Genomic DNA, 57,671 nt, shown 5'->3' with positions numbered 1-57,671 from the left:
GCGGTCAGGACGGTGCCCCAGACCAGCGAGCCGATCGCCGAGTAGAGGGCGAGCTGTGCCGTCACCCAGAAGGCACCGAGCAGGTCGTACTGCCCGGAATCAAGAAAGTCGAACACGATGCCCCGCGCTCTCCCCTGGTGGTCGGTCGGTCGGACGTCCGGCCGGTGCGTGCGCGGCGGCCGGAGGGCGGGCGGACGGCCGCCACCGTACGGAGGCGGCGGCCGTCACGGCCCGGTCGCGGGCGGGGGTGGGTTGGGGCTCCACCGAGGCCCGCGCGGGAGGTTGGTCAGTTCGCGATCTTCGGCGCGGGCTCGTTCTTGTAGCCGGACGGGCCGAAGTTCTGCTGGACGAGCTTGTCCCAGGTGCCGTCGGACACCATCTTCTCCAGGGCCTTGTTGATCTTGCCCTTGAGCTCGGAGTCGCCCTTCTTGATGCCGATGCCGTAGTTCTCGTCGCTCATGGAGAGGCCCGCGAGCTTGAACTTGCCCTGGTGCTCCTTCTGCGAGGCGTAGCCCGCGAGGATGGAGGCGTCGGTGGTGAGGGCGTCGACGCGCTTGTTCTCCAGGCCGGTGAGGCACTCGGAGTAGCCGCCGAGCTGCTGGAGGTCGGCCTTCGGGGCCAGCTTGTCCTTGACGTTCTGCGCGGACGTCGAGCCGGTCACCGAACAGAGCTTCTTGGAGTTGAGGTCCTCGACCTTGGTGATCGTGGCGTCGTCGGCGCGGACCAGCAGGTCCTGGTGGGTCAGGAAGTACGGACCGGCGAAGTCGACCTCCTTCAGGCGCTTCTCGTTGATCGAGTAGCTCGCGACGACGAACTTCACGTCGCCGTTCTTGATGAGGTTCTCGCGCTCGGCCGAGGGGGCCTGCTTCCAGTTGATCTTGTCCTCGGAGAAGCCCAGCTCCTTGGCCACGTACTTGGCGACGTCGACGTCGAAGCCCGTGTAGGCGCCGTCCGGGGTCTTCAGGCCGAGACCCGGCTGGTCGAACTTGATGCCGATGGTGATCTTGTCGCCGTTGCTGCCGGAGTCCGTGCCGGTGCCGCAGGCGGTGGCGGTCAGGGCGAGGACGACGGCGGCCGCGGCGGCCGCGGAGGCGTTGCGAAGCTTCATGGTGAACGTCCCTTGGTTAGGCGTGAGTTGCGAAGACTGGGTCGTCGACCCGCTCAGTGGTGAAGGATCTTGGAGAGGAAGTCCTTGGCCCGGTCGCTGCGCGGGTTGCTGAAGAACTCCTCCGGGGTGGCCTGCTCGATGATCCGGCCGTCGGCCATGAAGACGACCCGGTCGGCCGCCGAGCGGGCGAAGCCCATCTCGTGCGTCACCACGACCATCGTCATGCCCTCGCGGGCCAGCTGCTGCATGACCTCCAGGACCTCGTTGATCATCTCGGGGTCCAGCGCGGAGGTGGGCTCGTCGAACAGCATCACCTTCGGGCCCATCGCCAGCGCGCGGGCGATCGCCACGCGCTGCTGCTGGCCGCCGGAGAGCTGCGCCGGGTACTTCTCGGCCTGCGCGGCCACGCCCACCCGCTCCAGCAGGGCGCGGGCCTTGGTCTCCGCGGCCTTCTTCTCCGTCCGCCGGACCTTGATCTGACCCAGCATCACGTTTTCGAGCACCGTCTTGTGCGCGAAAAGGTTGAAGGACTGGAAGACCATGCCGACGTCCGACCGCAGCCGGGCCAGTTCCCTGCCCTCCGCGGGCAGCGGCTTCCCGTCGATCGTGATCGTGCCCTCGTCGATGGTCTCCAGGCGGTTGATCGTGCGGCACAGCGTCGACTTGCCGGACCCGGAGGGCCCGATGACGACGACGACTTCACCACGGCCGATCGTGAGATCGATGTCCTGCAGCACGTGCAGCGCGCCGAAGTGCTTGTTCACTCCGGACAGGACGACCAGGTCCGCCTGGGACCGGGGGGCGTCCTCGTGGTCCTTGGACGCTGACACTTCGCTCATCGGCCTCTTGCTCCGTCCTCCTCGGTTGGGAGGACACTAGAGACACGTTCGGATGATCGTCATCACATCTGAGCGGAAATTGAGGATAACGATAGGGCCACGCACGGCCACCCACCGTGAGGGCGGCCCCCGGAGCCGTACCGGCTCAGTAACGGAAGCCCGCGCTCCGCCCAGGGGCACTTGACTGCGACCTCACCCGTGGGCGTTCATGGGCGTTCATGCCCGAACCGGTGCACGTGCGGCGAACGAGAGGAGAAGACCATGCGACTGCTGCTCGTCGAGGACGACGACCACGTCGCCGCGGCCCTCTCCGCCATCCTCGCCAAGCACGGCTTCGCCGTCACCCACGCCCGCAACGGCGAGGAGGCCCTCCAGGCCGTCCTGCCCACCGCGCAGGGCGACCGGCCCTCGTACGGGGTGATCCTCCTCGACCTCGGCCTGCCCGACCAGGACGGCTACCAGGTCTGCGCCCGCGTCCGGAAGCTCACCACCACGCCGATCATCATGGTGACCGCCCGCAGCGACGTCCGCTCCCGCATCCACGGGCTCAACCTCGGCGCCGACGACTACGTCGTCAAGCCCTACGACCCCGGCGAGCTGCTCGCCCGCATCCACGCCGTCTCCCGGCGCACCACCGGCCCCGCCGACGACGCCCCCGCCGGTACGGGCTCCGCCGACGGCGCCGTCCTCAGCCTCGGCGCCGTCGCCGTCGAACTCCCCACCCGGCGGGTCAGCGTCGGGGGCGAACCCGTCGCCCTCACCCGCAAGGAGTTCGACCTCCTCGCCCTCCTCGCCCAGCGGCCCGGCGTCGTCTTCCGCCGCGAGCAGATCATCAGCGAGGTCTGGCAGACCAGTTGGGAGGGGACCGGGCGCACCCTGGAGGTGCACGTGGCCTCGCTCCGCTCCAAGCTGCGGATGCCCGCCCTGATCGAGACCGTGCGGGGCGTCGGCTACCGCCTGGTCGCACCCGCCGCGTAACCCCCGGCCGTCCCGCCCGTGCGCACCCGTCTCCTCCCCCTCCTCATCGTCCTCATGGCCGGGGTCCTGCTCGCCCTCGGCTTCCCGCTCGCCGCCAGCCTCGCCGCCGCCGAACAGCAGCGGGTCGTCGTCGACCGCCTCGACGACTCCGCCCGCTTCGCCGCCCTCGCCCAGTTCGTCGGCGACCTCACCGCCGCCGGCGACGAGCGCCGCACCGCGCTCCGCGGCGAGATCGACAGCTACCACGACGTCTACGACATCCGGGCCGGCATCTTCTACCGCGACAACCGGGCCATGGCCGCCGCCCCCGAGGACTGGGTCGTCCCCTACGAGGGGGAGGGCCGCCGCGCCTTCAACGAGGCCCTGCTCGGCCGCCGCAGCCACGACCCGCCACAGGTCTGGCCCTGGGACCCGCACGCCCGCCTGGTCGTCGCCTCCCCGGTCGTCCGCGACGGCGACGTCATCGCCGTCGTCGTCACCGACTCGCCCACCGGCGCTCTGCGCTCCCGCATCCTGCACGGCTGGCTGGTCATCTTCGCCGGCGAGGCCGCCGCCATGCTGCTCGCCGTCGCCGCCGCCGTACGCCTCACCGGCTGGGTGCTGCGGCCGGTACGGGTGCTCGACTCCGCCACCCACGACATCGCCACCGGCCGGATGAAGTCCCGCGTCGTCGTCTCCGGCGGGCCGCCCGAACTGCGCCGCCTGGCCCGCTCGTTCAACGAGATGGCCGACCACGTCGAGGAATCCCTCGAACAGCAGCGGGCGTTCGTCGCCGACGCCTCCCACCAGCTCCGCAACCCGCTGGCCGCCCTCCTGCTCCGGATCGAGCTCCTCGCCCTCGAACTCCCCGAGGGGAACGCGGAGATCGCCTCCGTGCGCACCGAGGGCAAGCGGCTCGCCCAGGTCCTCGACGACCTCCTCGACCTGGCCCTCGCCGAGCACGCCGCCGCCGACCTGCGGCTCACCGACGTCGGCGCCCTCGCCGCCGAGCGGATCGCCTCCTGGCGGCCGGTCGCCGACGAGAAGGGCGTCGTCCTGACGGGGGAGTGCGGGGCGGTGACCGGCTGGGCGGACCCGGTGGCCCTCTCCAGCGCCCTCGACGCGGTGATCGACAACGCGCTGAAGTTCACCCCCGAGGGCGAGCGGGTGACCGTCGAGGTCCGCCCGGTGCGGGACGCCGTCGAGGTCCGCGTCGCCGACCTCGGCCCCGGCCTCACCGAGGAGGAGCTCGCCCGCGTCGGCGACCGCTTCTGGCGCTCGGGCCGGCACCAGAACGTCCGGGGCTCCGGACTCGGCCTCTCCATCGCCCGCGTCCTGCTCACCGCGGGCGGCGGCGGCATCGCCTTCGCCCGGAACGAGCCGCACGGACTGCGCGTGACGGTCCGCGTGCCGCGGCACGCCCCGGCCGACGACGGCGCCGGTCCCGCACCGCTCAGGGCTTGACCGAGCGGTAGTAGCGGCGGGCGCCCTCGTGCAGGGCGAGCGGCTCCGTGTACACGGCCGTCCGCAGGTCCACCAGCTGCGCCGGGTGCACCTGGCCGCCGATCCGGTCCCGGCTGCCGATCACCGACCGGGTGAAGCCCTCCACCAGCGCGGGATCGGCCTCGGCCGTCGTCACCAGCAGGTTCGCCACCGCCAGCGTCTCCACCGGCTGCCCGTACTGCGCGGCCGCGTAGGCGTCGGCCGGGATCATCGCCGAGCGGTAGTGGCGGGTCGACTCGCCCACGTCCCGCAGCGCCTGCACCAGCGTCGGATCCATCGGCACCAGCCGGATCGGGGTCCGCTCCGACAGCGTCTGCACGGCCTGGGTCGGCAGCCCGCCGGACCAGAAGAAGGCGTCCAGGGTGCCGTTCTCCAGCATCTCGGGCATCGAGTCGATACCCACCGGCACCGCGGTCACGTCCCGGGACGGGGTGATCCCGGCCGCCGCGAGGACCCGGTCCGCGATCAGCCGCACCCCGGAGCCGTCCTGGCCGACGCCGACCCGCAGCCCGCGCAGGTCCGCCACCGTCCGCACCCGCGCCCCCCTGCGCACGACCAGCTGCACGTAGTCGTCGTAGAGCCGGGCGCAGCCGCGCAGCCGCTCGAAACCGGGGCGGCGGTCCCGGATGTACTGCGCCACGGCGTCGGCGGTCGCGATCGTCAGATCGGCCTCGCCGGAGGCGACCCGGGCCAGGTTCTGCTGGGAGCCCTCGCTGTCCGTGAGGGTGACGGAGACCTTCGGGAGGTCCTTGGCCATGGCCTGGCGCAGCAGCACGCCGTACCGCTGGTAGACGCCGGTGCGGACACCCGTGCTGAACGTGATCGAACCGCTGGGCGTCGCGGGCCCGAACGGCGCGAGCCACCACAGCAGCGTCCCGCAGACCACGGCCAGCACGGTCGCGAGCGTGAGGACGCGACGGCGGGCGGCACGGGCGGGCGGGGCGGACATGCCCGCGATCCTGCCAGGTGGCGTCCGCTCCTGACCAGGGCCGCCGCCCGCGCCCTCCCCGGCCCCCGCCCCCCCACCGGCGGCCCCCGCGCCGGACGTGAGCGACACCACTCCGGCCGGGCGCCCCGAAGGACCGCGCGGGACCCCGGGGAACGGGGACGAGCCGGGGAAACACCACGGCGGTACGGCGCCCGGCACCGGAGGCCGTACCGCCGTGGCGGCGCACGGGGCGGTCAGCGCTCCGCCGAAGCGGTGAGCCGGGGCCGGCGGGCGGCCCGCGCCGTGTGTCCTGCCGGGACGGCGGGGCCCGCCCGGTTAGCGTCGGAAGGCGCCCGGTGATCTTGAGGGCAGTTCCCCCTGCCCGCCCCTGGCCCCCGCCGGGCGCCCGACTCGCCCCCGTCCCGAGGGAGTCACCGCATGTCCACGAGACAGCCCGCGCCCACCCGCGCCCGAGCCCCGACGACCACCGGACCCGGCTCCCGGCCGCCCGGCCGCACCGGGGGGCGGCCCCCTCGGCCCCACCTGGATCTTGGATCCAAAATCCAGATCCCGGATCCAAGATCCAAGATCCAAGATCCAAGATCCAAGATCCAAGATCCCGGATTCCGGATCCTGGACGCGCGGGCGCGTCGGGAGCGAGGGTGGTGCCCGCCGCCCCGTCCCGCCGTACGCCTCCGGTACGGCCCCGAGTTCCGAGGAAGCCGCCGATGCGTCCCGCCCGGTCCGCCGTCGCCCCGCCCGACCCGCCGCCCGCCGTCGCCGTCCTCGCGGACGACCTGACCAGCGCGGGTGACGGGGCGGCGCCGTTCCGCCGGGCCGGCCGTCCGGCCCGGGTGCTGCTCTCCGGCACCCCGCTCACCGGGCACGGCCGGGCGGCGGACGTCCTGGCCGTGGACCTCGGCAGCCGGCTCCTGGACGAGGCCGGGGCCGTCCTGCGCACGCGGGAGGCGGCGCGGGCCCTGGCCGGGGCCGGACTGCTGCTCAAGACGGTCGACTCGACGCTCCGGGGGCACGTCGCCGCCGAGATCAGAGCCGCCCGGGAGGGCTCGGGCCGCCGCTCCGTCGTGATCGCCCCCGCCTTCCCGGCGGAGGGCCGCACCACCCGCCTAGGCGTCCAGTACGTGCGCGGGACGCGGGCCGACGAGAGCGAGTTCGCCCGCGACCCGGCGCATCCGGTCCGTACCGCCGACCTCGCCGGGATCCTCCCGGAGGCCGTCCTCGTCGGCCCGGACGTCCGGGCCGGGCTTTCCGCCCTGCTCCCGGACGGCGGCCTCTTCGTCTGCTCGGCCGCCACCGACGAGGAGCTGGACCGGATCGTCGCCGCCGTGCCCGACCCCGGCGCCGTCCTGTGGGTCGGCTCCCCGGGCCTGGCGGCCGCCCTCGCCCGCCGCCACCCCGCACCGGCCGCCCCCGGGACCGGCGGGACGGACGCCCCGCCCACCGCCGTCCGCCCGCTGCTCGCGGTGGGCAGCGCGAACCCCGCGACCCGCCGCCAGCTCGCCCTGATCGGGCGGGAGCCCGGCGCGGTGAGCGTCGCGGCCGACGGTCCCCCCGAGGCCGTCGCCGCCCGGCTGCGGGCCGCCGACACCCCCGTACGGATCGTGCACACGCCGCACGAGCGGCGGGCGGACCCGGCGGGGCCGACCCGGCTCCTCGCCGCCTCGGTGGCGGCCCTGGCCGCCGGAGGACCGGCCTTCGACGGCCTCGTCCTCACCGGCGGCGAGACCGCCGAGGCCGTGCTGCGCGCCCTCGGCGCGGTCGGCCTCGACCTCCACGACGAGCCCGAGCCGGGCATCGCGCGCGGCGTCCTGGCCGGGCCGCCCGGCGCGCCCCGGCTGCCGGTCGTCGTGAAGGCGGGCGGCTTCGGCGACGACGCCGCCCTGCTCCGCCTGCACGCCCTCCTGACCGGAGGCCCCGGGCGGAGCCGCTGAGGAGCCCGGTCAGGCGCGCAGGTCGGCCGCCGTCGGGACCACCACGGCGAACACGTCGGTGAGCCCGGTCAGCGCCGCCCGCTTGAGCTCGGCGGCCGGCACGACCGTCCCGTCCGGGGCGGTCAGCGAGCGGGTCGCGGTGGCCTCGGCGACGACGGTGGGCCGGTAGCCGAGGTTGAAGGCGGCCTGGGCCGTGTAGTTCACGCACATGTGCGTCATGAACCCGGCGAGCACCAGGTCCTTGCCGCCGCCCGCCGCGAAGCCGAGGCCGGTCAGGACCTTCTCCAGGTCGGTGGCGTGGAAGGCGTTCGGGTAGTTCTTGACGACCACCGGCTCGCCCGCCACCGGGGCGACCTCGTCGCTGATCGCGCCGACGGGGGCGGTCAGGTCGTACGGGGAGCCCTCGCCCGAGTCGTGCTGGACGTGGACGACCGGGGCACCGGCGGCGCGGGCCAGGCCGAGCAGGCGCGCGGCCTCGGCGACGGCCTCCTCGGCGCCCTCCAGCGCCATGACGCCGGAACGGTAGGTGTTCTGGAGGTCGATGAGGACGAGGACCGCGTCCGCGAGGCGGGCCGGCTCGTCAGTGAGGCCGGAGAGGGCGCGCAGCGGGGTGGACGGGGTGACGCTCATGGTCGGGACCTTTCGTGGGTGTGCGGGCACGGCGCAGCCGCCCGGCCCGCGGGAACAGTGAAGGGGAACGAAGGAAAAGAAAGGGAGGTCAGCCGGTGCGGAAGCGGCGCCGGTAGGCGGCCGGGGTGGTGGCGAGCCGCCGCCGGAACGCCCGGTGCAGGGTCTCCACCGAGCCCAGCCCGGCCCGCGCCGCCACCTCGGCGAGCGGCGCGTCCGAGGTCTCCAGGTGCCGCCGGGCCACCTCGATCCGGGCCGCCTCCACATAGGCGGCGGGGCTGGTCCCCGTCTCCTGCGCGAAGACCCGGGCGAAGTGCCGCTCGCTCAGGCACATCCGGGCGGCCAGCCGCTCCGCCGGAAGCTCCTCGTCGAGGTGGTCGGCGATCCACAGCCGCAGCTCGTCGATGTCCCGGCGGCCGGCCGCCGGACGGCTCAGCGGCACCGAGAACTGGCTCTGGCCGCCCTGCCGCTTCAGGTACATGACCAGCTGCCGGGCGACCGCGAGCGCGGTCTCCTCGCCCAGGTCCTCCGCCACCAGGGCGAGGGACAGGTCGAGGCAGGCGCTGATCCCGGCCCCGGTCCACAGCCGGCCCCGGTCCGCCCGTACGAAGATCGGATCGGGGTCGACGGTGACCTCCGGGTGGTCCGCCGCCAGCCGGGCCGCCGTCGACCAGTGGGTCGTCGCCGTCCGCCCGTCGAGGAGCCCGGCCGCCGCGAGGACGTGCGCGCCGACGCAGACCGAGGCCACCCGGCGGGCGTGCGGGGCGGTCGCCCGCACCCACTCCACCACCTCCGGGTCCAGCCTCGGCGCCAGGTCGCCGTTCCCGTCGCGGTACACCGCCCCCGGCACCAGGAGGGTGTCGACGTCCGCCCCGACCTCGTCGAAGCCGAGGTCCGCGACCAGCCGCACCCCGGCCGAGGTCCGCACCTCCCCGGCCCCGCCGGGCGCGGCCAGCCGCACCCGGTAGCGGTCGGCGCCGCCGGTCTCCCGGCCGGCCAGGGCGAAGACCTCGGCCGGGCCGGTGACGTCGAGCAGGTCCACGTCGGGGAAGACCGCGACGACGACCCGGTGCGCGGGGCGCGTCCCGGGGGCGGCGGCGGAGGTCGTCTCGGTCATGCCCCCACCTTCGCCCGCCCGGCGCGTGACGGCAATGACGATTCCCTGGCACATCCGGACACCGGGGGCGGTCCGGCGCCCGGCGGTTCCGCACCGGCCCGGCGCCGGGGGCGGCCGGAGGCCCGCCGGGGAGCGCCTACTCTTGAATACTCTTGTAGGCATGACCAGCAGCAGCGACCGGAGTCTCACAGTGGGCATCGAAGGACCGAAGACCTACGACATTCGCACCTACGGGTGCCAGATGAACGTCCACGACTCCGAGCGGCTCTCCGGTCTGCTGGAGGAGGCCGGCTACGTCCGCGCCCCCAAGGACGCCGACGGCGCCGACGTCGTCGTCTTCAACACCTGCGCGGTCCGCGAGAACGCCGACAACAAGCTGTACGGCAACCTCGGCCACCTCGCCCCCATGAAGACCGCCCGCCCCGGCATGCAGATCGCCGTCGGCGGCTGCCTGGCGCAGAAGGACCGCGACACCATCGTCAAGCGGGCCCCCTGGGTGGACGTGGTCTTCGGCACCCACAACATCGGCAAGCTGCCGGTCCTCCTGGAGCGCGCCCGCGTCCAGGAGGAGGCGCAGGTCGAGATCGCCGAGTCGCTGGAGGCGTTCCCGTCCACCCTGCCGACCCGCCGCGAGTCGGCGTACGCGGCCTGGGTCTCCATCTCGGTCGGCTGCAACAACACCTGCACCTTCTGCATCGTCCCCGCCCTGCGCGGCAAGGAGGAGGACCGCCGCCCCGGCGACATCCTCGCCGAGATCGAGGCCCTCGTCTCCGAGGGCGTCTCCGAGATCACCCTCCTCGGCCAGAACGTGAACGCGTACGGCTCCGACCTCGGCGACCGCGAGGCGTTCTCCAAGCTCCTGCGCGCGTGCGGCTCGATCGAGGGCCTGGAGCGGGTCCGCTTCACCTCCCCGCACCCGCGCGACTTCACCGACGACGTCATCGCCGCCATGGCCGAGACCCCGAACGTGATGCCGCAGCTCCACATGCCGCTCCAGTCCGGCTCGGACACCGTCCTGAAGGCGATGCGCCGCTCGTACCGCCAGGAGCGCTTCCTCGGCATCATCGAGAAGGTGCGCGCCGCGATCCCGCACGCGGCCATCTCCACCGACATCATCGTCGGCTTCCCCGGCGAGACCGAGGAGGACTTCGAGCAGACCATGCACGTGGTCCGCGAGGCCCGCTTCGCGAACGCCTTCACCTTCCAGTACTCCAAGCGCCCCGGCACCCCGGCGGCCACCATGGACGGCCAGATCCCCAAGGAGGTCGTGCAGGCCCGCTACGAGCGCCTCGTCGCCCTCCAGGAGGAGATCTCCTGGGACGAGAACAAGAAGCAGGTCGGCCGCACCCTGGAGGTCATGGTCGCCGAGGGCGAGGGCCGCAAGGACGGCACCACCCACCGCCTCTCCGGCCGCGCCCCCGACAACCGCCTCGTCCACTTCACCAAGCCCGACGAGGACGTCCGCCCCGGCGACGTGGTGACCGTCGAGATCACCTACGCCGCCCCGCACCACCTGCTCGCCGAGGGCCCCACCACCGCCGTCCGCCGCACCCGCGCGGGCGACGCCTGGGAGAAGCGCACGGCCGAGGCCGCCGCCAAGCCCGCCGGCGTCCTCCTCGGCCTGCCGAAGATCGGCGTCCCGGCCCCCCTCCCGGCCGCCGACGCCCCGGCCTGCGGCGTCGGCCACTGACCCGGCCGGCATCCGGGTCCGGGGCACCGGCCCCGAACCCCACCGCACGCCCCGGCCCGGGGCAGTAGGCTGCGGATCATGCTTGTCGCCGCAGCCGTGTGCCCCTGTCCGCCGCTGCTCGTGCCCGAGGTCGCGAGCGGTGCAGCCCCCGAGCTGGACGCCGTGCGCACGCACTGCGCCGACGCCCTCGGGGTGCTCGCCGCAGCCCGGCCCGACCGGCTCGTCGTCGTCGCCCCCGCCCCCGAGGGCGGCCGGGGCGCCTTCCCGGCCGGTTCGTCCGGCGGCTTCGCCGGATTCGGCGTGGACCTCTCCGTCCGCCTGGGCGAGGGGGAGGGCGGCGGGCGTCCGCTGCCCGCCGCGCTCGCGGTCGGCGCCTGGCTGCTCTCCCGCGCCGCCGGGACCGGCGTCCCCGTCGAGGGGTACGGCGTCGGCGAGCGCACCGGCACCGAAGAGTGCGCGGAGACCGGCCGGAGCCTGGCCGGATCGGCGGACCGGGTCGCCCTGCTCGTCCTCGGCGACGGCAGCGCCTGCCGGACCGTGAAGGCCCCCGGCTACCTCGACGAGCGGGCCGAGCCCTTCGACGCGGAGGCGGCCCGGGTCCTGGGCGCCGCCGACGTGCCCGGCGTCCTCGCGCTCGACGCGGAGCTGGCGTACGAGCTGAAGGCCGCCGGCCGCGCCCCCTGGCAGGTCCTCGCGGGCGCCGCGGACGGCGCGGGCCTCTCCGGCCGCCTCCTCCACGAGAGCGCCCCCTACGGCGTCGGCTACCTGGTCGCCGTCTGGTCCTGACCCGGGCTCCCTCGCGTGCGGGGGCCGGTCCGGCCCTCCACGGAGCCGTACCCCCGTCAAGCTCCTGCGCGCGCCCGCGCGTGAACGGCGGACGGCCGCGGAGCGGGTGCTCCGCGGCCGTCCGCCGAGGGCGGGTCCGGGTGGTCAGGCCGCCGGCGGCGGGGTCGGGCCGCCGGACGTGCCGCCGTCCTTGTTGCCGATCCGGTCGATGGCCTCCTTGGCCTTGCCGGTGCCGGACTGGATCTGCCCGCTGTACTTGCCCTTGGTCTTCTCGTCGACCACCTTCGCGGCCTTGTCCAGACCCTGGTCGATCTTGTCCCCGTGCTGCTGCGCGAGGTCCGCGACCTTGTCCTTGGCCGGGCCCAGCTTGGCCTTCAGCGAATCCATGAGACCCATGGGTCACCCCTCCGTCTCCGTCGTCGCGGCCGCCGCGGAGCGGCGCCGACCACGTGCTCGTCCTTGATGCGGTCCTGCGGTCCTTCCGGCGAAACACGGTGGGAACACGGTGAAAACGCCCAGAACCACCTTCCAGCCTACCCGGCGGGAACCCCGTGATCCGGGAACGGCGGCCGGAGCCGCGCCGGAGGTTTGGGAGACTGGTGGGGTGAGAAGCGCAGCTCCCGCCCCGCGGGTCATCGCCGTCGTCGGCCCCACGGCGGCCGGAAAGTCCGACCTGGGTGTCCACCTGGCCCGGCAGCTCGGCGGCGAGGTCGTCAACGCCGACTCGATGCAGCTCTACCGGGGCATGGACATCGGGACCGCGAAACTGACCCCGGAGGAGCGCGGCGGGGTGCCGCACCACCTCCTCGACGTCTGGGACGTGACGGAGGCCGCCAGCGTCGCCGAGTACCAGCGCCTCGCCCGCGCCGAGATCGACCGGCTGCTCGCCGAGGGCCGCACCCCGGTCCTCGTCGGCGGCTCCGGCCTGTACGTGCGCGGCGCCGTGGACGCCCTGGAGTTCCCCGGCACCGACCCCGGGGTCAGGGCCCGCCTGGAGGCCGAGCTGGAGGAGCGCGGCTCCGGCGTCCTGCACGCCCGGCTCGCCGCCGCCGACCCCGCCGCCGCGGCCGCGATCCTCCCCGGCAACGGCCGCCGGATCGTCCGCGCCCTGGAGGTCATCGAGATCACCGGCAAGCCCTTCACCGCCAACCTCCCCGGCCACGAGTCCGTCTACGACACCGTCCAGATCGGCGTCGACGTCGCCCGCCCCGAACTCGACGAGCGCATCACCACGCGCGTGGACCGCATGTGGGAGGCCGGACTCGTGGACGAGGTGCGCGCCCTGGAGGCGCGCGGACTGCGCGAGGGGCGCACGGCCTCCCGCGCGCTCGGCTACCAGCAGGTGCTCGCGGCGCTCGCGGGGGAGTGCACCGAGGAGGAGGCGCGCGCCGAGACCGTGCGCGCCACCAAGCGCTTCGCCCGCCGCCAGGACTCGTGGTTCCGCCGCGACCCGCGCGTCCACTGGCTCAGCGGGGCCGCCGACCACCGGGGGGAACTCCCGCGGGAGGCGCTGTCGTTGGTCGAACGAGCGGTTACAGCCTGATCACGTGATGGCATCGGGACGCACTGTCCGTCATTTCGGCGGTCGTGAGCGTGCCATCATCGAGCATCGATCGACAAGTGGAGTCCGAGTGGGGAGGGCGCGTGGCGATGGAGGCCGGCCCTCGCGACAGAGAACAGCACGAGGCGGCACCGGGGAGCGCCCCGGGGCTGACCCCCGACGGTCCCGACGACGCCGAGGGCAGTGCCGTCGAGGTGGACGCCGACGAGGTCGAGGTCGAGCTGCGCCCGCAGCGCCGGCTGCGGATCTGGCAGCTCGCCCCGATCGTGGGGCTCGCCGCCGTCGGCTCCCTGATGTTCGCCTTCCCGCTCGCCTTCGGCTCCGGCGAGGGCGGCGCGGTCGTCGCCATGCTCGGCCTGCTCATCAGCCTCTGCGCGGCCGGCTGGGGCATGATGGCCGCCCGCCGGGTCGGCCACACCTGGCCGGGCCTGCCCGCGCGCGGCTCCGGCGAGCGCCCCGACTGGCGGGTGCTCCTGCTGTACGCGACGACGATCGCCGCCCTCGTGGCCCTGGCGGTCTGGCGCGTCGCCCGGCTCCGCTGACCCCGCCCCGCAGGCCGCTGGCCCGTACGGCGGACCCGGCGGACCGCCCTGTGGACAACCCGGCCGGACGCCGGCCCGGCACCGTACAGTTGATCTCGTGACCAGCACGCAGACCACCCCGCTCCGGTACCTCAAGGGCCACGGCACCGAGAACGACTTCGTGATCCTCCCCGACGCGGAGAACGAGACCGACCTGCCCGCCGCCCTCGTCGCCCGGCTCTGCGACCGCCGGGCCGGCCTCGGCGGCGACGGCGTGCTGCACGTCGTCCGCAGCGCCGCCCACCCCGACGCCCGCGCCATGGCCGACGAGGCCGAATGGTTCATGGACTACCGCAACGCCGACGGCTCGACCGCCGAGATGTGCGGCAACGGGGTCCGGGTCTTCGCCCGCTACCTGGAGCACGCCGGCCACGTCACCGCCGGCGAGGTCGCCGTCGCCACCCGGGGCGGCGTCAAGCGCGTCCACCTCGACAAGGACGGCTCCGTCACCGTCTCCATGGGCCGCGCGGTCCTCTCCGAGGACGGCGTCACCGTCGCCGTCGACGGCCGCAGCTGGCCCGCGCGCAACGTCAACATGGGCAACCCCCACGCGGTCGCCTTCGTCGAGGACCTCGCCCACGCCGGCACCCTCCACGACGAGCCGCCCTACGAGCCCGCCTCCGTCTACCCCGACGGGGTCAACATCGAGTTCGTCGCGGACCGGGGCCCCCGGCACGTCGCCATGCGGGTCCACGAGCGCGGCGCCGCCGAGACCCGCTCCTGCGGCACCGGCGCCTGCGCCGTCGCCGTCGCCACCGCCCGCCGGGACGGCGCCGACCCCGCCGCGACCGGCACCCCCGTCACGTACACCGTCGACGTCCTCGGCGGCACCCTCGTCATCACCGAGCACCCCGACGGCGAGATCGAGATGACCGGCCCGGCCGTCATCGTCGCCGAGGGCACACTGGACCCCGCCTGGCTCGCCGGAACCGGGGCCTGAGAAACTTCCGGCGAGACCCCGAAGAAATCGAAACGGTCAACGACCGCCCTGTCGCTCGAATGGGTGATCCGATTCACGCTGGGCGAGAGGGCGACTGCGCCACGTGGTGGGGTCGGTAACATCAAGCACCGGCCCCCCGGGCTCCGCCCGCCCGTCCACCGCCGGTCGACGCCCGCCGGAGGTGCCCCATGAGCGCAGAGGCCACGAACCCCCTGAGCGCGGCCGAGGCCGCGACCGCCGACCCCGGCGCCCGCAGACGCTCCCGCGCCCGCCTGGACCTGCGCCGCCTCGGCCGCGCCGCGCTCCTCGGCGCCACCGCCGGACCCGCCTCCCGCGACCGGCTGCCCGACGCCATCAGCCACGTCGCCGAGGCGCACCGGGCCCACCATCCCGAGGCCGACCTGTCGGTCCTCCGCCGGGCCTACGTCCTCGCCGAGTCCTCGCACCGGGGCCAGTTCCGCAAGAGCGGCGAGCCGTACATCACCCACCCGCTCGCCGTCACCCTGATCCTCGCCGAACTCGGCGCCGAGACCACCACCCTGACGGCCTCGCTCCTGCACGACACCGTCGAGGACACCGACGTGACCCTCGACCAGGTGCACCACGAGTTCGGCGCCGAGGTCGCCTACCTCGTCGACGGCGTCACCAAGGTCGAGAAGATCGACTACGGCGCCGCCGCCGAACCCGAGACCTTCCGCAAGATGCTCGTCGCCACCGGCGACGACGTCCGCGTCATGTCGATCAAGCTCGCCGACCGGCTCCACAACATGCGCACCCTCGGCGTCATGCGGCCCGAGAAACAGGCCCGGATCGCCAAGGTCACCCGCGACGTCCTCATCCCCCTCGCCGAGCGGCTCGGCGTCCAGGCGCTCAAGACCGAACTGGAGGACCTCGTCTTCGCGATCCTCCACCCCGAGGAGTACGAGACCACCCGGGCGCTCATCGCCGGCACCGCCGGCACCGGCTCCCCCGACGAGCTCGCCGCCGTCGCCGACCGGGTCGGCGCCGTGCTCCGCGAGGCCGGGATCGCCGCCGAGGTCCTCGTCCGCCCCCGCCACTTCGTCTCCGTCCACCGCGTCCACCTCAAACGCGGCGAGATGCGCGGCTGCGACTTCGGCCGCCTCCTCGTCCTCGTCGCCGAGGACGCCGACTGCTACGCCGTCCTCGGCGAACTGCACACCTGCTTCACCCCGGTGATCTCCGAGTTCAAGGACTTCATCGCGGCCCCCAAGTTCAACCTCTACCAGTCGCTGCACACCGCGATCGCCGCCCCCGACGGGGCCGTCGCCGAGGTGCTCATCCGCACCCACCGCATGCACAAGGTCGCCGAGGCAGGCGTCGTCGCCCTCGGCAGCCCCCACACCCAGGCCCCCGAGGCCCCGGACACCGCCGACGACGCCGAGCGCGCCGACCCCACCCGGCCCGGCTGGCTCGCCCGCCTCCTCGACTGGCAGCGGGCCGTCCCCGACGCCGACACCTTCTGGAGCTCGCTCCGCGCCGACCTCGCCGAGGACCGCGAGATCACCGTCTTCCGAGCCGACGGCGGCACCCTCGGCCTGCCCGCCGGCGCCACCTGCGTCGACGCCGCCTACGCCCAGCACGGCGAGGCCGCCCACGCCTGCCACGGCGCCCGCGTCAACGGCCGCCTCGCCCCCCTGAGCACCGCCCTCTCCGACGGCGACACCGTGCAGCTCCTCCTCGCCCAGGACGCCGGCTCCGGCCCCTCCCGCGCCTGGCTCGACCACGCCCGCACCCCCGCCGCCCGGATCGCCATCACCGCCTGGCTCCAGGCCCACCCCGAGGCCGCCGAGCGGCCCGCCGCCCCCCGCCCCCAGCTCAACGTCGCCGCCGACCGCAGCTCCAGCGCCGAACTCCACGCCGACCTCGACGGCGAGCCGCCCGCCGCCGTCCGCCCGGCGGGCTGCTGCACCCCCGTACCGCCCGACGAGATCACCGGCTTCCGGGTCCGCGGCGGCGCCGTCACCGTCCACCGCACCAGCTGTCCCGACGTCGACGCCATGAACCGGCGCGGCCGCAGGCCCGTCCCCGTCCGCTGGGGCGACGCCGCCCGCTGCCGGGTCACCCTGGTCGCCGAATCGTTCGGCCGCCCCGGACTCCTCGCCGACCTCACCGAGGCCATCGCCACCGCGGGCGCCGAGGTCGTCTCCGCGACCGTCGCCCCGCCGAACGAGCAGCGCGTCCTGCACACGTACACCCTCCAGCTCCCCGACGCCGCCGGACTCCCCGCCCTCATGCGCGCCATGCGCGACGTCCCCGGCGTCTACGACGTCGGCCGCACCCACCGCCGCTGACCCGGCGCCCCGGCCCGCCCCCGGACGACCTCCTTCGGGTGGCGGGCGCGCGCGTCGCACCCGGACGCGGGCCGGACCCCTGATAGCCCTGGGGCCCATGGCGCACACACCCCGGCCCGCCGCCCCCGCACCCCCGCCCGCACCCCCGCCCACCCGGCGCCGCCGTCGGCTCCGCGCCGCCGCGCTGGCCGCCGCCTCCACCGCACTGGTCGCCGCCGCCCTCCCCGCCCCGACCCCGCTCGGCATCGGCGACCCCCTCTTCCCGCAGCTCGGCAACCCCGGCTACGACGTCCTCGCCTACGACATCGACCTCACCTACTCCGGCGTGAACACCGAGCCGCTCACCGCCGTCACCCGTGTCCGCGCCCTCGTCACCGCCGACCTCGACCGGCTCCACCTCGACTTCACCCACGGCACGGTCTCCTCCGTCACCGTCGACGGCGAGCCCGCCGCCCACCAGGCCGCCGGCGAGGACCTCGTCATCACCCCGGAGGAGCCCCTCACCGCCGGGCAGCCCGTCACCGTCACCGTCCGCCACACCAGCGACCCGCGCGGCCCCGCCGACAGCGGCGGCTGGGTCCGCACCACCGACGGCCTCGCCATGGCCAACCAGGCCGACGCCGCCCACCGCGTCTTCCCCGCCAACGACCACCCCTCCGACAAGGCCCTCTTCACCTTCCGGATCACCGCCCCCAGCGCGCTGACCGTCGTCGCCGGCGGCCTGCCCGTCCGCCGGGCCGACCACGGCGCCACCACCACCTGGACCTACCGGGGCCGCCACCCCATGGCCACCGAACTCGCCCAGGTCTCCATCGGCCGCTCCGCCGTCCTGCACCGCCCCGGCCCGCACGGCCTGCCCGTCCGCGACGTGGTCCCCGCCGCCGACCGCGAGGCCCTGGAGCCGTGGCTGCGCCGGACCCCCGGCCACCTGCGGTGGATGGAGGGCAAGGTCGGCCCGTACCCCTTCGAGACCTACGGCGTGCTGGTCGCCGACGCCGCCACCGGCTTCGAGCTGGAGACCCAGACCCTCTCCCTCTTCGAGAAGCGCCTCTTCACCGACACCCGCTTCCCCCAGTGGTATGTGGACTCCGTCATGGTCCACGAACTCGCCCACCAGTGGTTCGGCGACAGCGTCTCCCCGCGCGCCTGGTCGGACCTCTGGCTCAACGAGGGACACGCCACCTGGTACGAGGCGCTGTACGCCGAGGAGACCGCCGGCAGGACCCTGGAACGGCGCATGAAGGCCGCGTACGCCGCCTCCGACGGCTGGCGCGCCGACGGCGGCCCGCCCGCCGCACCCCGCCCGCCCGCGCCCGGCCACAAGATCAGCCTCTTCCGGCCCGTCGTCTACGACGGCTCCGCCCTCGTCCTCTACGCCCTCCGGCAGGAGATCGGCGCCGACGCCTTCGTGCGCCTGGAGCGCCGCTGGGTCCTCGACCACCGCGACTCCACCGCCGCCACCGCCGACTTCACGGCCCTGGCCGAGCGGGTCTCCGGCCGCGACCTCGGCGCCTTCTTCGACGGCTGGCTGTACGGCGCGAAGACGCCGCCGATGCCCGGCCACCCCGACTGGACCGCGCTTCCGCCCCGGCCCGGAAAACCGGGGTGACGGGCCGTGCCGGGGCGTGTCACCATTTTCCCGTCGGCGCCGCTGCCGGACGGGGAATCTTCCGCCGCCCGCACACGTTGTACCGACACCACCGTTCCATCGACGTAAGGATCAAATGACCTCCTCTTCTTCCCCTTCCCAGGACGAGCAGAGCTTCGCGCAGTCGCGCCGCACCGAGAGCCTTCGGGCCGATGCCCTGATGGAAGAGGACGTCGCCTGGAGCCACGAGATCGACGGAGACCGGGACGGCGCGCAGTTCGACCGTTCCGAGCGCGCGGCCCTGCGCCGCGTCGTGGGCCTCTCCACCGAGCTCGAGGACGTCACCGAGGTCGAGTACCGACAGCTCCGCCTGGAGCGCGTCGTCCTCGTCGGCGTCTGGACCTCGGGCACGGTGCAGGACGCGGAGAACTCCCTCGCGGAGCTCGCCGCCCTCGCCGAGACGGCCGGCGCCCTCGTCCTCGACGGCGTCATCCAGCGCCGCGACAAGCCGGACCCGGCCACCTTCATCGGCTCGGGCAAGGCCCAGGAGCTGCGGGACATCGTCGTCGAGACCGGCGCCGACACCGTCGTCTGCGACGGCGAGCTCAGCCCCGGCCAGCTCATCGCCCTCGAAGACGTCGTCAAGGTCAAGGTGGTCGACCGCACCGCCCTGATCCTCGACATCTTCGCCCAGCACGCCAAGTCCCGCGAGGGCAAGGCGCAGGTCGCGCTCGCGCAGATGCAGTACATGCTGCCGCGCCTGCGCGGCTGGGGCCAGTCGCTCTCCCGGCAGATGGGTGGCGGCGGCGGTGGCGGCATGGCCACCCGAGGCCCCGGTGAGACCAAGATCGAGACCGACCGGCGCCGCATCCGCGAGAAGATGGCGAAGATGCGCCGGGAGATCGCGGAGATGAAGACCGGCCGCGACATCAAGCGGCAGGAGCGCCGCCGCAACAAGGTCCCGTCGGTCGCCATCGCCGGATACACCAACGCGGGCAAGTCCTCGCTGCTCAACCGCCTCACGGGCGCCGGCGTCCTGGTGGAGAACGCGCTGTTCGCCACCCTGGATCCGACCGTCCGCCGGGCCGAGACGCCCACCGGCCGGATCTACACCCTCGCCGACACCGTGGGCTTCGTCCGGCACCTGCCGCACCACCTGGTCGAGGCGTTCCGCTCCACCATGGAGGAGGTCGCCGACGCCGACCTCATCCTGCACGTGGTGGACGGCTCGCACCCGGCCCCGGAGGAGCAACTGGCCGCCGTCCGCGAGGTCTTCCGCGACGTCGGCGCGGTGAACGTGCCGGAGATCGTGATCGTCAACAAGGCGGACGCGGCCGACCCGATGGTCCTCGCGCGCCTGCTGCGGGTCGAGAAGCACTCGATGGCCGTCTCCGCCCGCTCGGGCGAGGGCATCGAGGAGCTGCTCGCCCTTATCGACCGCGAGCTGCCGCGCCCGGAGGTCGAGATCGAGGTCCTCGTGCCGTACACGCAGGGCGGTCTCGTCTCCCGGGTGCACGCCGAGGGCGAGATGCTCTCCGAGGAGCACACCCCGGAGGGCACCCTGGTCAAGGCGCGGGTGCACGAGGAACTGGCGGCGCTCCTCGCGCCGTACGTCCCCGCCGCGCACTAGCCGGGCGACGACCCCCGCACGACAGGGCTCCGGCCCCCGCCCCCTCGACGGGGGCGGGGGCCGGAGCCCTGTGCGGATGGCCCGGGGTCAGCGGGCGAACTTCTTGCTGACCAGGTCGTAGGCGGACTGGGCGCCCCGGCCGAGCTGCGGGCCGGCCAGCCAGCCCCGGCTGCCCGCCGGGCCGATCGAGGTGTTCGACACCAGCGCCGTCCTGCCGTTCGGCAGCACCCGGAACCAGCCGCCGCCCGAGGAGCCCGCCGTCATCGTGCAGCCGATCCGGTACATCACCGGGGTCGCCGGCGCGGTGGTCAGCCGGGAGGCCCCGGACAGGCACTTGTGCATGATCACGCCGTTGTACGGGGCGGCCTGCGGGTAGCCCCAGGCACCCACCGTCCCGGCCCGCGCCGGAGCCGGGGCGGAGAAGTCGACCGGCAGCGCCGCGCCGACGGTCTCCTCCAGCGACTTCGAGCCGCGCTCGGGCTTCACGTGCAGGATCGCGTAGTCGTACGGCCACGCCTGGTTGGTGCCGCCGCGCTGGATCCACTCGCCGGAGGTCGCCACCCAGTCCGCCCAGTACTGCCCGTACGGGTAGACCTCGTGCGGCTTCGCGTTGCGCAGCGCGGCCGGGGTCTTGCCCAGGTCGTTGAAGGACGGCACGAAGGCGATGTTGCGGTACCAGCCGCCGCGCTGGCCGGCGTGCACGCAGTGGCCGGCCGTCCAGACCAGGTTGGACCTGCCGGGGCGGCGCGGGTCCTTCACGACCGTGCCCGAGCAGACCATCGAGCCCTGCGGCGAGTCGAAGAAGATCTTGCCCACGGGGGCGGCGTTGCGGTGGTACGGCGTCTTCTCGCGCTGCGCCGTCACCGGCCGCGGCACCGGGTCGGAGCCGGAGGTCCCGGCCTGCGCGGTGATCGTCTGCTCCGGGCTCTGCGCGGACTGCATGCGGGTCTGGTCCCACAGGCCCTCGATGACCGGGTTGACGAAGTCCTCGGCCTCACGCAGCCAGGTGCCGGTGTCCCAGTTCTTCCACTCGCCGCCCTTCCACTTCTCGATGTCCACGCCGTGCTTCTTCAGCTTGTCGGCCAGGTCCCCGGCGAGGTCGCCCGCGGCGTCGCCGGCGTCGGACCCCCCGGTGGCCGGCGCGGAGCTGCTCGCCCCGCCGGCCGGCTTGTCCGCGGCGGGCGTCTCGGTGGGCCCGCAGCCGGTGACGGTCAGCGCGAGCGCCGTCACCACGCCGAGGGCGGCGGGTATGAGTCGTACGGAACGCATGTGGTGAAGTCCCCCTGTGAAGACGTGCCGCGCCCGGCCCGGCCGTCGAACGGCCGTCATGGACGCGTCAGTTGCGGTGCACAGTATGCCCGGAGTCGCGATCCGGCCACGACGGCCGGTCCCCACCGGGCGTGTCCGGCTTCCCGGACCACGACCGGGCGGACACGGAAGCGTGGGGTCCGGAAGCGTGGGGTCCGGAAGCGTGGGGTCCGGAAGCGCGGGGGAGGCGGGGCCGTGCGGCCCCGCCTCCCGATCGCGCGCCGCCGACTAGCGGCCGGCGTACTTCTTGCTGACCTCGTCGAAGATCGCCTTGGCCTCCGGGCCCAGGCGCGGGCCCGCCAGCCAACCGGCCGTCGACGGGCCGATCGAGGTGTTCGACACCAGCGCCGGACCGCCGTCCTTGCCCTGGGCGACCCAGCCGCCGCCGGACGAACCGCCCGTCATCGTGCAGCCGATGCGGTACATCGTCGGCTGCTCCGCCTTCAGCGACAGCCGGCCCGGCTTGTCGGCGCAGTTGAACATCTTCTGGCCGTCGTACGGCGCCGCCGCCGGGTAGCCGGTCGCGGTGATGCTCGCGATCTTCGGCACCGCCGGGGCGTTGAACTCGACCGGCAGGGCCGTGCCCACCGTCTCCTCCAGCGACTTGCCGGTGGAGCCCTTCTCCGGCGTCACCTGGATGACCGCGAAGTCGTACGGGGCGCCGGCGCCGCCGGTGGACGCGCCCTCGGCGATCCACTGGTCGGAGGTCTTCACCCAGTCCGCCCACCACACGCCGTACGGGGCGATCTCCTCGCGGGTCGCCTTCTCCAGCGCGGAGGTCTCCATCGCGGCGTCGTTGTACGACGGGACGAAGGCGATGTTGCGGTACCAGCCGCCCGCCTTGCCCTTGTGGACGCAGTGGCCGGCGGTCCACACCATGTTCGACTTGCCCGGGTGGGCCGGGTCCCGCACCACGGTGGCGGAGCAGACCATCGAGCCCTCGGGCCCGTCGAAGAACACCTTGCCGGAGGCGGGCGAGTTGGCGTGGTACTTCGCCGCCACGGCCTTCGCCTTCACCGGGTCCGGCGTCGGGTCGGTGACGCCCTCGTCGCCCGAGATGTCCTCCTCCTCGACCGGCCGGTCCGGACGCTCGGCGTCCCGCATCCGGTCCGGGTCCCAGAGGTCCTCGATGATCGGGTTGACGAAGTCCTTCGCCTCACGGAGCCACTTGTCGCGGTCCCAGTTCTTCCACTCGCCGTCGCGCCACTTGTCGATGTCGATCCCGTGGTCCTTCAGCCGCTGCTTGAGGTCCTCCGGAATCTTGATCTTGTCGATGGGGTTCTCGCTGGTCCCCTCCACCGGCGCGCTGGGCTTGTCTCCCGCGTTGTCCTCGGCCGGGCCGCAGGCCGTCGCGGTGAGCGTCAGCGCCGCGACGGCGGACGCCGCCATCAGCAGCGGACGAATAGGTCGCATCTCGTGATCCCCCTGGGAACTACGTCAACTGGTGCATGTCCGGGCGTCGGCCGCCCCCGCGTCGCAGCGGGCGCGGGAGCGACGGCCCCCACTATGCCGGTGCCGGAGGGGACGGTACGCGCCGCACCGGTGGTTCCGTAGCCGGTCCGGCCGTTGCCATGCCGTGATCCGGGACACGCCAAGGATCTTGCCCCCGGCCCGTGTTCCCCGGCCCGCCCCGTCGTTGGTACGTACGGGGGACACAACGGTGGCGCTCGGAGCGACCCTTGGGGACGGTCCGGCGCCCCGTCGATGTGCAACGCAACCGTTACAGCGGGAGGACACCGAGCCGTGGCCGTGACCGAATCAGCTCCGGCCGTCACACCGGCCGCCACGCCCCGGACGCCCGGCGGCCGGACCCCGGGGAGCGTGCCGGAGCCGACCCGGCCGCCCGCCCCGGAGCCGGCGGACGCAGGGCCTCCGGAGACCGCGCCGGGCCCGGCCCCGGAGGACGTACCGGCTCCGGATTCCGTACGGCCCCCGGAGCCGGAAGACGTACGGACACCAGGGGCGGAGGCCGTACGGACCCCGGAGCCGGAGGACGTACCGGAGCGGGGCACGGAAGCGGGGGCGGGGACAGGGGGCGGGGGGCCCGTCGCGGCGACCCGGCGGGGGTACGGGACGGCGCCCGGGGCCGGGTACGAGGCGATCCTCCGGCGCCAGGCCCAGCGCGAGTCCGCCGCCCGCACCTACGCCCGCTCCCTGCCCGTCGTCCCGGTCCGCGCCCGCGGCCTGACCATCGAGGGCGCCGACGGCCGGCGCTACCTCGACTGCCTCTCCGGTGCCGGGACCCTCGCCCTCGGCCACAACCACCCCGTGGTCCTCGAAGCCGTCCGCAAGGTCCTCGACTCCGGCGCCCCGCTCCACGTCCTCGACCTCGCCACCCCGGTCAAGGACGCCTTCACCTCGGAACTCTTCGCCACCCTCCCGCCGGAGTTCGCCGCCGACGCCCGCATCCAGTTCTGTGGCCCCGCCGGGACCGACGCCGTCGAGGCCGCGCTCAAACTGGTCCGCACCGCCACCGGCCGGCGCGGCCTCCTCGCCTTCACCGGTGCCTACCACGGCATGACCTCCGGCGCCCTCGCCGTCTCCGGCGGCGCCGAGGACGTCCGCGTCACCCGGCTCCCGTACCCCCAGACGTACCGCTGCCCCTTCGGCGTCGGCGGCGAGCGCGGCGCCGAACTCGGCGCCCGCTGGACCGAGAGCCTCCTCGACGACCCCAAGAGCGGCGTCACCGCCCCCGCCGGGATGATCGTGGAGGCCGTCCAGGGCGAGGGCGGCGTCCTGCCCGCCCCCGACGCCTGGATGCGCCGGATGCGGGACGTCACCGCCCGGCACGGCATCCCCCTCGTCGTCGACGAGGTCCAGACCGGCGTCGGCCGCACCGGCGCCTTCTGGGCCGTCGAGCACAGCGGCGTCGTCCCCGACGTGATGGTCCTCTCCAAGGCCATCGGCGGCTCCCTCCCGCTCGCCGTGATCGTCTACGGCTCCGGACTCGACGTCTGGGAACCCGGCGCCCACGCCGGCACCTTCCGCGGCAACCAGCTCGCCATGGCCGCCGGCACCGCCACCCTCGCCCACGTCCGCGAGAACCGCCTCGCCGAACGGGCCGCCGACCTCGGCGCCCGCATGCTCACCGGCCTCCGCACGCTTCAGCCCGCCCACCCCTGCGTCGGCGACGTGCGGGGCCGCGGCCTCATGATCGGCGTCGAGATCGTCGACCCCGACGGCGCCGGACCCGCCGACACCGTCCCCCCGGCCGCCCCCGCCCTCGCCCGCGCCGTCCAGCGGGAGTGCCTCGCCCGCGGCCTCATCGTCGAACTCGGCGGCCGGCACTCCGCCGTGGTCCGGCTCCTCCCCCCGCTGACCCTCACCGACGAGCAGGCCGCCGCCGTCATGGACCGCTTCGCCGACGCCCTCGCCGCGGCCGAACGGGCCCACGTCCCCCGGCCCCCCGCCCCCCACCGGGCCGCCCCCGGACCGTCCCACTGACCAGGACCGTCCCCGGCCCCCTCCCCAAGGAAAACCGCGTGAACCCCACCCCCGCCCCCCAGGCGCCCGAGACCGACATCCGCCCCGACGCCGAGGAGCGCACGGTCCCGCGCCGGAGGATCGCCACCGCCCCCCACCGGACGCCCCCCACCGGCCCGGACGCCCGCCCCGGCACCCCCGCCGCCGACCCGCTCGACGACCCCGACCCCCACCGGGCCGCCGACACCGCCGCCCTGGAGAACCTGCTGCGCTGCTGGGTCCGCGAGAAGAACCTCCCCGCCCCCGCCGGCGACACCCTCCGCGTCCCCCTCGACGCCAGCGGCACCGCCCTCCGCGTCCCCGTCCGCTACTGGTCGCCCACCGGCTGGCACCGCTTCGGCGCCCCCTCCCTGGAGGGCCTCCCCGCCACCGCGCCCACCGTCGACGCCGTCACCCTCGCCGCCCTCCTCAGCCGCGAGACCGGCCGCCCCGAAGCCACCGAACTCGTCGGCCGCGTCGCCGACTCCGCCCGCCGCACCGCCGACTTCCTCACCGCCCGCCGCGCCGGCCCCCGCTCCCACCCCGACGCCGACCCCTTCCTCGCCGCCGAACAGTCCCTCCTCCTCGGCCACCCGCTCCACCCCACCCCCAAGAGCCGCGAAGGACTCTCCGACACCGAGTCCCGCCGCTACTCGCCCGAACTCCACGGCTCCTTCCCCCTCCACTGGTTCGCCGTCGACGCCTCCCTCCTCGCCGCCGACTCCGCCTGGACCGAACAGGGCCGCCCCGTCACCGCCGCACAGCTCGCCGCCGGTCTCGCCGAAGGACTCGCCCACCCCGCCGGCACCACCCCCCTGCCCCTCCACCCCTGGCAGGCCCGCGAACTCCGCCACCGGCCCGACGTCCGCGCCCTCCTCGACCGGGGCCTCCTGCACGACCTCGGCCCGCACGGCAGCCACTGGCACCCCACCTCCTCCGTCCGCACCGTCCACCGCCCCGGCGCCCGCGCCATGCTCAAGCTCTCCCTCGGCCTGCGCATCACCAACTCCCGCCGGGAGAACCTCCGCAAGGAACTCCACCGGGGCGTCGAGGTCCACCGCCTCCTGCGCACCGGCCTCGTCGACGCGTGGCAGGCCGCCCACCCCGGCTTCGACATCGTCCGCGACCCCGCCTGGCTCGCCGTCGACACCCCCGACGGCACCCCCGTGCCCGGCCTCGACGTGATGATCCGGCACAACCCCTTCGGCCCCGCCGACGACGCCGTCTGCCTCGCCGCCCTCACCACCCCCCACCCCGAGGGGGGAACCGGGGCGGCAGGGGAGACCGGGAAGCCCGGCGAGGAAGCAGACCCGGCCCGGGGACGGCGGGACGGCGCTACGGCCCCGGACCGATGGGACGGCGCTACGGCCCCGGGCCGGGGGAGCGGGGCCATGCGCTCCCGGCTCGCCGACCTCGTCCACGGGCTCGCCGCCCGCACCGGCCGCCCCGTCGCCGCCGTCTCCGCCGAGTGGTTCCTGCGCTACCTCGACCAGGTCGTCCGCCCCATCCTCTGGCTCGACGGCCACGCCGGCATCGCCCTGGAGGCCCACCAGCAGAACACCCTGGTCCTCCTCGACCCCGAGGGCTGGCCCGCCGGCGGCCGCTACCGCGACAACCAGGGCTACTACTTCCGCGAGTCCCACCGCGCCGAACTGGAGGCCCGCCTCCCCGGCATCGGCGCCCACAGCGACACCTTCGTCTCCGACCAGGTCACCGACGAGCGCTTCGCCTACTACCTCGGCATCAACAACGTCCTCGGCCTCATCGGCGCCTTCGGCGCCCAGCACCTCGCCGACGAACGGATCCTGCTCGCCGCCTTCCGCTCCTTCCTCGTCTCCGCCACCGGCCTCGGCTCCCCCCTGCCGCACCGGCTCCTGGAAGCGGCCACCCTCCGCAGCAAGGCCAACCTCCTCACCCGCCTCCACGGCCTCGACGAACTCGTCGGCCCCGTCGACACCCAGTCCGTCTACGTCACCATCACCAACCCCCTGCGCGCCTGACCCCGCCGCCCCGGCCCCTCCCGGGGCGGCCCACCCCCTCACCCCGCCGCCCGTGCCCCACCGGAAGACCCCGCCCATGCCCATACCGCCACACCCCGGCCCCGCCCCCACCGCCACCCCGACACCCCCCGGCACGGCGGACCGCGACACGGCCGGCACCGAACCGAGGGGCGACGACACCCTCGACCTCCGCGTCGACGACTTCCTCGCCCTCCTCGACGGCGACCTGCTCGACGCCGTCGCCTCCTGGGCCCCCGCCCCCACCCCCTTCGGCGGCTTCCGCCTCGTCCCCGTACGGCTGGAACGCGACCTGCCCCTGCTCACCCGGTGGATGAACGACCCCGCCGTCGCCGCCTTCTGGGAACTCGCCGGACCCGCCGACACCACCGCCGGCCACGTCCGCGCCCAACTCGAGGGCGACGGCCGCAGCGTCCCCTGCCTCGGCGTCCTCGACACCACCCCGATGAGCTACTTCGAGATCTACCGCGCGGACCTCGACCCGCTCGCCCGCGCCTACCCGGCCCGCCCGCACGACACGGGCGTCCACCTCCTCCTCGGCGACGGCGCCGACCGGGGCCGGGGCGTCGGCACGGCCCTGCTGCGGGCCGTCGCCGACCTCGTCCTCGACCACCGTCCCCGCTGCACCCGCGTCGTCGCCGAACCCGACCTCCGCAACACCCCCTCCGTCTCGGCCTTCCTCGGCGCGGGCTTCCGCTACGCGGCGGAAGTCGACCTGCCCGGCAAAAGGGCCGCGCTCATGATCCGCGACCGGTCCCTCCGCCACGTCCTGTGAACACGCTCCGCCTCTGAACGCACCGCTCGACCCACAGCGGTCTTCCCCACGAGGAGTCCTTGTGACGACGTCCCCTGCACCCCACGACTCCGCACGACCCGCCACCCCCGAACTGCTCGCGCCCCCCGAGCTGAACCCCGCCGACTGGTCCCGGGCCTCGGCCCGCGTCCTCGCCAAGGCCCTCGCCGAGTTCGCCTACGAGGAGATCCTCGAACCGGTCCCCACCCCTGCGGCCTCCAGCACCGGGACCGGGGCCGCCCCTCGTAACGGAACCCGTACCGACCCCGGTCCCGCCGCCCCCGCCCCGTACACCCTCGCCCTCGACGACGGCACCGTCCTCGCCTTCACCGCCCGCCGGGGCGCCTACGGCGGCTGGCGCGTCGCCCCCGACTCGATCACCCACGAGGGCCGGCCGCTGACCGACCCCCTCACCCTCCTCGTCCGCGCCCGCGGCCTCCTCGGCCTCGACGGGGCCACCCTCGGCCACCTCATCCGCGAACTCTCCGCCACCCTCGCCGCCGAGGCCCGCCTCGACCACACCGCCCTCACCGCCGACCGGCTCGCCGACCTCCCGTACGCCGCGCTCGAAGGCCACCAGACCGGGCACCCCTGGCTCGTCCTCAACAAGGGCCGGATCGGCTTCTCCGCCACCGACACCGCCCGCTGGGCCCCCGAGGCCCGCCGCCCCACCCGCCTCCCGTGGATCGCGGTCAGCGAGCGGATCGCCGCCTACCGGGGCGTCGCCGGACTCGACACCCCCGACCGGCTCTACGCCCGCGAACTCGACCCGCCCGTCCGGGACGCCTTCCGCGCCGCCCTCACCGCCCGCGGCCTCGACCCCGCCACGTACCTCCTGCTCCCCGTCCACCCCTGGCAGTGGGACGAGATCCTGCTCCCCCTCTTCGCCCCCGCCATCGCCTCCGGCGACCTCGTCCCGCTCCCCGCCGACGACGACCTCCGCCTGCCCCAGCAGTCCATCCGCACCTTCCTCAACACCAGCCGCCCCGACCGGCACACCGTCAAACTCCCCCTCTCCGTCCTCAACACCCTCGTCTGGCGCGGCCTGCCCACCGAGCGCACCCTCGCCGCCCCCGCCGTCACCGCCTGGGTGCACGGCCTGCGCGACGCCGACCCCTTCCTCCGCGACGAGTGCGGCGTGATCCTCCTCGGCGAGGTCGCCTCCGTCACCGTCGAGCACCCCCTCTACGACCGGCTGCCCGAAGTCCCGTACCAGTACAAGGAACTCCTCGGCGCGATCTGGCGCGAGCCGCTCCGCCTGCCGCCCGGCGAGCGCGCCCGCACCCTCGCCTCCCTGCTGCACACCGACCCCGACGGCCGCGCCTTCGCCGCCGAACTCGTCGCCCGCTCCGGCCTCGCCCCCGAGGTGTGGCTCCGCCGCCTCTTCGCCGCGCTGCTGCCGCCCCTGCTCCACTTCCTCTACCGGTACGGCACCGTCTTCTCCCCGCACGGCGAGAACGCGATCGTCGTCTACGACGAGCACGACGTCCCCGTCCGCCTCGCGATCAAGGACTTCGTCGACGACGTCAACATCAGCTCCCACCCGCTCCCCGAACACGCGACCATGCCGGACGACGTCCGCGCCGTCCTGCTCACCGAGCGGCCCGGCTTCCTCACCCAGTTCATCCACTCGGGCCTCTTCGTCGGCGTCTTCCGCTATCTCGCCCCGCTCTGCGAAGAGCAACTGGGCGTCCCCGAAGGAGATTTCTGGGCCCTCGTCCGCGCCGAGATCCTCCGCCACCAGGAGCGCTTCCCCGAGCTGAAGGACCGGTTCGAACTCTTCGACCTGCTCACCCCCCGGATCGAACGGCTCTGTCTCAACCGCAACCGGCTGCACATGGACGGCTACCGCGACCGCTCCGACCGCCCGCACGCCGCCGTCCACGGCACCGTCCCCAACCCCCTCGCGTGACTCCGGGGAGTGCCTCCGCTGTCGGCGCCGCCCCGTAGGCTGGGAACGCTATGACGAAGCCATCCCTCCCCGACCTCCTCCACGCCGCCGTCGCCTCCGTCGGCGGCACGGAGCGCCCCGGCCAGGTCGCCATGGCCGAGGCCGTGGCCGAGGCCATCGACGACAACTCCCACCTGCTCGTCCAGGCGGGCACCGGCACCGGAAAGTCGCTCGGCTACCTCGTGCCGGCGCTCGCGCACGGGGAGCGGGTGGTGGTCGCCACGGCCACCCTGGCCCTCCAGCGCCAGCTCGTCGAGCGCGACCTGCCGCGCACGGTCGAGGCGCTCCACCCGCAGCTGCGCCGCCGGCCCCAGTTCGCCATGCTCAAGGGCCGGTCGAACTACCTCTGCCTGCACCGCCTCCACGAGGGCGTCCCGCAGGACGAGGAGGAGGGCCTCTTCGACCCCTTCGAGGCGGCGGCGCCCACCAGCAAGCTCGGCCAGGACCTGATCCGGCTGCGGGACTGGGCGGACGAGACGGAGACCGGCGACCGGGACGACCTCACCCCCGGCGTCTCCGACCGGGCCTGGAGCCAGGTCTCGGTCTCCTCCCGGGAGTGCCTCGGCGCGAGCAAGTGCGCGTACGGGCCGGAGTGCTTCGCCGAGGCGGCCCGCGAGCGCGCCAAGCTCGCCGACGTCGTCGTCACCAACCACGCCCTCCTCGCCATCGACGCGATCGAGGGCGCCCCGGTGCTGCCCCAGCACGAGGTCCTGATCGTCGACGAGGCCCACGAGCTGGTCTCCCGGGTCACCGGCGTCGCCACCGGCGAGCTGACCCCCGGCCAGGTCAACCGGGCGGTGCGGCGCGCCGCCAAACTCGTCGACGAGAAGGTCGCCGACCAGCTCCAGACCGCCGCCGAGGGCTTCGAGCGGGTGATGGAGCTGGCCCTGCCGGGCCGCCTGGAGAAGCTGCCCGAGGACCTGGCGTACGCGCTGATGGCGCTGCGCGACGCGGCCCGCGCCGTGATCACCGCCCTGGGGAACACCCGGGACCGCTCCGTGCAGGACGAGGACGCGGTCCGCAAGCAGGCGATGGCCTCGGTCGAGACCGTCCACGGCGTCGCCGAGCGGATCACCCAGGGCTCCGAGTACGACGTGATCTGGTACGAGCGCCACGACCGCTTCGGCGCCTCGCTGCGGGTCGCCCCGCTCTCCGTCTCCGGCCTGCTGCGGGAGAAGCTGTTCACCGAGCGGTCCGTCGTCCTCGCCTCGGCCACGCTCAAGCTCGGCGGCGACTTCAACGGGGTGGGGGCCTCCCTCGGCCTCGCCCCCGAGGGCACCACCGGGGACGACCTGCCGGTCTGGAAGGGCCTCGACGTCGGCTCCCCGTTCGACTACCCCAAGCAGGGCATCCTCTACGTCGCCAAGCACCTGGCCAAGCCGACCCGGGACAGCGACCGGGGCGACATGCTGGACGAGCTGACGGAGCTGATCCAGGCGGCCGGCGGCCGCACCCTCGGCCTCTTCTCCTCGATGCGGGCGGCCCAGCTGGCGGCGGAGGAGCTGCGGACCCGCATCCCCGAGTATCCGATCCTGCTCCAGGGCGAGGACACCCTCGGCGAGCTGATCAAGAACTTCTCGGCCGACCCGAAGACCTGCCTGTTCGGCACGCTGTCGCTCTGGCAGGGCGTGGACGTGCCCGGGACCGGCTGCCAGCTGGTCGTCATGGACAAGATCCCCTTCCCCCGCCCCGACGACCCGCTGATGAGCGCCCGGCAGAAGGCCGTGGAGGAGGCCGGGGGGAACGGCTTCATGGCGGTGGCGGCGACCCACGCGGCCCTGCTGATGGCCCAGGGCGCCGGCCGCCTGGTCCGGGCGACGGGCGACCGGGGCGTGGTCGCCGTCCTCGACCAGCGGCTCGCCACCGCCCGGTACGGCAGCTATCTGAAGGCGTCGATGCCGGACTTCTGGTACACGACCGACCGCAACCAGGTGCGGAGGTCGCTGGCGGCGATCGACGCCACCGCGAAGGCGGACGGCGCCTGACCCCCACGGCCCCTCGGACCCTTTTACGTCCCCGGGGTCACCGGGCCCCGCCGGGACCGGCCGGTCCCGGGAAACGCCTCGGCCCCGGCGGGGAGCCGGGGCCGAGGGCAGCCAGGAGATCGGGTGGTACGGCGAGCCCCGGGACCGGCGCAGTGGATCCCGGGGCCCGGTCGGAGCCGACGGGTGGGGTCACACCCGCCGCAGGACGGCGACCACCTTGCCGAGGATGGTCGCCTCGTCACCGGGGATGGGCTGGTACGCGGCGTTGTGCGGCAGCAGCCACACGTGGCCGTCCTCGCGCTTGAAGCGCTTCACGGTGGCCTCGCCGTCGAGCATGGCGGCGACGATGTCGCCGTTCTCCGCGACGGGCTGGCGGCGGACCGTGACCCAGTCGCCGTCACAGATGGCGGCCTCGATCATGGAGTCGCCGACGACCTTGAGGACGAAGAGCTCGCCGTCGCCGACGAGCTGCCGGGGGAGGGGGAAGACGTCCTCGACGGACTCCTCCGCCAGGATCGGCCCGCCGGCCGCGATCCGGCCGACCAGGGGCACGTAGGACGCGGCCGGCTTGCCCGTGGTGTCGGTCGGCTGGGTGCTGGGCTGGTCGGAGCCGCGGACCTCGTACGCGCGGGGCCGGTGCGGGTCCCGGCGCAGGAAGCCCTTGCGCTCCAGGGCCATCAGCTGGTGGGCCACCGACGAGGTGCTGGAGAGGCCCACCGCCTGGCCGATCTCGCGCATCGACGGCGGGTAGCCGCGGCGCTGGACCGAGTCGCGGATGACCTCGATGACCCGGCGCTGGCGGTCGGTGAGTCCGGAGCTGTCGGCCCTGATGCCTGGAGGTCGTCCGGGGAGGGCCCGGGCGGGCCGCCCGGGCTCCTCACCGTTCATGGAGGTGTCGTTCATGGCGTGCATCGGTTCGAGTCGGCCCTGGGAGCGGTCCTGGGCGGTGATGGTGGCGCTGTCTGCGGTGGTGGTCACGTCGGCCCCTCTCGAATGGTCTCCCTGGCTGGCACAACGGTAGTAGCTTTCGAAAGGTTGCGCCAAACACACGTTCGAGTGAAAATCCGCAGATTGCCTCACCTGTACAGGGGTGGGGGTGTATGGGAAGAGGCCCTCCGGGCGGGGGCGATCCCGCTCTTACGGTAGCCTTCCCCGCTGGGCCCGGTCGTTCCGGCGCGCCCTGCAGATCCCCCTTCCTCGCGGCCCCGCCGCGGCTCCTCCGCGCCTTCGACGCCGCGCGGGGGCGGCTCGGGGTCCCCCGCGACACGCGGGGGCGTCGCAACCCCTCCAACCCAAGATCTAGTGGTTGGATGTCATCGGCCACCCAGGGATAGTGGTCCCCGGTCCGCCGGGGCGCCCTCCATCGCCTATGCTGGTGGTCGCTTCGAGGGCCCCGACGGGCCTGGCGAGGCTGTTCCGTCGTGCCGTTCAGGAAGAGGGTCGTAACCGATGCACTGCCCCTTCTGCCGGCACCCCGACAGCCGCGTCGTCGACAGTCGCACCACCGACGACGGCACGTCGATCCGCCGCCGCCGCCAGTGCACCGACTGCGCCCGCCGTTTCACCACGGTGGAGACCTGTTCGCTCATGGTGGTCAAGCGCTCCGGAGTCACCGAGCCCTTCAGTCGCGCCAAGGTCGTCTCCGGCGTCCGCAAGGCGTGTCAGGGGCGGCCGGTCACCGAGGACGCCCTGGCCAAGCTCGGCCAGCGGGTCGAGGAGGCGGTGCGCGCCACCGGCAGCGCCGAGCTGACCACCCACGACGTGGGCCTGGCCATCCTCGGCCCCCTGCAGGAGCTCGACCTCGTCGCGTACCTGCGCTTCGCGTCCGTGTACCGGGCCTTCGAAGGGCTTGAGGACTTCGAGGCCGCCATCGCGGAACTCCGCGTGGGGCCTCCCGCTGAGAAGGGCGGGACCGGCGCCTCCGAGGTGCCCGTTCCCGCCGGCGCCGCCGACTGACGGCGATCCGGGCCCTCGCGGGCCCGAAGACCGGCCGCGCGCGGCCGTGAAGACCTGCCCCGGGCGCACCGCGAGGTACCCGTGGGTCAAGCAGTACAGAACGTAGTACAGACGACGGTGCTCTGGGATTATCTGGGCGCCAAAGGGTGTTTTGCCCATATATGGGAGGCGGCATGACAGAGACGGCGAGCGGCCCGGCACGTGGTTCCCGCACCAAGGGAGCCAAGTCGGCGAGCAAGGGCCTGCGGATCGAGCGCATCCACACCACCCCCGGCGTGCATCCGTACGACGAGGTGAACTGGGAGCGCCGTGACGTCGTCATGACCAACTGGCGCGACGGCTCGATCAACTTCGAGCAGCGCGGCGTCGAGTTCCCCGACTTCTGGTCGGTGAACGCGGTCAACATCGTCACCAGCAAGTACTTCCGCGGGGCCGTCGGCACCCCGCAGCGCGAGACCGGTCTCAAGCAGCTCATCGACCGGATCGTGAAGACCTACACGAAGGCCGGCGAGGAGCACGGCTACTTCGCCTCGCCCGCGGACGCGGAGATCTTCGAGCACGAGCTCACCCACGCCCTGCTCCACCAGATCTTCAGCTTCAACTCGCCGGTCTGGTTCAACGTCGGCACCCCGCAGCCCCAGCAGGTCTCCGCCTGCTTCATCCTCTCCGTCGACGACTCCATGGAGTCGATCCTCGACTGGTACAAGGAAGAGGGGATGATCTTCAAGGGCGGCTCCGGCGCCGGCCTGAACCTCTCCCGCATCCGCTCCTCCAAGGAGCTGCTCTCCTCCGGCGGCAACGCCTCCGGTCCCGTCTCCTTCATGCGCGGCGCCGACGCCTCCGCGGGAACCATCAAGTCGGGCGGCGCCACCCGCCGCGCGGCCAAGATGGTCATCCTCGACGTCGACCACCCCGACATCGAGAACTTCATCGAGACCAAGGTGAAGGAGGAGGAGAAGATCCGCGCGCTGCGCGACGCGGGCTTCGACATGGACCTGGGCGGCGACGACATCACGTCCGTCCAGTACCAGAACGCCAACAACTCCGTGCGCGTGAACGACGAGTTCATGCACGCCGTGGAGTCCGGCGGCACCTTCGGCCTGCGCGCCCGCATGACCGGCGAGGTCATCGAGAAGGTCGACGCCAAGTCGCTCTTCCGCAAGATGGCCGAGGCCGCGTGGGCCTGCGCCGACCCGGGCATCCAGTACGACGACACGATCAACCACTGGCACACCTGCCCCGAGTCCGGCCGCATCAACGGCTCGAACCCGTGCAGCGAGTACATGCACCTGGACAACACGTCCTGCAACCTCGCCTCGCTGAACCTCATGAAGTTCCTCACGGACGACGGCAAGGGCACCCAGTCCTTCGACGTCGAGCGCTTCGCCAAGGTCGTCGAGCTCGTCATCACCGCGATGGACATCTCCATCTGCTTCGCCGACTTCCCCACCCAGAAGATCGGCGAGAACACCCGCGCCTTCCGCCAGCTCGGCATCGGCTACGCCAACCTCGGCGCCCTGCTGATGGCGACCGGCCACGCGTACGACTCCGAGGGCGGCCGTGCCCTCGCCGGCGCCATCACCTCCCTGATGACCGGCACCTCGTACAAGCGCTCCGCCGAGCTCGCCGCGGTCGTCGGCGCCTACGACGGCTACGCCCGCAACGCCGAGCCGCACCAGCGCGTCATGAAGCAGCACGCCGACGCCAACGGGACGGCCGTCCGCATGGACGACCTGGACACCCCGATCTGGACCGCCGCCACCGAGGCGTGGCAGGACGTCATCCGCCTCGGCGCCAAGAACGGCTTCCGCAACGCCCAGGCGTCCGTCATCGCCCCGACCGGCACCATCGGTCTCGCGATGTCCTGCGACACCACCGGCCTCGAACCCGACCTCGCCCTGGTCAAGTTCAAGAAGCTGGTCGGCGGTGGCTCGATGCAGATCGTCAACGGCACCGTCCCGCAGGCCCTGCGCCGCCTGGGCTACCAGGAGGAGCAGATCGAGGCGATCGTCGCCCACATCGCCGAGCACGGCAATGTGATCGACGCCCCCGGCCTGAAGACCGAGCACTACGAGGTCTTCGACTGCGCCATGGGCGAGCGCTCCATCTCCGCGATGGGCCACGTCCGCATGATGGCCGCCATCCAGCCGTGGATCTCGGGCGCCCTCTCCAAGACCGTGAACCTGCCGGAGACGGCCACGGTCGAGGACGTCGAGGAGGTCTACTTCGAGGCGTGGAAGATGGGCGTCAAGGCGCTCGCCATCTACCGCGACAACTGCAAGGTCGGCCAGCCGCTCTCCGCCAAGAAGAAGGAGGACGAGAAGGCCGAGGTGACCGCGAAGACCGAGGCGACGATCCGCGAGGCCGTCGAGAAGGTCGTCGAGTACCGCCCGGTCCGCAAGCGCCTCCCGAAGGGCCGCCCGGGGATCACCACCTCCTTCACCGTCGGCGGCGCCGAGGGCTACATGACCGCCAACTCCTACCCGGACGACGGTCTCGGCGAGGTCTTCCTGAAGATGTCCAAGCAGGGTTCGACCCTCGCCGGCATGATGGACGCCTTCTCCATCGCCGTCTCCGTCGGCCTCCAGTACGGGGTCCCGCTGGAGACGTACGTCTCGAAGTTCACCAACATGCGCTTCGAGCCGGCCGGCATGACGGACGACCCGGACGTGCGGATGGCGCAGTCGATCGTCGACTACATCTTCCGCCGCCTGGCGCTCGACTTCCTGCCCTTCGAGACCCGCTCCGCCCTCGGCATCCACTCCGCCGAGGAGCGTCAGCGCCACCTGGAGACCGGTTCCTACGAGCCGGCCGACGAGGACGTCGACGTCGAGGGCCTGGCCCAGTCGGCGCCGGTCGCCACGGAGCTGAAGGCCGTCGCGGCCCCGGCCGTCCAGGTCGAGGTCCCGGCCCCCAAGCAGGCGCACACCTCGGCGGAGCTCGTCGAGATGCAGCTCGGCATCAGCGCCGACGCCCCGCTCTGCTTCTCCTGCGGCACCAAGATGCAGCGGGCCGGCTCCTGCTACATCTGCGAGGGCTGCGGCTCCACCAGCGGCTGCAGCTGACCGCTGAGACGCTGACCCGCCGGGAGTGATCCCGGCGGGCGGGCGGCGGGACCGGACACCGGCCCCGCCGCCCTTCGCCGTTTCCGGTCCCGCCGCCCGAGCGGACGCGGGCGCTGCCGGGCGGTGCGGGTCAGGGGCGGGCGGAGCCCATGAGCGAGCCGAAGGACTCCGGGTCGGCGTCGAACCCCCGGGAGAGGGGACGGAAGGTCCAGCCCTCCGCGCCGTTCCGGGTGAATTCCGCGACGGTCGCGGCCGTCGCGCCGGAGACCGCCGCGAAGTCGTCCGTCAGCAGCTCCGTGTACCCCTCGCTGACGCGTACGGCGCTCCCGGCGACGGAGCCGAGGACGATCCGGCCGCCGCCCTGCTGTATCGCCACCCCGACCACGACCCGGACGTAGCGCGGCGCCAGCCGGTCCAGCTCCAGGGTCATCACCTCGTCGAAGCCGAAGCCCTGACCGGTGCGGCTGTCGCGGTTGAGCAGGATGGTGCCGTCGGGGGAGCGGCTGCCGAAGTGGACCAGCTGGGCGGGCGTGCCGTGCGGGTCCTCGGCGGTGTAGACGGCGGCGACGAGGTCGAGGTCGTGCACCGGCGCGCCGGAGGGCGCCGGATCCCACTTGAGCGCCACCTCGATCTTGCCGACGCCCTTGTTGAGTCCGCTCACGATACTTCCCCTTTCCCCTCTTCCCCGTGGAGATCCGTCGCCCCGGGTCTCCTTCTCATGGTGTCACGCGGGTACGACAGTTGGGCGGGCGGAGGCCGGGGACGGAGGCTCCCGGACGGGGTCGTGCCGGATCTCGACGCCCGACTGGCGTGAAAGGAACGGCTGCCTGACGGAGCCTCACCGTCCGCCTCCCGTCCGGTGCGACGGTCTGCCGGGTCGCGCGCCCGACCCGTACGATGGCGCGGTGCTGGTCAAGTGGATGCGCTGCGCCGTCGTGGACCGTCGAGGCTTCGAGCGGGGGCAGCGGAAGTGGGCGGGGCTGCTCGGCGAGCCCGGTTTCCGGGGGCAGGGCGGCGGCTGGAGCCGGGCCCGGCCCGAGACGGCCCATGTCTTCTCCTTCTGGGAGAGCCGGGCCTTCTACGACTCCTTCATGGCCCGCTCGCACGACCGGCTGGCCGCCGCGCAGGCCGGGACGTACAAGGACGCGCAGGTCAAGCTGTTCGACCACCGCTTCGACGTGAAAACCGGATTCGAGCCGAAGTTCGCCGACGCGGACGTGGCCCGGGTGGCGCACTGCCGGATCCACGAGGAGCGCGTGGAGCACTTCGCGCTGATGCAGGAGAAGGTGTGGAACCCGGCGATGGCCGGCTCCCCCGGCATGCTGCGGGGGCTGTTCGGCGAGGCTCCCGGCCACGAGTTCCTGATCCTCTCGCTCTGGAACTCGGCCGCCGAGCACGGCAAGTACCGCGAGGAGCGGGTGGAACGCCTCGGCCTGCGGGCGCAGACCGAGGCCGACATCGCCGCGATGTCGGGCGACATCGTACGGCTCGAACCCTCCTGGACCGTCTGACGGTTCATCCTCCGGCGGCTCCGGCGGTATCCGCTGCGGGCCGGTCCTTCGTGGTGGGGGCCGCGTCCGCCGGGGAGCGGTCGAAGACGCCCGCCGCCAGTGCCGCCGCCGCCGCGTCCGCCGCCTGGTCGGCCAGGCGGTGGTCGAGGGGCTCGCGGGTGACGAAGAGGCGGAGGAACAGCGGGGCGGAGACGGCCCGGACCACCGCCCCGGCATCGGCGCCGGCGGGGGCCTCGCCCCGGGCGACCGCCCGCTTCACCACCTCCTCGCAGCGGCGGAACCGCTCGGCGTAGAAGGAGCGCAGCGCCTCGGCGGCGCGCGGCGACTGGAACGCCGCCCCGACGAAGGCGGTGGGCGCCGCCGCGTCGGCCGGCTCCGCGAACCCGTCGACGACCTCCCGGGCCAGGGCCCGCAGGTCCCCGCCGAGGCTGCCCGTGTCCGGCGGGGACCAGCGGTCCTCCCCGGCCAGGTCGAGGGCGTCGGCCACCATGCCCTCCACACCGCCCCAGCGCCGGTAGAGCGTGGTCTTGTGCACCCCGGAGTGCTCCGCCACGTACTCCACGGTCAGGGCCGGATAGCCGTGCTCGGACAGTCCGGTCAGGACGGCGTCGCGGACGGCCGCGCGGGTGCGGGCGGTACGGCCGCCGGGGCGTCTGCTGCCGGGCGCGGGGGCCTCGGGTTCCTCGATCGACTCGTTCAATTGCTACTCCCGTTGCATTAGTGGTTCCGAGTGTGCCACACTCGCGGCTAACGCTACAAGCGTTGCGTTTGATCCGACCCGCTTCGCCCGTCTCCCCATGAGAGGTACCGCCATGCCCGCACAGATCTCGCTCCACGACGTGACCGTCTCCCGAGGGGAGCGCACGCTCCTCGACCGCGTCTCCCTCTCTGTCCGCCCCGGCGAGCGCCTCGGCGTCGTGGGGGAGAACGGCGCGGGCAAGTCCACCCTCCTCCACCTGCTCGCCGGGAAGACCGCCCCGGACGAGGGCCGGGTCACTGCCCTGGCCGACGGCGGTCTACGCCTCGTCCGGCAGACCCCCGACCTGCCACCGCGGGACACCGTGGCCGCCGCGGTCGACGCCGCCCTCGCCGACTTCCGGGCCATGGAGCGACGCCTGCGCGCCCTGGAGGCCCGGATGGAGGGCGGGGCGTCCGGCGCCGACCTCGCCGCGTACGGCGACCTGCTCACCGCCTACGAACTGCGCGGCGGATACGAGGCCGACGCCCGCGTCGACAAGGCCCTCCACGCCCTCGGGGTCGCCCACCTCGCCCGGGACCGCCCGCTCGGCAGCCTCTCCGGCGGCGAGCAGGCCCGGCTCGGCATCGCCTGCGCCGTCGCCGCGGCCCCCGAGGTCCTGCTCCTCGACGAACCCACCAACCACCTCGACGCGGCGGCGCTCGACTGGCTGGAGGAGTCCCTCCGAGCCCACCGGGGCACGGTCGTGGCCGTCTCCCACGACCGCGTCTTCCTGGAGAGCGTCGCCACCGCCCTCGTGGAGGTCGACGGCGACCGCCGGACCCTCGTCCGGTACGGCGAGGGGTACGCGGGTTTCCGGACCGCCCGCGAGGCCGCGCGGCGCAGGCGTCGGCAGGAGTACGAGGAGTGGTGCGCCGAGACCGCCCGCCTGGAGGAGTACGCGGCGGGCACCGCCCACGGCGTCGCGGCCGGCCGCGCGATGAAGGACAACAACAAGATGGCCTACGACCGGGCGGCCGGCCGGGTCCAGGCGTCCGTCTCCGGCCGCGTCCGCAGCGCCCGGGAGAGGCTGCGCCGCCTCCGGGCCGACCCGGTGCCGGAACCGGCCCCGCCGCTCTCCTTCGCCGCCCGCCCGGAGGTCGGCGCCGTCCAGGGCGAACTGCTCGCCCTGGACGGCGTGCGGGTCGGTGGGCGGCTCGCCGTCGACTCCCTCACCGTCCGGGCCGGTGAGCGCCTCCTCGTCCACGGCGGCAACGGCGCGGGCAAGTCCACCCTGCTCCGCGTCCTGGCCGGCGAACTGGCCCCCGACGAAGGGGAGGTGCGCCGCCGGGGCCGGATCGGCTTCCTCGCCCAGGAGGTCACCGTCCACCGCCCGGCGGCGTCCCTGCTCACCGCCTTCGGCCGGGACCTGGGCCTCGGACTCGACGAGGACGGCCTCGCCGACCTGCTGCTGTCCTACGGGCTGTTCCGGCCCGCCGACCTCACCGTGCCCGTCGGCGGCCTCTCGGCGGGGCAACTGCGCCGGCTCGCCCTCGCCCGGCTGCTCGCCCGCCCCGCCGACCTGCTGCTGCTCGACGAACCAGCCAACCACCTCGCCCTCGGCCTGGTCGAGGAGCTGGAACAGGCCCTGGAGGAGTGGAGCGGCGCCCTCGTGGTGGTCTCCCACGACCGGGAACTGCGGCGCCGGTTCACCGGACGGATACGCCGGATGGATTCCGGCCGCCTCCTCGACTGAGCCGAACGGGGCTTCTCCCTCTAGGGTCGGAGCATGGCACGACCGCGGCGCATCGTCCTCGTACGGCACGGGGAGTCCGAAGGCAACGTCGACGACACCGTCTACGAACGGGAACCCGACCACGCCCTCCGGCTCACCGCGACCGGACGGAGGCAGGCGGAGGAGACGGGGGAGCGCCTCCGGACCCTCTTCGGCGACGAGTCGGTCAGCGTCTACGTCTCCCCCTACCGCCGCACCCACGAGACCCTGACCGCCTTCCGGCTGCCCCCGGCCCGGGTCAGGATCCGTGAGGAGCCGCGCCTGCGGGAGCAGGACTGGGGCAACTGGCAGGACCGCGAGGACGTCCGCCTCCAGAAGGTCTACCGGGACGCCTACGGGCACTTCTTCTACCGCTTCGCCCAAGGCGAGTCCGGCGCCGACGTCTACGACCGCGTCGGAGCGTTCCTGGAGAGCCTCTACCGCAGCTTCGAGGCCCCAGACCACCCGCCGAACGTCCTGATCGTCACCCACGGGCTGACCATGCGGCTCTTCTGCATGCGGTGGTTCCACTGGAGCGTGGCCGAATTCGAATCGCTGTCGAACCCCGGCAACGCGGAGACCAGGGTCCTGCTCCTCGGCGAGGACGGGCGCTACCGGCTGGACCGCCCGTTCGAACGCTGGTGTACTCCGGAACCGTACGGCCCCACCGGATAGAGTGGCGCACCGATGACCGCTGACTCCTCTCTCGACCGGCGCTTCGACCGCGCCCTCGCCAGTCTGCGCGGACTGTCCGTGGGAGACGCCCTGGGCTCCCAGTTCTTCGTCCCCGCGAACTATCCCCTGCTGAAGCGGCGCGAACTGCCGCCCGGCCCCTGGCAGTGGACCGACGACACCGAGATGGCCTGCTCCGTCCTGGCCGTCCTCGCCCGCCACGCCCGCATCGACCAGGACGCCCTGGCCGCCTCCTTCGCCGAACACCACGACTTCGACCGGGGCTACGGCCCCGCCGTCAACCGGATGCTCCGACTGGTACGGGAAGGCGGCGACTGGCGCGAGCTGGCCGCGGCCCTCTTCAACGGCCAGGGCTCCTGGGGCAACGGCGCCGCGATGCGCATCGCCCCGCTCGGGGCCTGGTACGCGGACGACCCCGAACAGGCCACCCACCAGGCCGAGATCTCGGCCTACACCACCCACCAGCACCGCGAGGCCGTGGTCGGCGCCATGGCCGTGGCCGCCGCGTCCGCCCTCGCCGCCGACCCGGCCGGGCCGCCCACCCCCGAGGCCCTGCTCGACGGGGTGATCGCCCTCGTCCCGCGCAGCGCCGTCGGCGCCGGACTGCGCCGGGCCCGCGACATGCTGGACTACGGCGACGCCGGGACCGTCGCGGCGGTGCTCGGCAGCGGCCGCCGGACCACCGCCCACGACACGGTTCCGTTCGCCCTCTGGTCGGCGGCCCGGGGCCTCGGCGACTTCGAGCGGACGTTCTGGACGACCGCCCAGGTCGGCGGAGACGTCGACACCACCTGCGCCATCGCGGGCGGCGTGGTCGCCTCCTCGCCGACGGGAGCCCCGCCGGCCGCCTGGCGGGAGCGGACGGAAGCCTTCCCCGACTGGATGCCGGACGGCCCCGAAAGCCGCTGAACGACCGGGTTTCCCGGGCTCCGCGCCGAGCCCGGGAAACCCGGCGCGCCCCCGCCCGGAAGCGGGGAGAACCCTCCCCGCGAGGGCCGTCCCGCCGGGGCGCGGCGGAGGGCGGGAAGCCCGGACGGGAAACCGGGTACCGCGCCCGGCGCCCGGGGGCGTAACCTGTCAGGCGCCATGCCGTATGAACCCCCCACCCACACCGTCGAGCGGTCGCTCCGCGCCACCACCGGCGCCAAGATCGTCGCCGGGGTCGACGAGGTCGGACGCGGTGCATGGGCTGGTCCCGTCACCGTGTGCGCGGCCGTCACCGGACTGCGCCGTCCCCCTGAGGGACTCACCGACTCCAAACTGATCGCCCCGAAGCGGCGCACCGCGCTCGCCGCCGAACTGGAGCGCTGGGTCACCTCCTACGCGCTCGGCGAGGCGTCCCCGCAGGAGATCGACGAACTCGGCATGACCGCCGCTCTCCGCCTCGCGGCCGTCCGGGCCCTCGAAGGACTTCCGGAGCGTCCCGACGCGGTGATCCTCGACGGCAAGCACGACTACCTCGGCAGCCCCTGGAAGGTCCGTACGGTGATCAAGGGCGACCAGTCCTGCATCGCCGTCGCCGCCGCCTCCGTGATCGCGAAGGTGCGGCGGGACGCCATGATGGCGGAACTGGACACCGGCCAGGAGGGTGCCGACTACGGCTTCGCGGCCAACGCGGGCTACCCTTCGCCCGTCCACAAGGCCGCCCTCGCCGAGCTGGGGCCCACCCCGCACCACCGGCTCTCCTGGTCCTACCTGGACGCGATGCCCAGGTGGCGCCACCTCAAGAAGGTCCGCCTCTCCGCCGAGGCGGCCGCGCTGGAGAGCGGGGGCCAACTCGGCTTCGACTTCTGATCTTCCGGCCGCGGGGCCCCGCCGACGGGGCCCCGCAGGACCGGGGGCGCACCTGTGTGCCCACCCGCCGGTTCCGTCCGAAACGGCATTTGATAGACATCCACCCATTGCCTCTCCCTCCCGAGGAGCCTCAGATTCACGAGAGCGCCCAGGGTCCCCACGCCAGCACGGCCACCGGCCGTCCCGCGTCGACCCCTCGTCCCGTCCCCGGCCCGCGTTCGGCGGCCTCCCCGCGTCCCGGTCGCCCGGGCCCCGGTCCGGCCCGCCCCACCCCGCCGGCCCAGCGGCCCGTACCCGGTCCGCCCGCCCCCGAGAGCCGTACGGAGAATCGTTCCGCCGTGAGCGGCGGTCCGCAGCTCCAGCTCATCCCGGCCTCTGCCGACGGCGCTCTCGACGCCGCCGAGGAAGCACTCGACCTGCTCCTCGAGAGCGGCCGTCCGCCCGGCGAGGTGCTGGTGCTCACCACCGGTGAACGCCACCCCTGGGCCGCGCACGAGCTGTCCTTCGGCGAGACCGCCTACTGGGCCCAGCAGGAAGCCGGCGAGGACGTGTTCTTCGCCGACGCGAGCGCGGCGGACCGGATCACCCCCCGGCCCGTCGTGATCGTCGCGGTCAACGGCGGGGACGAGGAGGCCGCCGAGGCCCTCCCCGTCGCGCTGTCCCGCGCGGGCGCCCTGCTCGTGGTCTGCGGCGACTCCCAGCGGGTCACCGCGCTGCTCGGCGCCGGAGTCTGATCCGCTCGCGTCTCCGCCGGACCGGCAACGGCCCGGCGGAGCGGCCGGCGGTTCAGCGCGCCGCGACCCTGCGCAGCGGCTCGGCCGCCCCGCCCGCCGTGCGCGGGACGAGGTGGCCGAGCTCGGCGTTCGGCTCGCCCAGCGCGAGCGGCTCGGAGTCGGAACTCGGCCGACGGCCGCCCCGGCCCTCGCCGGAGACCTGCCAGCCGCTCTTGGTCAGGGTGATGTAGGCCCCGCATCGCAGCCCGTGCAGCGTGCAGGCGTCCCGCAGTCCCCACATCCAGGCGCCGTCCTCCTCCGTCCAGCGCTCGTCGCCGTCACGGCAGTACACGAGCACCGCCGTCCGGACGGGAGCGCGTCGGCGCAGGTCGTGCGGGACCACGCGCCGCAGATGGGCCAGGAGCGCGTTCCTGAACTCCCAGCCGTCGGCGGGACCGGGGCGGCGGACGAACGAGGCGCTGGCGGTGAGCCGCTCCTCGTGGTCCAGCACCGCCACGACCGCGGTCGACGGCTGGGGACGATGACGGGAGTGCAGCCCGCTCACGACCTCACGTGGACTGCGCAGCAAGGGAATTCCGGCCGCGGCCCAGTCGGTGGGCTCCAGCATCCGTGCGAGACGGCTCGCCGAGGCGGCGGAGCCGAGCGAGGCGGCGGTGGACGGAGCGAATCCGAGGGTCACGGTCCTCCCTTCGGATACACGCCCGCGAGGCGGGCAAGGCGGGGTGAGGGCGCAGCACGGCACAGTCCTTCCGGACCGCTTCGAGCCGTGTGGGGCGGTTCCCCAATTCTTGCTCGGGCCGGGCGGGGCGGCAACGAGCAATTGAGGCGGCTGACGGTAATGAACCGTTATGCCTCTGATATCCCTGCCCAGTTACCCAGTATTCACTCGCCGTTTCCCAGCCCTTCTCACCCCTGGACCGCGAGCACCAGGGGAAGGACGCCTTCCGCCCCCGAACGCCGCAGCAACCGGGTCGCCACCGCCAGTGTCCAGCCCGTGTCGGAGAGGTCGTCGACGAGCAGTACGGGCCCTGCGGCGGCGGCCAGTCGCTCCGCCAGTTCCGGCGGGACCTCCAGGGCGCGGTGCAGCCCGATCACCCGCTGCGCGCTGTTGGACCGGGACAGCCGGAGGTCCTCGGCCCCGGGCGCGTACTCCACCGTCCCGAGCAGGGGCATCCGCCCGATCTCCGCGATCCGGGAGGCCAGCGAACCGATCAGGACCGGCCGTCTGCGCGAGGCGACCGCGACCACCCCGGCCGGCCGCGCCGGAGCGCCCGGCGCCCCGGACGCCCAGCCGCCCGGCCCCCTCGCCCAGTCCGCGAGCACCTGGACCACCGCCTGGACGACATCGTCCGGAACCGGCCCGTCCGGGGTCGTGTCCGCCAGCAGCGGACGGAGCCGGTTGCCCCAGCCGATGTCCGACAGCCGCCCGAGGGCGCGGCCGGAAATCATCTGTTCGTCGGCGGGGATCCTGCCCTTCAGGTCCACCCCGGCCGCCGCCAGCCCGGTCGGCCACATCCGGCGCGGCTCCACGTCCACGCCCGGACGGTCCAGCTCGCCCCGGGCCGCGTCCAGCGCCGCCCCGGTCACCTTCGGATCGAACCGGGGCCCCGCGCAGTTGTCGCACCGGCCGCAGGGCGCGGCCTCCCCGTCGTCCAGCCTGCGCCGCAGGAACTCCATCCGGCACCCGGCCGTCGTCGCGTACTCCCGCATCGCCTGCTGCTCCGCCGCCCGCTGCCGGGCCACCCACGCGTACCGCTCGGTGTCGTAGACCCAGGGCTGCCCGGTGCTCTCCCAGCCGCCCTTGACCCGCCGGACCGCCCCGTCCACGTCGAGGACCTTGAGCATGGTCTCCAGCCGGGTCCTGCGCAGCTCCACCAGGGGCTCCAGGGCGGGCAGCGACAGCGGGCGGCCCGCGCCGGCGAGCACGTCGAGCGTCCGGCGCACCTGCTCCTCGGGAGGGAAGGCCACGGAGGCGAAGTACTGCCAGATCGCCTCGTCCTCCTTGCCCGGCAGCAGCAGCACCTCCGCGTGCTCCACCCCGCGCCCGGCCCGGCCGACCTGCTGGTAGTAGGCGATCGGGGAGGACGGCGAGCCGAGGTGCACGACGAAGCCGAGGTCCGGCTTGTCGAAGCCCATGCCGAGCGCCGAGGTGGCCACCAGGGCCTTCACCCGGTTCGCCAGGAGATCGTTCTCGGCCTGCTCGCGGTCCGCGTTCTCCGTGCGCCCCGTGTAGGAGGTGACCGTGTGCCCGCACTGGCGGAGGTGGGCGGTGACCTCCTCGGCCGCCGCGACGGTCAGCGTGTAGATGATCCCGGAGCCGGGCAGCTCGTTCAGGCGGTCGGCGAGCCACGCCATGCGGTGGGCCGCGTCCGGCAGCGTGAGCACACTGAGACTGAGGGACTCCCGGTCGAGCGGGCCGCGCAGGACGAGGGCGTCCGTGCCCGCGCCGGTGCCGAGCTGCTCGGCGACGTCGGCCGTCACCCGGGCGTTCGCGGTGGCGGTGGTGGCCAGGACCGGCACGCCGGCCGGAAGGTCGGCCAGCATCGTGCGCAGCCGGCGGTAGTCCGGCCGGAAGTCGTGGCCCCAGTCCGAGATGCAGTGCGCCTCGTCCACCACCAGCAGCCCCGTGGCCGCCGCCAGCCGGGGCAGCACCTGGTCGCGGAAGTCCGGGTTGTTCAGCCGCTCGGGGGAGACGAGGAGGACGTCGACCAGGCCGTCGGAGATCTCCTGGTGGATGCCCTCCCACTCCTCCGGGTTCGCCGAGTTGATCGTGCGGGCGCGGATGCCCGCGCGGGCCGCGGCGTCCACCTGGTTGCGCATCAGGGCGAGCAGCGGCGAGACGATCACGGTGGGTCCGCTGCCGCGCGCCCGCAGCAGGGAGGTCGCCACGAAGTACACGGCCGACTTGCCCCAGCCGGTCCGCTGCACCACCAGCGCCCGGCGGTGGTCGGCGACCAGCGCCTCGATGGCGCGCCACTGGTCCTCGCGCAGTCGCGCCGCGCCGGTCGGGTCCCCGACCAGGCGGGCCAGTACGGCGTCGGCGGCGGTGCGGAGCGCGGCGCGGTCCTCCGGGCTGTCTGCGTGGTTCATGCCGTCCATGCAACCCGATGGCTCGGACATCCGGCGAACGGGGCGCGAATCTGTGGACAGTGAAAATCAGCTCATCACACCGTATGTGTGGAGTTATCCACAGGGGTTGTCGGCCGCCGGAGATCACGAGACCGTCCTCGGCATGAACGCGAACCACCACGAGACCAGCGCATCCACCAGCGGCCGGCAGATCACCCTGCGCGGCCCCTCCGAGCTCGCCGACGCCCTGCCGTTCGTCCTCGGCTTCCACCCGACCGACTCCGTCGTGCTCGTCGCCCTGCACGGCGAGAACGGCCGGTTCGGCGGCCGGATCAGGCTCGGCATCCCGCAGCTGACCGACGAGTGGGACTCCACCGCGGACCACCTCGCCGAATGCCTCGTCGACGCCTGCGTCCAGCGCGCCACCCCACCCGACGGCATCGTCGGCTTCCTCTGCCAGGAGCCGGGGCCCGGCGAGAGCGCCCGCGAGGTGTACGAGCGGCTGCGTCCCTTCGCCCAGCGGCTGCGCACCGCCTGCGGCGCCCTCGACATCCCCGTCTACGAGGTGCTGTGCGTCTCCGGCGGCCGGCACTTCTCCTACTGCTGCCCCGACACCCGCTGCTGCCCGCCCGAGGGCACCCCCCTCACCACCGGCGGCACCTCGCCCATGGCCGCGGCCGCCGTCTACGCGGGCATCCAGGTCCGCGGCTCGCTCCAGGAGATGCGGGCCCGCTTCCAGCCCACCGGAGCGCCCGGCGACGCACCGCAGCGCACCGAGCTCGACAAGGCCGCCGCCGAGATCGTCCCCCGCGTCGTCGACGGCGCCGACGAGGAGGAGAGGACGCGGCTGCGGCAGCGGACGTCCGCCCTCGCGGCCCGGCTCCTGACCCGGTTCGCCGAGCCGCCCCGCCGGATCGGGGAGAACGGCGCCCGCCGGGGCCAGGCGGCCGTCGACGCCGACGACGACGCCCTCGTCGACCCCCGCGACGCGGCCCTCGTGATCATGGGCCTCCAGGACCGGACCACCCGCGACCACCTCGCCGAATGGATGGAGGGACCGGAGGGCGCCGCGGCCGTACGGCTCTGGCGCGTCCTCGCCCGGCGCTGCGTCGCGCCCTACCAGGAGTTCGCCGCCGCCCCGCTGAGCCTCGCGGGCTGGGCCGCCTGGTCCACCGGCGACGAACCCGTCGCCCGCGTCGCCCTCGGCCTCGCCCTCGAAGCCGACTCCGGATACGTCTTCGCCCGCCTGCTGCACCAGGCGTGCAACCAGGGCCTCGACCCCGAGACGCTGCGCGTCTGCCTCCGGGAGGAGCGGGAGGAGCGGGAGGGCAGGTCCACCGCCGGGCGGACGCGGACCACGTCCGCCCGGCGCGTCCGGACCAGGAGGCGGATCCGCGGCGTTCCCGGCACGGCACCCCGGCCCGCCCTCGCCCAGGCCGGTCCCGACACCGCCCGGCGCGCCCGCCGGACACCCCCCGGCATCCGGCCCGGAGGCCGCGCGACGACCCGCCCCAGGGGCTCCGCCCCACACCCCGGCGGCCGGCGCGGCACGAGGAGCGGACGATGACGACCGTGACCCCGCCCGCCACCCGACCGTTCACCTCTGTGGCGGAGCCGGGCGAACCGCACGGCCGAGTCCCCGCCGGCCGTCCGGATCGCACAGAGAGCGCCCCCCACCCCTCATGGTCCTCAGCCCCGTCCCGGCCCCCGGGCACCCGGTGGAGCCCCAGGTCCGGCCGCCGCTCACCGGCGGGACCGCCCCCACCGCCCCCGGCATCCGCCCGGGAGAGCTCCCCTCCGTCCACGACGCCCTCCTGTGCGTCGCCCTGCCCGCCTTCGCCGTCTCCCCCGAGCACGGCCAGCTCACCGGAGAGGGGCCGGGCGGCGTGTACGCCTCCGGACGCCGCCTGCTCTCCCGGTGCGTCCTGCGGGTCGCCGGCCGCGAACCCGTCCCCCTCCAGGGGCGGCTCGCCGGCGCCGACCGGGCCGTGTTCACCGCGGCCCTCCGGCTCCCCGGCGACCCCGGACCCGACCCGGCCGTCACCGTCGAGCGCTCCCGGAGCGCCGACGGCACCGAGCGGATCACCTTCCGCAACGCCGCCCCCAGGACCGTCCGCCTCCCCGTGGAAATCTCTCTGGGCACGGATCTCGCCGACCTGGGCGCGATCGCGTCCGGCCGCCTCCGCCCCGACCTCAGAGCCAGCGTCCACGGCACCGGCCTGCGCTGGACCGCCCCCGACGGCCGCTCCGCCTCCGTCACGACCGACCCGGCGCCCACGGACTCCCTCGCCGCGGCCGGCGTGCTCCGCTGGGACACCGACCTCGCCCCCGGCGCCGCCACCACCCTCCACCTCCGCGTCCACACCGACCGGGCACCCGGCGCCGGACGCCCCGGCGGCCACCTGCTCTCCGACGCCCAGGCCGAGGGCGACGACCCGCGCCCCGGCGCACTGCTCCGCGCCTGCGTCGACGACCTCCGGGCCCTCCTCCAGCGCGACCCCGCCCACCCCGCCGACGTCCACCTCGCCGCCGGTGTCCCGTGGCGGTGCGGACCGGTCACCGCCGAAGCGCTCTGGGCGGCCCGGATGGCCCTGCCGCTCGGTACCCGCCTCGCCGCGGGAACCCTCCGCGCCCTCGGCCGGGCCCAGGTCACCGGCGGACCCGGCGCCGGGCGTCTCCCGGGGCCGCTGCGGGACGCCGGGCCGCACCTCCCGCCCCGCTGCACCGGCGTCGAGGCCACCCTCGCCTTCCCCGTCGTCCTCGCCGAGGCGCGCAGATGGGGACTGCCCGCCGCCGACCTCGACGAGCTCCTTCCGGTGGCGGAGCGCTGCCTCGGCTGGCTGCGCCGCGGGCTCGGCCCGGACGGCCTCCTGCCGGACCCGGCCCCCGGAGGTCCCTGGCGGGCCGAGACCCAGGCCCACGCCCACCGGGCCGCCCTCCTCGGCGCCGACCTCCTCGACGCCTGCGGCCGACCCGGCGGCGACGACCTCCGGGACGCGGCCCGGACCCTGCGCGAGCGGTTCCGGAGCGAGTTCTGGCTCGACGACCCGTCCGGTGGCCGGCCCGCCGCCGGACGCACCCCCGACGGACGGACCTGGCCCCAGCTCGGCGGCTGGGCCGCCCACCTCCTCGACACCGGCCTCCTCGGCGGCGGCCGGTGCGCACCCGGGCTGCTCGACCGGGCGGAGACCGAACAGGTGGCACGGCTGCTCGGCACCCCCTCCCTCGACTCCGGCTGGGGACTGCGCGGCCTCGGCGCCAAGGAGCCCGGCCACAACCCCTTCGGACACCGGTCCGGCGCCGTCCGCGTCCACGAGACGGCCGTCGCCGTCGCCGGACTGGCCGCCGCCGGACACGAGAAGGAGGCCGCCGCCCTCCTGCGCGGCCTGCTCGACGCCGCCGGGTTCCTCGACCACCGGCTGCCCGAGATGTACGCCGGGGAGCAGCGCGCGACGGGCGCGCGCCCCGTGCCGCACCCGGCCGCCTGCCGGCCCGCCGCCGTCGCGGCCGCCGGAGGGGTCCACGCGGTCACCGCCCTCGCCGGGATCCGGCCCGACGCGCCGGGCCGGAGCGTCACGGTGCAGCCGATGGCCTCCGCCCCGCTGGGAGCGATCCGGCTGTCGGGCCTCGTGGTCGCCGGCGAGCCCTTCGCCGTACGGGTCGGCCGACTGGGACTCGGTATGGTCGAAGAGGCCGCCGAGGGCCTGCAACTGGGGGTGTGACACATGCCGGGAACGGAGACGAGGAAGACCCCGCGACCGGACGGGAGAACCGGAGATGATCACATGGGGCGTGTTTATCGTCAGGAAGACGACTATGATCGCGGCATGCCTCCCTACGACCCGTCGGCCTTCCCGCCCTTCGCCGTCACCGTCGACCTGGTCGTGCTCACGGTGCGCAGCCACGCCCTGTGCACCCTGGTCGTCCGCAGAGGGGAGGCGCCCTTCCGGGAGTGCTGGGCGCTGCCCGGCGGCTTCGTCCGCGCGGAGGAGGACCTCGGCGCCGCCGCCGCACGCGAACTGGCCGAGGAGACGGGGCTGCGCGCCCACGATCCGTCCGCCCCGCCGCCGGTCCCGGACAACGGCGCGCACCTCGAACAGCTCGCCACCTACGGGGCGCCCGACCGCGACCCTCGGATGCGGGTGGTGAGCGTCGCGCACCTCGCGCTCGCCCCCGACCTGCCCGCACCGCGCCCCGGCGGCGACGCCGACAGCGCGCGCTGGGCCCCCGTCGAGGAACTGCTCGGCCAGGCGCGGGCCGCCGGGGCCGACTCCCCGCACGCGCTCGCCTTCGACCACGCCCGGATCCTCTCCGACGGAGTGGAGCGGGCCCGCTCCAAGATCGAGTACTCCTCGCTCGCCACCGCCTTCTGCCCGCCCGAGTTCACCGTCGGCGAGCTGCGCCGGGTCTACGAGGCGGTCTGGGGCGTCTCCCTCGACCCGCGCAACTTCCACCGCAAGGTCACCGGCACACCCGGGTTCCTCGTTCCGACCGGCGGGACCACCACCCGTCAGGGAGGGCGTCCCGCCCAGCTGTTCAGGGCCGGTGGCGCCACCCTCCTCAACCCCCCGATGCTGCGCCCCGAGGTCTGACGGGCCGTCGCTCCCGCCGCCCCGGGACGGCACCCCTACGGTAAAAGTCCGAAATCTGGCGTTATCTTGCTGCGACAGCGCCGCCCTGCCGCGGAGCGGTGACCTCTACCGCGAGAGACAGCGATGCTCCAGGCCATCGGACTGACCAGCACACCCCGCCGCGATCGCCCGCCCGCCGTGGACGATCTGACCTTCGAGGCGCCGCCGGGGGCCGTGACCGCCCTCGTCGGGCCGGAGGGCTCCGGCAAGACGACCGCCCTGCGCCTCATGCTCGAACTGGAACCGGGGCGTGGACTCACCTACTTCCGGGGCCGCCCGCTGCGCCGGATCGCCCAGCCCGCGCACGAGATCGGCGTCGTGCTCGGCGACGTGCCCGGACATCCCTCCCGCACCGTGCGCGGACAGCTCCGGATGCTCGCCGCGGGCGCGGGAGTCCCCGCCTCCCGGGCCGACGAGGTGATCCGCGCTGTCGGGCTGGGTGGACTGGAGGGGCGCAGGACCGGAACCCTGCCGCGCGGGGCCGAGCGCCGACTCGCCCTGGCCGCCGCACTGTTGGGGGAGCCGCACGCCCTGCTCCTGGACGGCCCGGGAGCCGGGCTCGCCCCGGCGGAGCGGGTCCGGCTGCACGCGCTGCTGCGCGCGCACGCGGACGCCGGCGGCACCGTCCTCTACACCACGAGGGACCCCCAGGACGCGGCCCGCAACGCCGACCGGGTCGTCGCCCTCGACGGCGGCCGACTGGTGGGCGAGCAGCCGGTCGCCGACTTCGCCCGCACCCGGCTGCGGCCGAGGGTCGCCGTCCGCACCCCGCACGCCGCCCGGCTCGCCGCCGCCGTCGCCCAGGAGGCCCGCGCCGCCCGCCGCCCGGTCGAGGTCGTCACCGAGGACGGCGTCCTCCTCGTGTACGGCGGCGACTGCGCCCAGGTCGGGGACACCGCCTTCCGGCTCGGCGTGCCGGTCCACCGCCTCGTGGAGGAGACCGGCGCCCCGGCGGCGGAGGCGGGCGGTGCGCCCGGTCCCGTACCGCCGACGGGGGAGCGGAGGGGCGCGCGCCGGCCGGTCCGGTCGCCGCTGCGGCCGCTGCGCTACGAGCTGCGCCGGGTCCTCGGGGTGCCCTCCACCGCCCTGGTGGCCGCCGCCGCCCTGGCCGTCTCGGCCGTGCTCGCCGTGCTCCTCGGGCGGGGCGGCACCGCCCTGCCCGTCGCGCTGGCCGCCTGGCCCGACCTCCTGCCGCTGCCGCCCGCCGCGCTCGGTGCCGGTCTGCTCGGCGCCCTCTCCTTCGGTGAGGAGTACCGCTATCCCGCGCTCGCCGCCGGGCGCGGGGCCGTCCCGCGCCGCCTCGCGCTGCTGCTCGCCAAGCTCGCCGTGGCCGCGGTCCTGGCCCTGCTGCTCGCCGTGCTGGCGGCCGGGGCCGATCTGGCGGCCCTCCGCCTCTTCTACGGGCCCGAGTTGACCCCCGTACCGGACAACTGGATTCCGATGGCGGTGAGTTGGCTGGGCCTCACGGTCGGATGCGCATGGGCCGGGGTGCTGGGGGCCGGGGTGTTCCGGGCGGCGGCGGCCGGGGTGGCCGCGGTGCTTTTCGTCCCGGTGGCCTTCGTGCCGCTGCTGCGGCAGGTGACGAGCGGTCCGGCGGTCCGCTCGGCCGCCGGACTCCCGGCCCGGCTGCGCGAGTTGGCGGGACCCCGCTGGTCGCCGTCCCTGGACCGGTGGTTCACCGGAGTGCTGGAGGCGGCCGCGCGGCCCGCCGGGGTGGCCCTCGCGCTGATGCTGACGGTCCTGCTCTGTGCCTATGTGCTCACCGGCCTCCGCCGAAAGGCCCGTTGGTGATCGTTTCCGGACCGGTCTCTTCCGGCTGGAGCGCAACTCCCTTGAGGAATGCACCTTATGCCCCAATAATCGTCAATTGTGTAGGGGGTGCCGATCACCCTTTCGTGTGCTTTTCACCAAAGACCTCAAGAGCCACGGAAGCCACGCCGACAAAGGATGCGTGAGTACCCTTGCGCACACGATGATGACCGCCGCCCGCACCGTCGACTCCGGCCTCGGCGCCCCGGGCGATCTCGACCGCTACCCGTACGGAGAGGCTCCCGCCGCCGACCGCGTGGGTCCGCCCGCCTGGGAGGGAGTGGACACCGACCTCGGCCGCGTCGGCCGCCGTACCGCGGGCAGCCGGGGCCGCGGCCTCCACGGCCAGCTCGTCCAGCAGCTCGGCCAGATGATCGTCTCCGGCGACCTGGGCGCGGACCGCCCCCTCGTCCCGGAGGAGATCGGCCAGCGCTTCGAGGTCTCCCGCACTGTCGTGCGCGAGTCCCTCCGCGTCCTGGAGGCCAAGGGGCTCGTCAGCGCCCGGCCCAACGTCGGCACCCGGGTCCGCCCGGTCAGCGACTGGAACCTGCTCGACCCCGACATCATCGAGTGGCGCGCCTTCGGGCCCCAGCGCGACGACCAGCGCCGCGAGCTGAACGAGCTGCGCTGGACCATCGAGCCGCTGGCCGCCCGCCTCGCCGCCGGACACGGCCGCGAGGACGTCCAGCAGCGCCTCGCCGACATGGTCGAGATCATGGGGCACGCGTACGCGCAGGGCGACGGCATCACCTTCTCCCGGGCCGACACCGAGTTCCACTCCCTGCTCATCCAGCTCGCCGGGAACCGCATGCTGGAGCACCTCTCCGGCATCGTCGGCGCCGCCCTCCAGGTCTCCGGGGGCCCCGTCACCAGCTGCGACCGCCCCAGCGAGAGCTGCCTGGCGCACCACGCCCGCATCGTCGACGCGCTCGCCGCGGGCGACGCCCACGGGGCCGAGACGGCCATGCGGCAGCTGCTCACGGTCCACCCCGAGGTGGAGCCCCGCGTCGTTCCCGCCCCCCGCGAGCACTGACCCGCGGGCCGTGGCCGGAAGCGCGCGGGCGCGTACGCAGGGAGAGCCGCCGGATCCGAGCGCGGTCCGGGGAGCCCGGAAGGGTTCCCCGGACCGCGCCAGGGTGTCGGCGGCGTGAAATGTACGCTGATCTACCTCCTTAGCCGGTTCGCCGCAGATGCGGTGTGACTCGGGACACGAAGATTGGGCGTAACACTCCTCCGAGCCGTGCGATGACTTAAGAGGTGACAGCCGAGGAAGGAATACAGCAGCCGGTGCAGGCGCTGTGCAGTTCCCCGGTCCAGCCCGCGCCGTCGGCACATTCCCCGTCGACGGTCGTCGGCTCCGGCCCGATCCCGGGCGGGGCCGGAAGCCGTTTTCCATCGTTCCGAGAGGTTGTTCGTGTCGGCCAGCACATCCCGTACGCTCCCGCCGGAGATCGCCGAGTCCGAGTCTGTGATGGCGCTCATCGAGCGGGGAAAGGCTGATGGGCAGATCGCCGGCGATGACGTGCGTCGGGCCTTCGAGGCTGACCAGATTCCGCCAACCCAGTGGAAGAATGTTCTGCGCAGCCTCAATCAGATCCTCGAGGAAGAGGGTGTGACGCTGATGGTCAGTGCAGCGGAGTCGCCGAAGCGCGCCCGCAAGACCGCCGCAGCGAAGAGCCCCGCCAAGCGCGCCGCCGCCAAGACCGTCACCGCCAGGGCGACGACGGTGACGAGGACCACCGTCACGACCGGATCCGCGTCCTCCGCCGAGAGCGCCGACCCGGCCGACGAGGCCGCGGCGCCCGCCAAGAAGGCGGCCGCGAAGAAGACCGCCGTCAAGAAGACGGCGGCCAAGAAGACCGTCGCCAAGAAGACGGCGGCCAAGAAGACCGCGTCCAAGAAGTCCGACGACGAGGTCATCGAGGGCGAGGAGCTCCTCGAGGACGTCGCGCCGGGCAAGGACGAGGAGGAGACCGAGGGCGAGACCAAGGGCTTCGTCCTGTCCGACGAGGACGAGGACGACGCTCCCGCCCAGCAGGTCGCCGTCGCCGGTGCCACCGCGGACCCGGTCAAGGACTACCTGAAGCAGATCGGCAAGGTCCCCCTCCTCAACGCCGAGCAGGAGGTCGAGCTCGCCAAGCGCATCGAGGCCGGTCTCTTCGCCGAGGACAAGCTCGCCAACTCGGACAAGATCGCCCCCAAGCTCAAGCGCGAGCTGGAGATCATCGCCGAGGACGGCCGCCGCGCCAAGAACCACCTTCTGGAGGCCAACCTCCGCCTGGTGGTCTCGCTGGCCAAGCGCTACACCGGCCGCGGCATGCTGTTCCTGGACCTGATCCAGGAGGGCAACCTGGGTCTGATCCGCGCGGTCGAGAAGTTCGACTACACCAAGGGCTACAAGTTCTCCACGTACGCCACCTGGTGGATCCGTCAGGCGATCACCCGCGCCATGGCCGACCAGGCCCGCACCATCCGCATCCCGGTGCACATGGTCGAGGTCATCAACAAGCTCGCGCGCGTCCAGCGCCAGATGCTCCAGGACCTGGGCCGCGAGCCCACCCCGGAGGAGCTGGCCAAGGAGCTCGACATGACCCCGGAGAAGGTCATCGAGGTCCAGAAGTACGGCCGCGAGCCGATCTCGCTGCACACCCCGCTGGGCGAGGACGGCGACAGCGAGTTCGGTGACCTGATCGAGGACTCCGAGGCGGTCGTCCCGGCCGACGCGGTCAGCTTCACCCTCCTCCAGGAGCAGCTGCACTCCGTCCTCGACACGCTCTCCGAGCGTGAGGCCGGCGTCGTCTCCATGCGCTTCGGCCTGACCGACGGTCAGCCGAAGACGCTCGACGAGATCGGCAAGGTCTACGGCGTGACCCGCGAGCGGATCCGCCAGATCGAGTCGAAGACCATGTCGAAGCTGCGCCACCCGTCGCGCTCGCAGGTCCTGCGCGACTACCTCGACTGAGCCGTCCGAGGCATCAGGCAGCGGCCGAAGGGTCCGGTTCCCCCGCGCGGGGGCCGGGCCCTTCGGCCTTTCTCGGGTGCAAGGGGGCCCGCCGTGGCGGACGCTGGGTGAGCGGATGTCGGCGGAGAGTCAGGAGGCTTCATGCATGGTCCTTTCGCCCGCGTGCTGACGGGGGCCCTGGGGCTCATCACGGCGATGGCCGGACCGGTGGCCGTCGCGGCCCCGGCGGCCGCGGACAGCGTCGTGGTGGGCGGCAGCCCGGCCGAGATCGCGGACGCGCCCTGGGTGGTCGCGCTGTCCAGCCGTGACCGGTTCGGGCGTACGCGCGCCGGGCAGTTCTGCGGCGGGGTCGTCGTGGCCCCCACCAAGGTCCTCACCGCGGCCCACTGCGTGGGGCGCGAGGCGCTCGGCGGCGAGCCCTCGGAACTGCGGGACTTCGTGGCGATCACCGGCCGGACGGCGCTGCGCGGCCAGGGCGGCCGGGAGGTGCGGATCGCCGACACCTGGGTGAACCCCGCCTACGACCCGACGGTCAACTCCGGCGACCTGGCCGTGCTGACCCTCGCCGAGGCGCTGCCCCGGTCCTCGGTCCTCGCGGTCGCGCGGCCCGGCGACCCGGCGGAGAGCCCGGGGACGGCGGCCGAGGTCTACGGCTGGGGCGACACCAGCGGCACCGGCCGCTACGCCTCGTCGCTGCGCTCGGCGCACGTCCAGGTGCTGCCGGACGCCTCCTGCGAGCGGGCGTACCCGGGCGGTCTCGGAGGGGCCTCGTACCGCCGGGAGAGCATGCTGTGCGCCGGGGACCCCCGGGGCGGCCGGGACGCCTGCCAGGGCGACAGCGGCGGCCCGCTGGTGGCCCGGGGCGTGCTCGTGGGGCTGGTGTCCTGGGGCAGCGGCTGCGGGCAGGCGGAGAACCCCGGGGTCTACACGCGGGTCTCCACGGTGCTCCCCAGCCGCTTCTGAGAGGCCCGCGCCGACTCCCCGGAAGCGGTCTCCCGGAGGCCGTGGGGGCACGAGAACGGGCGGCCACCCCCGCTGGAGGGGGTGGCCGCCCGTCGTCCGGTCAGTAACCGGCCCTGAGCTCGTCGTGGCCGCGCGACGTCAGTGCTCGTCGCCCACCGTGCGGGCCGGCGCGTCGGTGAGCCGGTCCGTCTCATCCTGTATCTCAACGGCGATCTTCTTGAGTTCCGGCTCGAACTTGCGTCCGTGATGGGCGCAGAAGAGCAAGTCACCTCCGCTGGCCAGGACGACACGCAGGTAAGCCTGGGCGCCGCAGCGGTCGCAGCGGTCAGCGGCCGTCAGGGGGCTCGCGGGGGTCAGAACAGTAGTCACGTCGCCTCTTCTCTAGCTCGACGAGCTGT

At 74.1% G+C, this 57,671-nt stretch carries 46 protein-coding genes (1 of these 46 only partly in view); 31 read left to right on the top strand and 15 right to left on the bottom strand.

The features are described from left to right. The 3 genes from IE219_RS25060 to IE219_RS25050 form a co-directional block, all read right to left on the bottom strand. On the bottom strand, positions 1-116 hold the beginning of the coding sequence (locus tag IE219_RS25060; protein WP_189981410.1) for an amino acid ABC transporter permease. It extends 559 nt beyond the left edge of the window; the window shows 116 of its 675 coding nt (coding positions 1-116); the start codon lies at positions 114-116; the stop codon falls past the left edge of the window. A gap of 170 nt (positions 117-286) precedes the next feature. Then, entirely contained in the window at positions 287-1,108 is an 822-nt protein-coding gene (locus IE219_RS25055) for a glutamate ABC transporter substrate-binding protein (RefSeq protein ID WP_189981408.1), read from the bottom strand. Between the two features lie 53 nt (positions 1,109-1,161). After that, positions 1,162-1,947: an amino acid ABC transporter ATP-binding protein gene (locus IE219_RS25050; protein ID WP_189981406.1), complete on the bottom strand. Its 786-nt coding sequence runs from the start codon at positions 1,945-1,947 to the stop codon at positions 1,162-1,164. A 261-nt stretch (positions 1,948-2,208) separates the two neighbouring features. Here IE219_RS25050 and IE219_RS25045 point away from each other — a divergent pair, with 261 nt between their 5' ends. Together IE219_RS25045 and IE219_RS25040 are read left to right on the top strand one after the other, a co-directional pair. Then, positions 2,209-2,925 carry a response regulator transcription factor gene (locus tag IE219_RS25045; RefSeq protein WP_189981405.1) on the top strand — a complete coding sequence of 239 codons (717 nt, stop codon included), beginning with the start codon at positions 2,209-2,211 and terminating at the stop codon, positions 2,923-2,925. An 18-nt stretch (positions 2,926-2,943) separates the two neighbouring features. After that, positions 2,944-4,368 carry a HAMP domain-containing sensor histidine kinase gene (locus IE219_RS25040; RefSeq protein ID WP_189981403.1) on the top strand — a complete coding sequence of 475 codons (1,425 nt, stop codon included), beginning with the start codon at positions 2,944-2,946 and terminating at the stop codon, positions 4,366-4,368. On the opposite strand, the gene IE219_RS25035 is transcribed toward IE219_RS25040, so the two are convergent. Next, complete coding sequence (locus IE219_RS25035; RefSeq protein ID WP_189981401.1) at positions 4,358-5,356, bottom strand: TAXI family TRAP transporter solute-binding subunit; 999 nt, start codon at positions 5,354-5,356, stop codon at positions 4,358-4,360. The two genes, IE219_RS25040 and IE219_RS25035, sit on opposite strands and share 11 nt — an antisense overlap. A 707-nt stretch (positions 5,357-6,063) precedes the next feature. Here IE219_RS25035 and IE219_RS25030 point away from each other — a divergent pair. Then, on the top strand, positions 6,064-7,287 hold the full coding sequence (locus IE219_RS25030) for a four-carbon acid sugar kinase family protein (RefSeq protein ID WP_189981399.1): 1,224 nt from the start codon (positions 6,064-6,066) through the stop codon (positions 7,285-7,287). A gap of 9 nt (positions 7,288-7,296) precedes the next feature. Here the strand turns inward: IE219_RS25030 and IE219_RS25025 are convergent, their stop codons facing one another. Beyond that, positions 7,297-7,917: a cysteine hydrolase family protein gene (locus IE219_RS25025; RefSeq protein ID WP_189981397.1), complete on the bottom strand. Its 621-nt coding sequence runs from the start codon at positions 7,915-7,917 to the stop codon at positions 7,297-7,299. 88 nt (positions 7,918-8,005) lie between these two features. Further along, positions 8,006-9,031, bottom strand: coding sequence for a GlxA family transcriptional regulator (locus IE219_RS25020; protein ID WP_189981395.1), 1,026 nt, complete (start codon positions 9,029-9,031; stop codon positions 8,006-8,008). A 160-nt stretch (positions 9,032-9,191) separates the two neighbouring features. Here IE219_RS25020 and miaB point away from each other — a divergent pair, with 160 nt between their 5' ends. Further along, on the top strand, positions 9,192-10,721 hold the full coding sequence (gene miaB / locus IE219_RS25015; protein WP_189981393.1) for a tRNA (N6-isopentenyl adenosine(37)-C2)-methylthiotransferase MiaB: 1,530 nt from the start codon (positions 9,192-9,194) through the stop codon (positions 10,719-10,721). Positions 10,722-10,799: 78 nt separating this feature from the next. Then, a complete protein-coding gene (locus IE219_RS25010) occupies positions 10,800-11,507 on the top strand; it encodes a class III extradiol dioxygenase subunit B-like domain-containing protein (RefSeq protein ID WP_189981391.1) in 708 nt (235 codons plus the stop codon). A 144-nt stretch (positions 11,508-11,651) separates the two neighbouring features. Here the strand turns inward: IE219_RS25010 and IE219_RS25005 are convergent, their stop codons facing one another. Further along, complete coding sequence (locus IE219_RS25005) at positions 11,652-11,903, bottom strand: antitoxin (protein ID WP_189981389.1); 252 nt, start codon at positions 11,901-11,903, stop codon at positions 11,652-11,654. A 208-nt stretch (positions 11,904-12,111) separates the two neighbouring features. On the opposite strand from IE219_RS25005, the gene miaA reads away from it, so the two are divergent. From miaA to hflX, 6 genes are all read left to right on the top strand, one after another. Continuing rightward, positions 12,112-13,050, top strand: a complete 939-nt coding sequence (gene miaA / locus IE219_RS25000; RefSeq protein ID WP_189981387.1) for a tRNA (adenosine(37)-N6)-dimethylallyltransferase MiaA — start codon at positions 12,112-12,114, stop codon at positions 13,048-13,050. A 107-nt stretch (positions 13,051-13,157) separates the two neighbouring features. Further along, a complete protein-coding gene (locus IE219_RS24995) occupies positions 13,158-13,610 on the top strand; it encodes a hypothetical protein (RefSeq protein ID WP_189981384.1) in 453 nt (150 codons plus the stop codon). A 97-nt stretch (positions 13,611-13,707) separates the two neighbouring features. Further along, the gene (gene dapF, locus IE219_RS24990) at positions 13,708-14,589 is read left to right on the top strand and encodes a diaminopimelate epimerase (protein WP_189981382.1); all 882 of its coding nucleotides are present in this window, start codon (positions 13,708-13,710) and stop codon (positions 14,587-14,589) included. A 188-nt stretch (positions 14,590-14,777) separates the two neighbouring features. Beyond that, entirely contained in the window at positions 14,778-16,901 is a 2,124-nt protein-coding gene (locus IE219_RS24985; RefSeq protein WP_189981380.1) for a RelA/SpoT family protein, read from the top strand. A 97-nt stretch (positions 16,902-16,998) separates the two neighbouring features. Continuing rightward, entirely contained in the window at positions 16,999-18,510 is a 1,512-nt protein-coding gene (locus tag IE219_RS24980) for a M1 family metallopeptidase (RefSeq protein ID WP_189981378.1), read from the top strand. Positions 18,511-18,625: 115 nt separating this feature from the next. Beyond that, positions 18,626-20,119, top strand: a complete 1,494-nt coding sequence (gene hflX / locus IE219_RS24975; RefSeq protein ID WP_189981360.1) for a GTPase HflX — start codon at positions 18,626-18,628, stop codon at positions 20,117-20,119. 87 nt (positions 20,120-20,206) lie between these two features. Here the strand turns inward: hflX and IE219_RS24970 are convergent, their stop codons facing one another. Both IE219_RS24970 and IE219_RS24965 read right to left on the bottom strand, forming a co-directional pair. Then, complete coding sequence (locus IE219_RS24970) at positions 20,207-21,388, bottom strand: trypsin-like serine peptidase (protein WP_189981351.1); 1,182 nt, start codon at positions 21,386-21,388, stop codon at positions 20,207-20,209. Positions 21,389-21,655: 267 nt separating this feature from the next. Continuing rightward, positions 21,656-22,840: a trypsin-like serine peptidase gene (locus IE219_RS24965; RefSeq protein ID WP_189981350.1), complete on the bottom strand. Its 1,185-nt coding sequence runs from the start codon at positions 22,838-22,840 to the stop codon at positions 21,656-21,658. Positions 22,841-23,527: 687 nt separating this feature from the next. Between IE219_RS24965 and IE219_RS24960 the strand changes: the two genes are divergently transcribed. The 5 genes from IE219_RS24960 (at position 23,528) to IE219_RS24940 (ending at position 31,636) form a co-directional block, all read left to right on the top strand. Further along, on the top strand, positions 23,528-24,871 hold the full coding sequence (locus tag IE219_RS24960; RefSeq protein WP_189981468.1) for a diaminobutyrate--2-oxoglutarate transaminase family protein: 1,344 nt from the start codon (positions 23,528-23,530) through the stop codon (positions 24,869-24,871). A gap of 38 nt (positions 24,872-24,909) precedes the next feature. Continuing rightward, positions 24,910-26,889, top strand: coding sequence for an IucA/IucC family protein (locus IE219_RS24955; RefSeq protein WP_189981348.1), 1,980 nt, complete (start codon positions 24,910-24,912; stop codon positions 26,887-26,889). Positions 26,890-26,965: 76 nt separating this feature from the next. Continuing rightward, the gene (locus IE219_RS24950) at positions 26,966-27,682 is read left to right on the top strand and encodes a GNAT family N-acetyltransferase (RefSeq protein WP_189981347.1); all 717 of its coding nucleotides are present in this window, start codon (positions 26,966-26,968) and stop codon (positions 27,680-27,682) included. Positions 27,683-27,743: 61 nt separating this feature from the next. Continuing rightward, complete coding sequence (locus IE219_RS24945; RefSeq protein ID WP_189981346.1) at positions 27,744-29,612, top strand: IucA/IucC family protein; 1,869 nt, start codon at positions 27,744-27,746, stop codon at positions 29,610-29,612. Positions 29,613-29,662: 50 nt separating this feature from the next. Continuing rightward, complete coding sequence (locus IE219_RS24940; RefSeq protein ID WP_189981344.1) at positions 29,663-31,636, top strand: ATP-dependent DNA helicase; 1,974 nt, start codon at positions 29,663-29,665, stop codon at positions 31,634-31,636. A 189-nt stretch (positions 31,637-31,825) separates the two neighbouring features. On the opposite strand, the gene lexA is transcribed toward IE219_RS24940, so the two are convergent. Continuing rightward, positions 31,826-32,614, bottom strand: coding sequence for a transcriptional repressor LexA (lexA, locus tag IE219_RS24935; RefSeq protein ID WP_189981342.1), 789 nt, complete (start codon positions 32,612-32,614; stop codon positions 31,826-31,828). Positions 32,615-33,085: 471 nt separating this feature from the next. On the opposite strand from lexA, the gene nrdR reads away from it, so the two are divergent. Continuing rightward, positions 33,086-33,592: a transcriptional regulator NrdR gene (nrdR, locus tag IE219_RS24930; RefSeq protein WP_189981340.1), complete on the top strand. Its 507-nt coding sequence runs from the start codon at positions 33,086-33,088 to the stop codon at positions 33,590-33,592. Between the two features lie 173 nt (positions 33,593-33,765). Continuing rightward, positions 33,766-36,657 carry a vitamin B12-dependent ribonucleotide reductase gene (locus tag IE219_RS24925; RefSeq protein ID WP_189981338.1) on the top strand — a complete coding sequence of 964 codons (2,892 nt, stop codon included), beginning with the start codon at positions 33,766-33,768 and terminating at the stop codon, positions 36,655-36,657. A 130-nt stretch (positions 36,658-36,787) separates the two neighbouring features. Here the strand turns inward: IE219_RS24925 and IE219_RS24920 are convergent, their stop codons facing one another. Further along, complete coding sequence (locus IE219_RS24920) at positions 36,788-37,318, bottom strand: TerD family protein (protein ID WP_189981336.1); 531 nt, start codon at positions 37,316-37,318, stop codon at positions 36,788-36,790. A 244-nt stretch (positions 37,319-37,562) separates the two neighbouring features. Here IE219_RS24920 and IE219_RS24915 point away from each other — a divergent pair, with 244 nt between their 5' ends. Next, complete coding sequence (locus tag IE219_RS24915; protein ID WP_189981334.1) at positions 37,563-38,168, top strand: YdbC family protein; 606 nt, start codon at positions 37,563-37,565, stop codon at positions 38,166-38,168. Positions 38,169-38,172: 4 nt separating this feature from the next. On the opposite strand, the gene IE219_RS24910 is transcribed toward IE219_RS24915, so the two are convergent. Further along, on the bottom strand, positions 38,173-38,868 hold the full coding sequence (locus tag IE219_RS24910) for a TetR/AcrR family transcriptional regulator (RefSeq protein WP_189981332.1): 696 nt from the start codon (positions 38,866-38,868) through the stop codon (positions 38,173-38,175). A 112-nt stretch (positions 38,869-38,980) separates the two neighbouring features. On the opposite strand from IE219_RS24910, the gene IE219_RS24905 reads away from it, so the two are divergent. From IE219_RS24905 to IE219_RS24885, 5 genes are all read left to right on the top strand, one after another. Then, a complete protein-coding gene (locus IE219_RS24905) occupies positions 38,981-40,600 on the top strand; it encodes an ABC-F family ATP-binding cassette domain-containing protein (protein WP_189981324.1) in 1,620 nt (539 codons plus the stop codon). A gap of 33 nt (positions 40,601-40,633) precedes the next feature. After that, entirely contained in the window at positions 40,634-41,293 is a 660-nt protein-coding gene (locus tag IE219_RS24900) for a histidine phosphatase family protein (RefSeq protein ID WP_189981322.1), read from the top strand. 12 nt (positions 41,294-41,305) lie between these two features. Then, positions 41,306-42,220: an ADP-ribosylglycohydrolase family protein gene (locus tag IE219_RS24895; protein WP_189981320.1), complete on the top strand. Its 915-nt coding sequence runs from the start codon at positions 41,306-41,308 to the stop codon at positions 42,218-42,220. Between the two features lie 177 nt (positions 42,221-42,397). After that, entirely contained in the window at positions 42,398-43,105 is a 708-nt protein-coding gene (gene rnhB, locus IE219_RS24890; RefSeq protein ID WP_189981318.1) for a ribonuclease HII, read from the top strand. A 107-nt stretch (positions 43,106-43,212) separates the two neighbouring features. After that, entirely contained in the window at positions 43,213-43,839 is a 627-nt protein-coding gene (locus IE219_RS24885) for a hypothetical protein (RefSeq protein WP_189981316.1), read from the top strand. Positions 43,840-43,891: 52 nt separating this feature from the next. Here the strand turns inward: IE219_RS24885 and IE219_RS24880 are convergent, their stop codons facing one another. Together IE219_RS24880 and IE219_RS24875 are read right to left on the bottom strand one after the other, a co-directional pair. After that, a complete protein-coding gene (locus IE219_RS24880) occupies positions 43,892-44,518 on the bottom strand; it encodes a hypothetical protein (protein WP_189981307.1) in 627 nt (208 codons plus the stop codon). Positions 44,519-44,745: 227 nt separating this feature from the next. Beyond that, positions 44,746-46,929: a RecQ family ATP-dependent DNA helicase gene (locus IE219_RS24875; protein ID WP_189981305.1), complete on the bottom strand. Its 2,184-nt coding sequence runs from the start codon at positions 46,927-46,929 to the stop codon at positions 44,746-44,748. Positions 46,930-47,071: 142 nt separating this feature from the next. On the opposite strand from IE219_RS24875, the gene IE219_RS24870 reads away from it, so the two are divergent. The 7 genes from IE219_RS24870 to IE219_RS24840 all read left to right on the top strand — a co-directional run bounded on the left by IE219_RS24870 (position 47,072) and on the right by IE219_RS24840 (position 57,273). Further along, positions 47,072-48,475 (top strand): DUF4192 domain-containing protein, encoded by a 1,404-nt coding sequence (locus IE219_RS24870; RefSeq protein ID WP_189981303.1) that lies wholly within the window; start codon positions 47,072-47,074, stop codon positions 48,473-48,475. Positions 48,476-48,590: 115 nt separating this feature from the next. After that, positions 48,591-50,630 carry a glycogen debranching N-terminal domain-containing protein gene (locus IE219_RS24865; protein WP_189981302.1) on the top strand — a complete coding sequence of 680 codons (2,040 nt, stop codon included), beginning with the start codon at positions 48,591-48,593 and terminating at the stop codon, positions 50,628-50,630. A gap of 105 nt (positions 50,631-50,735) precedes the next feature. After that, complete coding sequence (locus IE219_RS24860) at positions 50,736-51,500, top strand: NUDIX hydrolase (RefSeq protein ID WP_189981300.1); 765 nt, start codon at positions 50,736-50,738, stop codon at positions 51,498-51,500. A 123-nt stretch (positions 51,501-51,623) separates the two neighbouring features. Then, positions 51,624-53,330 (top strand): ATP-binding cassette domain-containing protein, encoded by a 1,707-nt coding sequence (locus IE219_RS24855; protein ID WP_189981298.1) that lies wholly within the window; start codon positions 51,624-51,626, stop codon positions 53,328-53,330. A gap of 160 nt (positions 53,331-53,490) precedes the next feature. After that, positions 53,491-54,381, top strand: a complete 891-nt coding sequence (locus IE219_RS24850; RefSeq protein WP_189981290.1) for a FadR/GntR family transcriptional regulator — start codon at positions 53,491-53,493, stop codon at positions 54,379-54,381. A gap of 381 nt (positions 54,382-54,762) precedes the next feature. After that, complete coding sequence (locus tag IE219_RS24845; RefSeq protein ID WP_189981288.1) at positions 54,763-56,310, top strand: RNA polymerase sigma factor; 1,548 nt, start codon at positions 54,763-54,765, stop codon at positions 56,308-56,310. A 141-nt stretch (positions 56,311-56,451) separates the two neighbouring features. Then, positions 56,452-57,273 (top strand): serine protease, encoded by an 822-nt coding sequence (locus tag IE219_RS24840; protein ID WP_189981286.1) that lies wholly within the window; start codon positions 56,452-56,454, stop codon positions 57,271-57,273. A gap of 138 nt (positions 57,274-57,411) precedes the next feature. Here the strand turns inward: IE219_RS24840 and IE219_RS24835 are convergent, their stop codons facing one another. Beyond that, complete coding sequence (locus IE219_RS24835; RefSeq protein WP_150236062.1) at positions 57,412-57,642, bottom strand: DUF7455 domain-containing protein; 231 nt, start codon at positions 57,640-57,642, stop codon at positions 57,412-57,414. Positions 57,643-57,671 lie beyond the last annotated feature (29 nt).

This window comes from Streptomyces termitum, from assembly GCF_014650175.1.
Lineage (GTDB): Bacteria > Actinomycetota > Actinomycetes > Streptomycetales > Streptomycetaceae > Streptomyces > Streptomyces termitum.
The sequence above is the reverse complement of the archived record's forward strand: the minus strand, read 5'-3'. Positions and strand labels throughout refer to the sequence as shown.

Coding starts and splice junctions, on each gene's coding strand:
- IE219_RS24905 (WP_189981324.1), top strand. CDS start 38,981: ATGCCCGCACAGATCTCGCTCCACGACGTGACCGTCTCCCGAGGGGAG.
- IE219_RS24860 (WP_189981300.1), top strand. CDS start 50,736: ATGCCTCCCTACGACCCGTCGGCCTTCCCGCCCTTCGCCGTCACCGTC.
- IE219_RS24950 (WP_189981347.1), top strand. CDS start 26,966: ATGCCCATACCGCCACACCCCGGCCCCGCCCCCACCGCCACCCCGACA.
- IE219_RS24870 (WP_189981303.1), top strand. CDS start 47,072: ATGAACGCGAACCACCACGAGACCAGCGCATCCACCAGCGGCCGGCAG.
- IE219_RS24895 (WP_189981320.1), top strand. CDS start 41,306: ATGACCGCTGACTCCTCTCTCGACCGGCGCTTCGACCGCGCCCTCGCC.
- IE219_RS24900 (WP_189981322.1), top strand. CDS start 40,634: ATGGCACGACCGCGGCGCATCGTCCTCGTACGGCACGGGGAGTCCGAA.
- IE219_RS24985 (WP_189981380.1), top strand. CDS start 14,778: ATGAGCGCAGAGGCCACGAACCCCCTGAGCGCGGCCGAGGCCGCGACC.
- IE219_RS24940 (WP_189981344.1), top strand. CDS start 29,663: ATGACGAAGCCATCCCTCCCCGACCTCCTCCACGCCGCCGTCGCCTCC.
- IE219_RS24865 (WP_189981302.1), top strand. CDS start 48,591: ATGGTCCTCAGCCCCGTCCCGGCCCCCGGGCACCCGGTGGAGCCCCAG.
- IE219_RS25050 (WP_189981406.1), bottom strand. CDS start 1,947: ATGAGCGAAGTGTCAGCGTCCAAGGACCACGAGGACGCCCCCCGGTCC.
- IE219_RS24970 (WP_189981351.1), bottom strand. CDS start 21,388: ATGCGTTCCGTACGACTCATACCCGCCGCCCTCGGCGTGGTGACGGCG.
- IE219_RS25010 (WP_189981391.1), top strand. CDS start 10,800: ATGCTTGTCGCCGCAGCCGTGTGCCCCTGTCCGCCGCTGCTCGTGCCC.
- IE219_RS25045 (WP_189981405.1), top strand. CDS start 2,209: ATGCGACTGCTGCTCGTCGAGGACGACGACCACGTCGCCGCGGCCCTC.
- IE219_RS24980 (WP_189981378.1), top strand. CDS start 16,999: ATGGCGCACACACCCCGGCCCGCCGCCCCCGCACCCCCGCCCGCACCC.
- IE219_RS24965 (WP_189981350.1), bottom strand. CDS start 22,840: ATGCGACCTATTCGTCCGCTGCTGATGGCGGCGTCCGCCGTCGCGGCG.
- IE219_RS24855 (WP_189981298.1), top strand. CDS start 51,624: ATGCTCCAGGCCATCGGACTGACCAGCACACCCCGCCGCGATCGCCCG.
- IE219_RS24875 (WP_189981305.1), bottom strand. CDS start 46,929: ATGAACCACGCAGACAGCCCGGAGGACCGCGCCGCGCTCCGCACCGCC.
- IE219_RS25020 (WP_189981395.1), bottom strand. CDS start 9,031: ATGACCGAGACGACCTCCGCCGCCGCCCCCGGGACGCGCCCCGCGCAC.
- IE219_RS25055 (WP_189981408.1), bottom strand. CDS start 1,108: ATGAAGCTTCGCAACGCCTCCGCGGCCGCCGCGGCCGCCGTCGTCCTC.
- IE219_RS25025 (WP_189981397.1), bottom strand. CDS start 7,917: ATGAGCGTCACCCCGTCCACCCCGCTGCGCGCCCTCTCCGGCCTCACT.
- IE219_RS25030 (WP_189981399.1), top strand. CDS start 6,064: ATGCGTCCCGCCCGGTCCGCCGTCGCCCCGCCCGACCCGCCGCCCGCC.
- IE219_RS24995 (WP_189981384.1), top strand. CDS start 13,158: ATGGAGGCCGGCCCTCGCGACAGAGAACAGCACGAGGCGGCACCGGGG.
- miaB (WP_189981393.1), top strand. CDS start 9,192: ATGACCAGCAGCAGCGACCGGAGTCTCACAGTGGGCATCGAAGGACCG.
- IE219_RS25035 (WP_189981401.1), bottom strand. CDS start 5,356: ATGTCCGCCCCGCCCGCCCGTGCCGCCCGCCGTCGCGTCCTCACGCTC.
- hflX (WP_189981360.1), top strand. CDS start 18,626: ATGACCTCCTCTTCTTCCCCTTCCCAGGACGAGCAGAGCTTCGCGCAG.
- IE219_RS25005 (WP_189981389.1), bottom strand. CDS start 11,903: ATGGGTCTCATGGATTCGCTGAAGGCCAAGCTGGGCCCGGCCAAGGAC.
- nrdR (WP_189981340.1), top strand. CDS start 33,086: ATGCACTGCCCCTTCTGCCGGCACCCCGACAGCCGCGTCGTCGACAGT.
- IE219_RS24840 (WP_189981286.1), top strand. CDS start 56,452: ATGCATGGTCCTTTCGCCCGCGTGCTGACGGGGGCCCTGGGGCTCATC.
- rnhB (WP_189981318.1), top strand. CDS start 42,398: ATGCCGTATGAACCCCCCACCCACACCGTCGAGCGGTCGCTCCGCGCC.
- IE219_RS24925 (WP_189981338.1), top strand. CDS start 33,766: ATGACAGAGACGGCGAGCGGCCCGGCACGTGGTTCCCGCACCAAGGGA.